The organism is Streptomyces sp. H39-C1 (assembly GCF_027158125.1).
Taxonomy (GTDB): domain Bacteria; phylum Actinomycetota; class Actinomycetes; order Streptomycetales; family Streptomycetaceae; genus Actinacidiphila; species Actinacidiphila fildesensis.
This window is the reverse complement of the sequence record NZ_JAPVLS010000009.1, coordinates 1-57,148: the sequence shown is the minus strand read 5'-3', so window position 1 is coordinate 57,148 and position 57,148 is coordinate 1. Positions and strand designations below refer to the sequence as shown.

Here is a 57,148-nt window from a genome sequence, read left to right as displayed (position 1 = left end):
GGGGCTGGAGGAGAGCACGTCGCCGCGGATCATCGACGCGACGGCGGGGTCGGGGTCGGTGGATGTCGACTATGTGGGTGGGGTACCGGAGGTTCCGGGAGCGTCCTGAGGGCGGAGTCCGGTCAGCAGGAGGTCGCAGACCGCGTCGAAGGCGGTATCGATGCCGGGCTGCGACCACTCGGCCGCGTACACCGGGTCGTGGAAGCGGCCGGTGGCGTCCCAGATGGCGCGGGCGATGGTGGAGGGGTCGGTGGACTCGGGGAGGAAGAATTCGCCGCGTGCGAGGCCGCCGCTGACGATGGTTGAGAGTTGGCCCACGAGGTCCTCGACGTGCTGGGCGACCACGGCGCTGGCCTCGCTCGCGAGTGCCAGGTACGTCGCGAACAGCTCCGGGTCGCCGCCGGCCTTGCGGCGCTTCGCCGCGAACAGCTCCGTCAGCCACTGGCGCAGCCGTTCGGGCGCGGGGTGCGGGGCGGTGGTGATGGCGGCGAGCGTGGCGTGCGACTGGTCCAGCCAGCGCTGGGTGACGGCCTCGCGGAGGGCGGCCTTGCTGGCGAAGTGCCGGTAGACGGTCCCGTGACTGACGCCCAGGGCCCGCGCGACGTCCACGACGGTGGCCTTGGCGGGGCCGTAGCGGCGGAGCACGTCCTCGGTGGCTTCGAGGATGCGGTCGGTGGTGAGCGTCCGGGGCGGGGGCGGCATGGGGGGCCTTTCGGTACGGGGTGCTACGTCCCCAGTGTGGGGGGTGCGGGGACCGGGCCCTCCGGGGGAGGGGTCCGAAATCGTATATTTACGAGCCTGGCGGCTCACAAATACACGGCAGCATTTCGGACCCCTCCCCCTGCGGCCCCGTCCCCCTCACGTCACAACAGGTCCGTCCGGCCCGGCGCCCGAAGTCCGCCGCAGGCGCAATGGTGTGGCAGGGGCCGACGTACTTGCGGGGGTGCGGGTGGTGTCTGTGGCGTGGATTCGTGACGGCGGTGGTGGGGGCACCCCCGGCCGAAGGTTGGGGGAGGGTGGGGATGCCCGCCGCAGGCGCAACGGCGCTGCTGGCGCCGAGGTCACCGCACCACCGCCGGAGGCGGGAGGGCTACTTCTCGCTGTCGAGGTGGGCCATCTGTGCCTGCGGGTAGCGCGCGCCCGCTGCCGCTCCCGCAGGGACCGCGGCCTCGATGGCCGCGAGGTCGGCCGCGTCGAAGGTGACGTCGAGGGCGCCGAGCGCCTCGGTGAGGCGGTCGCGGCGGCGCGCGCCGACGAGGGGGACGATGTCGGGGCCCTGCGCCAGCACCCAGCCGATCGCGGCCTGCGCGACGGTGACGCCCTTGGCCCCGGCGATCTTGCGGAGCGCCTCGACGAGGTCGAGGTTGCGGTCCAGGTTGTCGCCGGAGAAGCGCGGGCTCATGCCGCGGAAGTCGCCGGTGGCGCTGCTCCGGGCGGAGCGCTCGCGGGTCCAGTGGCCGCTGAGCAGTCCTCGGGAGAGGACGCCGTAGGCCGTGACGCCGATGCCCAGTTCGCGGGCGGTCGGCAGGATGTCGGCCTCGATGCCGCGGGAGAAGAGCGAGTACTCGATCTGCAGGTCCGAGATCGGAGCGGTGGCCGCGGCCCGGCGCAGGGCGTCCGCGCCGACCTCGGAGAGGCCGATGTGGCGGACGTGGCCTGCCTGGACCTGGTCGGCGATGGCGCCGACGGTCTCCTCGATCGGTACGTCGGGGTCGACGCGGGCGATCCGGTAGATGTCGATGTGGTCGGTGCCGAGGCGGTTGAGCGAGTAGGCGAGGAAGTTCTTCACGGCGGCGGGCCGGCCGTCGTAGCCGGACCAGCCGCCGTCGATGTCGCGCAGCGCGCCGAACTTGACGCTGATGACGGCCTGGTCGCGGCCCTGGGAGCTGCTGCGCAGGGCGTCACGGATGAGGAGTTCGTTGTGGCCCATGCCGTAGAAGTCACCGGTGTCGATGAGGGTGACGCCGGCGTCGAGTGCGGCGTGGATGGTGGCGGTCGACTCGGCGTCGTCACTGACGCCGTAGAGGGCCGACATGCCCATGGCGCCGAGGCCGAGGGCGGAGACGGAGGGGCCGGTGGTTCCGAGGGTGCGCTTCAGCACGGGGTGCTCCTTGGACGAGGGGGTGACTGAAGCATGGCATATGGAGTGACAGATTTCAATATTTGTCATTCAGTTTAGGAGACATGGCGCGGGAGTCGCAGGCTGAGCAGGATCGTCAGGGCGATCGCGCCGAGCTGCACGAGCAGGGTGATGACCAGGGCGTTCCGCATGCCGGCCGACGGGATCAGGGCGAGGAAGAGGGTGCCGAGCGTCGCCACGCCGAGGGCGAGGGCGGACTGCTGGGTGGTGACCATGACGCCGCTGCCGACGCCCGCGCGCTCGGCGGGCACCTCCGCGAGGACGATGCGGAAGAGCACCGGGAGCTGCAGGCCCTGGCCGAAGCCGGCCACCGCCATGCCCGGGGCGAGGGAGAGGCCGTTCAGGTGCCGCCAGTCGTGCAGGGCCGCGGCGACCAGGAGGAGGAGGCCGAGTGCCTGGATCAGGCCGCCGACCGTGACCACCCGGCTGCCGTACCGCGCGACCAGGCGCGGGCCCATCAGGGAGGCGGCGAAGAACGTGACGGCGAGCGGCGCCATCGCCATGCCGGCCGCGACCGGGCCGAAGGCCAGGCCCTGCTGCAGGGCCACCGCCATCACCAGCATGAAGCCGCCGAAGCCGATGGAGAACGGGACGACGAGCGGCAGTCCGCGCCGGATGCCGGGCAGTTGGAAGAGGCTCGGCGGCACCAGCGGGGTGCGGCCCTGCCGGTCCGCGCGGCGCTCGACCGCGTAGAAGGCGTAGGCCGCGAACGGGAAGGCGGCGAGCGAGATCCAGGTCCACAGCGGCCAGCCGGAGGCGCGGCCCTCGGTCAGCGGCGCCAGCAGCGTCACCAGGGAGACGGCCAGCAGGACGGTGCCCGGGACGTCGATCGGGGTGGGGCGCTCGGAGCGGGTCTCGGGGATGGTGCGGGCCGCCAGGACCAGGCCGATCAGGGCGACCGGCACGTTCACCAGGAACACCGCGCGCCATCCGGTGCCCGCGATGTCGGCGGCCACCAGGACGCCGCCGAGGATCTGCCCGGCGACCATCGACAGGCCGGCCGTGGCGCCGTACAGGCTGAGCGCGCGGGCGCGCCGCGGTCCTGCGGTGGAGGACTGGATGGTGGCGAGCACCTGGGGGAGCATCAGCGCGGCCGCGGCGCCCTGCGCCACCCGGGCGCCGACCAGCGTCCAGGCGTCCGGCGCGAGGCCGCAGGCCAGCGAGGTCAGGCCGAAGGCGGCCATCCCGGCGAGGAAGAGCCGGCGGCGGCCGAACATGTCGCCGAGCCGCCCGCCGAGCACCAGGAGCACGGCGTACGCGGTGCCGTAGCCGGCCACCACCAGCTCCAGCAGGGCCGGTCCGGCGGCGAGGTCGCGGTCGATGGTCGGCAGCGCGACGTTGACGATGAAGAAGTCGATCAGTGGCAGGGCCGCGCCGAGCAGCACGGTGAACAGGCCGAGTGCGGTCAGTACAGGACCGGCCGGAGCGGCGGGGCCCGTGGTGGCCGGGGGAGTGCCGATGCGCGTCACCCGGGGCAGGACCAGGGCGCGGGAGGGGAGGACGGGAGTACGTTCCATTGGGGTCACGTGAGCAACCATGCGCCGGTTTTCAGGGTGGTACCAGAGAGCGTTTATCCAGGTATAAGAACCACCACGCAACTGGCTCCGCGATCCGGCATGCTGGAAGCATGCCTACGACGACGCCCCCCGCGCAGCACGAGTCGGACGCCGACATCAAGCGGCGCGAGCTCGCCTCGTTCCTGCGCAGCCGCCGCGAGCGCATCGCTCCCGAGCAGGTCGGACTGCCGGCGGGGCGGCGGCGCCGCACGCCCGGGCTGCGCCGCGAGGAGGTCGCGGGGCTCGCCGCGGTCGGCGTCACCTGGTACACGTGGCTGGAGCAGGCCCGGGACATCCAGGTGTCCGCGCAGGTCGCGGACGCGATCGCCCGCGCCCTGATGCTCGATCCGAACGAGCGCGTGCACCTGTTCACCCTCGCCGGGGTCGCCGACCCCAGCCCCTTCGCGGACTGCCCCGGCATGTCGGACCAGATCCGTCTGATGCTGGAGCAGCTGGAACCGCTGCCCGCCTTCGTCGCCAACAGCCGGCACGACGTGATCGCGTACAACCGCACCTACGGGCGGCTGGTCGACGATCTGGACGCGCGGCCCTTCGAGGACCGCAACATCATGTGGCTCGCCTTCACCGACCCGGCCTGGCGCGAGGCGCTGATCGACCGGGAAGAGGTGATCCGGCTGATGGCCGCCAAATTCCGGTCGGCGATGGCCGAGCACCTGGCGGAGCCGGCCTGGAAGTCGCTCCTCAAGCGCCTCCAGCAGGCGTCACCGGAGTTCTGCGAGGCGTGGGACCGCCATGAGGTGCTCCAGCCGGACAACCGCTCCAAGCGCTATCTGAACCCGCAGGTCGGGCTGCTCACCTTCGACTTCACCCATCTGTGGCTCGGCCCGCGCTCCGGGCCGCGGCTCGTGACGTACACCCCGGCGGACGAGGTGACGCGTACCCGGCTGCAGCGGCTGTACGAGCTGTGCGGCCCTGCCGCGAGTGACGCGCGGCCCGTTCTCGCGTCGGCGGGCCGGTCGTAGTCAGGAGTTCGTGACCGCTTCGGTCCCGACGGTCAGGGGCGCCGGTTCCCGGAACCGCGCCGCGGCCCGTTCCGCGGTCCCGGCGGCCCAGCGGCCGGTGGTCAGCGTGCCGAGGAGCAGGACGACGGCGCCGCAGCCCGCGATGATCCACCAGGCGGTGGTGTGCAGCCCGGCGGCGATGGCGGCGCCGATCACGGCGACCCCGAGCGACTGCCCGACCTGGCGGCTGGTGGAGGCGACGGCGGCGGCCACCCCGGCCTGCGAGCGCGGCATCCCGGACACGGCGGTGTTGGTGATCGGCGCGTTGACCAGACCGAACCCGATGCCGAAGAGGACGTACGAGGTGAACAGCAGTGTGTTGGAGGACTCGGCGTCCAGGGCCGCGAACATCACACCGCTGATCGTCATCGCCGTACCCGCGAGCACCAGCGACAGCCGTGGCCCCCGGTTGCCGACCAGCCGCCCGGACAGCGGGGCGAAGACCAGGCACATGACGGCCATCGGCAGCATGTAGAGCCCGGCGTCGAGGGCGGAGAGACCGCGGGTGTTCTGCAGGTACAGGGTGTTGAGGAAGAGGAAGCCGCCGAGCGCCGCGAACGCGCTCACCGCTATGACCGTCGCGCCGCTGAAGGGCGCGCTACGGAAGAAGCCGAGCTCGATCAGCGGGTCCACGCGGCGCCGCTCGTAGCTGAGCAGCCCGGCGAGCGAGCCGATGGCGACCGCCAGGCAGCCGAGGATCAGCGCCGACGTCCAGCCCGCGTCCGGCGCCTCGATGATCGCGTACGTCAGGGAGCCGAGCAGGGCGATGACGAACAGCTGGCCGACCGGGTCCACCCGGCGCGGCTTGGGGGCGCGCGACTCGGGCACGTAGCGGGCGGTCAGGGCCAGCGCGAGCAGTCCGACCGGGAGGTTGATCCAGAAGATGGAACGCCAGCCGACGGTCTGCACGAGCAGTCCGCCGAGCACCGGGCCCGCCGCCATGCTGACGCCGACGACGCCGCCCCACACCCCGATCGCGCGGGCGCGCTCCCGGGGGTCGGTGAAGGTGTTGGTGATGATCGACATCGCGACGGGGTTGAGCATCGAGCCGCCGACCGCCTGCACCATCCGGAAGACGACCAGCCAGTTGAGGCTGGGCGCCAGGCTGCAGAGCACCGAGCCCGCGGTGAAGAGCACCAGACCGGTCTGGAAGACCCGGCGGCGGCCGATCCGGTCGGCCGTCGAGCCGGCCAGCATCAGCAGCGAGGCCAGCACCAGCGTGTACGCGTCGATCGTCCACTGCAGACCGGAGACCGAGGCGTGCAGTTCCTTCTGCAGGGAGGGCAGCGCCACATTGAGGATGGTGTTGTCGAGGCTGACCATGAGCAGGCTCATGCAGCAGATCGCCAGCACGAGCATGCGGCGCCGGGGGCTCAGTTCCGGCACTTGGGCCTCCTGGGATCGGCCGTTCTCCGCCCTCGTGGCCAAGGGCACACATATACGTGAACGGTACATCGAAATCCCCGTCCGGCGTACGCGACAATGGGGCCATGACCGCTGACGCCACCATGCCACTTCAGATCGGCCCGCACACGGTGTCGCCGCCCGTGGTGCTCGCCCCCATGGCCGGCATCACCAACGCGCCCTTCCGCACGCTGTGCCGTGAGTTCTCCGGCGGCAAGGGGTTGTTCGTCAGCGAGATGATCACCACCCGCGCCCTCGTCGAGCGGGACTCCAAGACGCTGCGGCTGATCCGCTTCGACGCGACCGAGAAGCCGCGCTCCATCCAGCTCTACGGCGTCGACCCGGTGACCGTCGGCAAGGCCGTCCGCATGATCGCGGACGAGGGCCTGGCCGACCACATCGACCTCAACTTCGGCTGCCCGGTCCCCAAGGTGACCCGCAAGGGCGGCGGCTCGGCCCTCCCGTACAAGCGGAACCTGCTGCGCTCCATCCTGCGCGAGGCGGTCGGCAACGCGGGCGACCTGCCGGTCACCATCAAGATGCGCAAGGGCATCGACGACGACCACCTGACGTACCTCGACGCGGGCCGGATCGCGGTCGAGGAGGGCGTCACCGCGGTCGCCCTGCACGGCCGCACCGCCGCACAGCACTACGGCGGCACCGCCGACTGGGACGCCATCGCCCGCCTCAAGGAGCACGTCCCGGAGATCCCGGTGCTCGGCAACGGCGACATCTGGCGCGCCGACGACGCGCTGCGCATGATGCGCGAGACCGGCGCCGACGGCGTCGTGGTCGGCCGCGGCTGCCTCGGCCGCCCCTGGATCTTCGGCGACCTGGTCAGCGCCATGGAGGGCGGGGACGCCCAGGCCCGGCCGACCTTCAAGGAGGTCGCCGTCGTCATGCGGCGGCACGCCGAGCTGCTCGGCGAGTGGATCGGCGACGAGGAGCGCGGAGTGATCGACTTCCGCAAGCACGTCGCCTGGTACACCAAGGGCTTCTCGGTCGGCTCCCAGCTGCGCCGCAGCCTCGCCGTCTCTTCCTCCCTCGCCGAGCTGGACGAGCACCTGGCCGCCGTGGACCTCGACCAGCCCTGGCCCGAGAGCGCCGAGGGCCCGCGCGGCCGCACCGCGGGCAACAACCGCGTCGTCCTCCCGGACGGCTGGCTGAACGACCCGTACGACTGCGCCGCCGTCAGCCCGGAAGCCGAACTGGACACGTCGGGCGGCTGACGTCCTCGCCGGACGTCCTCGCCGTCCTCGGACGTCCGAAAGGTGAGATGGGGCGTCCAGCGGGGCCTCCGGGACCGCGTGATTCACGCCACGTTTGATGGGGGTTGCGCTCAAATGAGCGCGGATGCATGACTGCATCTCTCCAAAGGATGGCACTCAGTGCCATCCCGGCTTCTCCACTTGATCAACGATTTCTCACGCAGGGTGATCTCTGATGGGTGATCGCACCACGCTGCGCGGTCGTCGATTCGACAAGTGAACGGAATCCGGTGTGGATCACCGGGGCGCGTTACTTTCGATCTAGTGGCAGACGGGTGGTTACGGCCGTCTGATGTGGTGATGGACGTGCTGCAAAGCCTTGGGAATGGGTACGCTCCCCGCCGTCAGGGCATCCCTCCCCCAGACCCTGTCCGGGGGGACCTCACGAGGAGTCGAGTCCCGTGTCGGAACAGGTATCGCAGAAGTTCGTCTACGACTTCACTGAGGGCAACAAGGAACTCAAGGACCTGCTCGGCGGAAAAGGTGCGAACCTCGCCGAGATGACCAACCTCGGTCTGCCCGTCCCTCCGGGCTTCGTCATCACGACCGAGGCGTGCAAGGTCTACCTGGACTCCGGCCACGAACCGGCGGAGCTCCGCGACGAGGTGAGTGCGCACCTCGACGCCCTCGAGCAGAAGATGGGCAAGAAGCTCGGGCAGCCGGACAACCCGCTGCTGGTGTCCGTGCGGTCCGGGGCCAAGTTCTCCATGCCCGGCATGATGGACACCGTCCTGAACATCGGCATGTCCGACGCCTCGGTGGCCGGGCTCGCCGCCCAGGCCGGGGACGAGCGCTTCGCGTGGGACTCCTACCGCCGGCTGCTGCAGATGTTCGGCAAGACCGTCATGGGCGTGGACGGCGAGCTCTTCGAGGAGGCCCTCGAGGAGATCAAGCGCGCCAAGGGCGCCGAGAGCGACCTCGGGCTCGACGCGGCCGACCTCCAGCAGCTCGTGGAGGAGTTCAAGGGCATCGTGCTCAAGGAGACGGGCCGCGAGTTCCCGCAGGAGCCGCGTGAGCAGATGGACCTCGCCGTGCGCGCGGTCTTCGACTCGTGGAACACCGACCGCGCCAAGCTCTACCGCCGCCAGGAGCGCATCCCCGGCGACCTCGGCACGGCCGTCAACATCTGCTCCATGGTCTTCGGCAACCTCGGCCCCGACTCGGGCACCGGCGTCGCCTTCACCCGTGACCCGGCCACCGGCCACCAGGGCGTCTACGGTGACTACCTGCAGAACGCGCAGGGCGAGGACGTCGTCGCGGGTATCCGCAACACCGTGCCGCTCGCCGATCTCGAAGGCCTCGACAAGGCGTCGTACGACCAGCTCATGCAGATCATGACGACGCTCGAAACGCACTACAAGGACCTGTGCGACATCGAGTTCACCATCGAGCGCGGCCATCTGTGGATGCTGCAGACCCGCGTCGGCAAGCGCACGGCGGCGGCCGCCTTCCGGATCGCCACCCAGCTCGTCGACCAGGGCCTGATCGACGAGGCCGAGGCGCTGCAGCGGGTCAACGGAGCGCAGCTCGCGCAGCTGATGTTCCCGCGCTTCGAGGAGGACTCGAAGGTCACGCGGCTCGGCTGGGGCATCGCCGCCTCGCCCGGCGCGGCCGTCGGCAAGGCCGTCTTCGACTCGTACACCGCCGTCAAGTGGTCGCGGTCCGGCGAGAAGGTCATCCTGATCCGCCGCGAGACCAACCCGGACGACCTCAACGGCATGATCGCCGCCGAGGGGATCCTGACCTCACGCGGCGGCAAGACCTCGCACGCCGCCGTCGTCGCCCGCGGCATGGGCAAGACCTGTGTGTGCGGCGCCGAGGAGCTGGAGGTCGACACCAAGCGGCGCCGGATGACCGCGCCGGGCGGGATCGTCATCGAGGAGGGCGACGTCGTCTCCATCGACGGCTCCTCCGGCAAGGTCTACCTCGGTGAGGTGCCGGTCGTCCCGTCCCCGGTCGTCGAGTACTTCGAGGGCCGGATGCACGCGGGCGCCGACGACGCCGACGAACTCGTCCAGGCCGTGCACCGGATCATGGCCTACGCCGACCGGGTCCGCCGGCTGCGGGTACGGGCCAACGCCGACAACGCCGAGGACGCCAACCGCGCGCGGCGCTTCGGCGCCCAGGGCATCGGCCTGTGCCGTACCGAGCACATGTTCCTCGGCGAGCGGCGCGAGCTGGTCGAGCGGCTGATCCTCGCCGACACCGACAGCGAGCGCGACGAGGCACTGGGTGCCTTGCTGCCGCTGCAGAAGGCCGACTTCATCGAGCTCTTCGAGGCGATGGACGGCCTGCCGGTGACGGTGCGCCTCCTCGACCCGCCGCTGCACGAGTTCCTGCCCGACATCACCGAGCTGTCGGTGCGGGTGGCGCTCGCGGAGTCCCGCAAGGACGCCAACGAGAACGATCTGCGCCTGCTGCAGGCCGTCCACAAGCTCCACGAGCAGAACCCGATGCTCGGCCTGCGCGGTGTCCGGCTCGGCCTCGTCATCCCCGGTCTGTTCTCGATGCAGGTACGGGCGATCGCCGAAGCGGCCGCGCACCGCAAGAACATGAAGGGCGATCCGCGTCCGGAGATCATGATTCCGCTCGTGGGCACCGTCCAGGAGCTGGAGATCGTCCGCGAGGAGGCCGAGAAGGTCATCGCCGAGGTGGAGGCCGCCACCGGCATAAACCTCAAGCTGACGCTCGGCACGATGATCGAACTGCCGCGCGCCGCGCTGACCGCGGGCCAGATCGCCGAGGCCGCGGAGTTCTTCTCCTTCGGCACGAACGACCTGACCCAGACGGTGTGGGGCTTCTCCCGCGACGACGTGGAGGCCTCGTTCTTCACCGCGTACCTGGAGAAGGGCATCTTCGGCGTCTCCCCGTTCGAGACCATCGACCGGGACGGTGTCGGCGCCCTCATCCGCTCCGCCTGCGAAGCCGGCCGCGCGGCGCGCCCCGGCCTCAAGCTCGGCGTCTGCGGCGAGCACGGCGGCGACCCCGAGTCCGTCCACTTCTTCCACGAGGTCGGACTCGACTACGTCTCCTGCTCCCCGTTCCGCATCCCGGTGGCCCGCCTCGAAGCGGGCCGCGCGGCGGCGGACCCGTCCGGCAACGACAGCCGGTGACCCCGTAGAACCATCTCCACCCTCACCGGGGGCGGCGTCTCGTGCGGAGACGCCGCCCCCACCTTTTTCCCCTGGGGTCAGTGGCTGCGGCGCCGACGGCGAGAGGTCAGCAGGAGGCCGCCGCCGACCGCGGCGGCTGCTCCGGCCGCGGTGAGCGCGGACCCGGTGCCGGCCCCTCCGGTGTCCGCGAGATGGTCGCCGGGCGCCGTGGTGGGTGCCGAGGTGGGCTTGGCGCCGCCGGTGGCCGGGGACGTGGGCTTGCCGGTCGGCTGCGCCGCCTTGTCGGCGACCTTGACCACCAGCGTGGTCGTGTTGTCGTTGATGTCCGGCTCCGTCGCCGGGAATTCGGAGCTGACGCGGGCCTCCCGGCGCTGCTCCTTACCGAGTGCCGCGGGGTAGACCTTGAAGCGGAAGGTGTAGGTGATCGTTCCGCCGGGCGGCACCGGTGTGGTGGGTCGGCACAACAGGCCGTTTCCCTCGGTGGCGATGCCGCAGGTCTTGTCCCACTTCCCGTAGTACTCCATCTGCCTCGGGTAGTCGCCCGGGCCGCTGGTGAGGATGAACGGGAGGTCGGCCTCCTGGCCGTGATTGGTGACGACCAGCCGTGTGGTCACCGGTGTGCTGCCGGGCTGCACCGGGGTGGTGGGGCCGGTCCACTTGACGCTCCAGTCCGCGCCCGGCTTGACCAGCACCTCCTGTCGAGCGGTGTTGTCCTCCGGATGCGTGTCGACCGCGTCGCCGATGTCGGCCGTCGCCGTGATCGTCAGCCTGGTGCCGACCGGTACATCGTCCGCGACCTGGACGGTCAGACTCTGGCTATCAGGGCGACAGGCGATCTCCCGCTTGTTCGCCGACGTGGGCTCGCACGTACGTTCCACCACGGGAACGTACGTCATGCCCTCCGGCAGGTGCACCAAGCCGCGGAACGTGCTCAGTGTGCCCGACTTCAGGTGCGTGAGGAGATAGAAGTGGAACTGCCGGCCGGGAGCCACCTGCGGGTGGAGGAACTGCATCTGGACGTCGGCGTCCACCGGGCCGGCATCCGCCTGCGCCTCGGCCGCCGGACCGGCCGCCAGCAGCAGCCCCGCGAGTCCCAATCCGGCCAGAATCGCCCTTGTGTGCCGTCCCATCGGTGTCCCCTTCGCCCCGTGAGCCACAGAGCCGAAATGGCCATGTGTTCACTGCAAGACACCTGATGGCCATGGGAAGTTGTACGGGGCGCACCCTTCCCGTGGTCCCAGGAGCCCGTTCTCCCTCGTCGCCCCCCGTCGTTTCACCCCACGCCGCCCTGCCTCCACCTTTCGTCTCCACCCTTTTCCGGCGTATCTGCCATGATCCGAACATGACTGCTTCTCCCTCCCGAACCCCTCCCCGGCTGGTGGCCACCGACCTCGACGGCACGCTGCTGCGCAGCGACGGAACGGTCTCGGAGCGGACCCGGCGGGCGCTGCGGTCGGTGGCGGCCGCGGGCGCCGAGGTCGTCTTCGTGACGGCGCGGCCGCCGCGTTACGTGGACGGCATCGCCGAGGGCGCCGGGCACGAGGGGACCGCGATCTGCTGCAACGGCGCGATCGTCTACGACGTCCCCGGCCGGCAGTTCCTCGACGCACGGCTGATGCCGAACCCCGTCGCGCGCAAGGCGGCGGAGGCGCTCGTCGCGGTGCTGCCCGGCTCGACGCTCGCCCTGGAGACCGGCCACCGCCTCATCAGCGAGCGGGACTTCGGGAAGAAGGACTTCCAGGAGGTGATCGTGGAGACCGCCGCCGAGCTGTGGGAGTCGGACGAGGACATCGTCAAGCTCCTCGTGCACTCGTCGCGGCACCACGCGGACCGGATGATGACCGCGGCGCACGACGCGGCGCTCACCGGCGTCGAGGTCACGCACTCCGGCGGCTCCGGCATGCTGGAGATCAGCTCGCCCGGTGTCACCAAGGCCGGCACGCTCGCCCTGTGGTGCGCGGCCCGCGGGATCGGCGCCTCCGAGGTGGTCTCCTTCGGCGACATGCCGAACGACCTGTCCACCCTGACCTGGGCAGGAGCCGGCTACGCGATGAGCAACGCGCACCCGGACGTCCTGGCCGCGGCGCCGCTGCGGGCCGCCACGAACGATGAGGACGGGGTGGCGCGGGTGCTGGAGGAGCTCTACGGCGGGTAGCACCCGCGCGCAGCGGTACGCGTTCCCCCGGCGCGTCCGATCCCGGGCCTCAGAACTTGTACGTCACACCCGTCAGCTGCTCGGACGCCGTCCACAGCATCTCGCCCGCGCGGTCGTCCTTCGTCCAGGAGGCGCGCCAGGAGCGGCTGGGCGCGCCGCGCCAGCCCTGCAGGCGGGGGCCGGTGAACGAATCGGGGGCCACGTCCGGTGCGGTGGCCGCGTAGAGCGTCGGCAGCGCGCCCGCCGCGGCCGACTGGCCGATGATCCGGTTGCCGATCCCGATGACGCGCTCGGCGCGCCTGCGGCCCTCCAGTTTGGCGCCCGCCGTCTGGAGATTCGTTTCGGCGTAGCCGGGGTGCGCGGCGGCGGCCACGATGTCCGCGCCCGTCGTCCCCAACTGCCGCGCCAACTCGTGGATGAACAGCAGATTGGCGCTCTTGGAGCGGCCGTACGCGATCCAGCGGCGGTAGCGGCGCTCGCTGTTCAGGTCGCCGAGATCCACGTTGGCGATCGCGTGCATCCCGCTGGAGACGCTGACGACCCGGGCCCCGGGTGTCGCGAGCAGCTTCGGCAGCAGCAGGCCGGTCAGGGCGAAGTGACCGAGGTGGTTGACGCCGAACTGCGTCTCGAACCCGTCGGCGGTCTGCGTGTACGGCAGGGCCATCACCCCCGCGTTGTTCACCAGCAGATCCAGCCGGTCGCCCGCGAACTCCTCCGCGAAGGCCCGCACCGACCCCAGGTCCCCCAGGTCCAGCCGTTGGAACACGGCCCGCGCCTCCGGGACCTCGGCCACCAACCGGTCCGCCGCCGCCTGCCCGCGCTCCTCGCTGCGGCACGCCAGGACGACCAGCGCCCCGCGCCGCGCCAGTTCCTTCGCGGCGCAGTACCCGATGCCGCTGTTGGCCCCGGTCACCACGGCGGTGCGTCCGGTCTGGTCGGGGATGTCGTTCGCAGTCCAGCCCATGTGACCGGTTCTCCTCGTGTCGCTGGCCGAAATCCGGATCCCCCGGCGGTCAGCTTAGAGAGCGGGCCGCCGATGCACGAGGCATGTGCGTGACAGGACAAGAACGGCACGTACGCGTGCGGCCTCGCGGCCGGTCAGCGCCCCGCAGCGGGTACCGTTCCGCGCAGGAAGCCGACGAGAAGTTCGGTGACGGCGGCAGGCCGTTCCAGGCTGGGCAGATGGCCCGCCCAGGGCAGTTCGACGTGGCGGGCGTCGGCGAGCAGGCCGGGCAGGGCGGCGGCGATCTCCCGGAAGTCCGTCACGTCATGGGCGCCCGACACGGCGAGGCACGGCGCCGTGACCGCCGCCAGGTCGAACTCGGCCCTGATCGGCTCGAACTCCTCGAGGGCGGCCAGCTGTACGTCGAAGGCGCGCCGCTGCATCCCGCGCACCGCCTCCCGGACGTCCGGCCCGCCCGCAGGACCCACCCAGGTGTCGACCATCAGCTCCACCGCCCCGGCGACGTCCCCCGCCTCCAGCAGTTCGTCCTCCCGCGCGCCGATCGCGCGCAGCCCGGCGCTGACCTCATGTCCGGGAAGCGCGGAACAGAGCAGCGCCAGGGCGCTCACCCGCTCCGGCCGGCGCGCCGCGATCTCCAGAGCGACCCGGCCGCCGGAGGAGGACGCCACCAGCGCGGCCCGCTCGATGCCGAGGGTGTCGAGGAGGTCCAGCACGTCGTCGGCGTTGCTGTACGGCCGGTCCGGCACGGGACTGCGGCCGAACCCCCGGAAGTCGCACCGCACCGGCCGGTACCCGGCGTCGACCAGGTCCGTCCACTGCGCGTCCCACATCCGCCGGTCGCACACCCCGGAATGCAACAGCACCACGGCCGGGCCGTCTCCGGCCACGTCATGAGAAAGAGTCATCCGGCAGACCCTACTCAGCCGCGGTCCGGCCCACCCCTGGATCACCGGCCCCTCGCGCGCCTTCAGCGCACGGCTGCCACCCGGCCGCCCACGTCGATCGTGCCGTCCGGGCCCGGGCGGGTCAGGATCTGGGAGGCGGTGCCCTGGCGGATGTCGAGGGGGCGGGCGAGTTGGGCGGCGAGGACGATCGCGGAGGCGCCGGTCGCCTCGTCCTCGGTGATCGCGTTGCCGCGGCGGGGGAAGCCGCGGGCGCGGACGCGGCCCGCCGCTTCGTCGGCCCAGGCCCAGGCGTAGAGCCAGCCCTCGCCCGGTGGCGGGGAGGGCAGGGCGTCGACCTCGGCGACCGTCGGGTACTGCTCGGTGCGGCGGCCGGGGGCCCAGGCGGCGCGGCCGCGGATCCAGGTGAAGTCGCCCTCCGTCCAGGCGGGGACGTCGCCGGCCGGCGGGCGCAGGAGGGACGACTTCAGGAGCCAGGCGGTGCCGGTGAGGGGGTGGCCGGCGAAGGGGAGTTCCACGCTGGGGGTGAAGATCCGAACGTCGCCGCGCTCCGCGTCGTCGATGAACACCGTCTCGCTGTAGCCGAGTTCGGCGGCGATCGCCTGGCGGGCGGCCGGGTCGGAGGAGCCGGCCGACACCACGCCCAGGAGGTTGCCGCCCCGGCCGTCGGGGCCGATGAACACCCGGAGCACTTCATGATCGGTCATGGGCCGATTCAAGCACTGCCCAGGAAGTGGAAGCCCGGCCGGGGATGCATCAGGAAGTCGTGGTGGGAGATGTTCCACGCGTACGCCCCGGCCAGCGCGAACACTACGCGGTCCCCGGCCCGCAGGCCGGGCGCCGGAACCCGGCGGGCGAGGACGTCCTTCGGGGTGCAGAGCTGGCCGGTGAGGGTGACGTGGTCCTGTCCGGCGGCGGGGCGCGGCCAGGGGTGCGGCCAGTGGCCGACGGGCAGGACCTCGCAGGGCTGGTCGTGGCCCTTCGTCGCCGGGGTGCGCAGATGGTGGGTGCCGCCGCGCAGCACGGCGAACTCCTCACCGTGGCTGGGCTTCACGTCCAGCGCCTCGGTGGCGTACCAGCCGCAGTAGGCGCTGAGGGCGCGGCCCGGCTCGATACGCAGCAGCAGGCCGGGGTGGGCGGCGATGAGGCGCGCGAGGCCTTCGCCGTAGGCGGTCCAGTCGAAGCGGGCGCCGGGATCGGCGTAGTCCACGGTCATGCCACCGCCGACGTTCACCTCGGGCAGCGCGATGCCGTGCCGGGCGGCCAGGCCCACCGCGAACGCCACCACCTCGGCGGCCACGGCGAGCTGCGCCGTCGCGTCGAGGCCGCTGGCGAGGTGGGCGTGGATGCCGCGCAGCTCCAGTTGGGGGTGGCTGCCGTCGGTGAGCAGCCGGACGGCGCTGTCGGCCTGTGCGGGGTCGAGGCCGAACGGGGTCGGGCAGCCGCCCATCGCCAGTGAACTGCCTTCCAGCGCCGCGCCCGGCACCGGCAGGTTGAAGCGCAGCAGGACGGGAACGGTCCGGCCGGGGGCCGGCCGCGCGGCGAGGTGGCCGAGCATGCGCAGCTCGTACTCGCTCTCCACGTGGAAGCGTTCCACGCCCAGCTCCAGCGCCGCCGCGATCTCGGCCGGGGTCTTGCCGGGCCCGCCGAAGGCCAGCGGGCGGTCCGGGACGGCCTTGCGGACATGGGTCAGTTCGCCGCCGGAGGAGACCTCGAAACCGTCGACGTACGGGGCGAGCGCGGTCAGGATCTCCGGCTCGGGGTTGGCCTTGGCGGCGTAGTAGAGCTCGACGCGCTCGGGGAGCGCGGCCCGTACGGCGGCGGCGTGGGCGCGCAGCTCCGCCAGGTCGTCGAGGTAGGCGGGCAGGTCGTCGGCGGCGAGGTACGTGGCCCGTTCGCGGACCGCGTCGGTCAGCAGCGCCGGGCCGGCGGAAGGGTTCGGGGTCATCGGGTGCTCCAGGGCTCGGTCCGGTCGCTGTCGTCGCCGCCGGTTCCGCAGCCCGCCGCGCCCGGCGCCGACGCCCCCGACAGCACGTCCTCGGCCAGCGGAGACGGCAGCCGTACGTAGCCGGCCTCGCGGTCCGCCTTGCGCTCCCAGCGCGTCAGGAGGTTGGCCTTGGCGGGCAGCGGGACCCCGGCGAGCAGGGCGCTGAGCCGGGGCGGGCAGCCGTGCTCGTCCGCGTACTCGCGCAGCACGCCGTGCACCCGCGCCCACAGCGCCGTCTCGGACTGCGGGTGCAGATCGGCGAGGGCCGCGAGCAGTTCGGCGACGTGGTTGACGAGCAGGCAGTAGATGACGCGGTCCCAGCCGCGTTCCGCGTCGTACGTCATGGGGGCCGCGACATCGGCGGGCAGCGCGGCGAGGGTGGCGGCATGGTGCTCGGGGAGGAGCTTGGTGCCCTCCAGATCGCGGAAGAGCACCTGGACCGGGAAGCCGTCGCCGTCCACCCCGATCAGCACGTTCTGCAGATGCGGTTCCAGCACGACGCCGTGGTCGAAATAGGCGGCGAGCACCGGCGGGAGCAGCAGTCGCAGATACGCCGTCCACCAGTCGAGGGCGGCCTGTGGGCCCGCCCCGTCGAGGAGCCGCGAGATGTGCGCGGAGCCGGTGGGGTACTCGTCGGCGACGGCGGCCGCCAGCAGCGGGGTGACACCGGGGCGCAGATGCGCGGCCAGGCCGTCGCGGACGATGACGCCGAAGCCTTCCAGCAGGCCGATGTCCGGGCGCCCGTCGGCGCCGGGCAGCGCGAGGCTGCGGTACGCGGGCTCCCGCAGCATGGCGCTGTCCGGGAAGCGCCCGGCCAGGTCGGCGAGGACCGGCGCCAGCAGGCGGGTGAGCGCGACCGCGCCGGACAGTTCGTAAGCGGCGTTCTTCCGCAGGCAGTTGGTGATCCGGATGTTGAGGCTGAACTTGAGGAACGTGTCGCCGTCGTACAGCGTGCGGACCGACGCGGTCGGTGCCGCGGCCGCGTCGCCGGTGCCCAGGTCGAGGATGTCGCCGCAGGCCAGGGCGGCGCGCAGCGCCGGGTGGTCGTGCAGCAGCCCGTACTGCCACGGGTGCGCGGGCAGCAGCCGGTAGCCGGCGGGCACCGGCCGCAGCCGGTCCAGCGGGTCGGCGGCGCCGGGTTCGCTGCGCTCCTCCGCGATCAGGTGCTCGCGGACGGCGAAGTGCCGCAGCGGGAACGTCGCGCCCGCCTCCGGGGCGTACGCGGCCCACGACGCCGGGTCGCCGGTGCGCGCCTTGGGGGTGGGGTGGAAGCGGTGACCGAACAGCAGGGACCGCTCGGACTCCAGGTAGTCGGGGGCGCCGGGACCGTCGTCGCTGCCGGGCACCGGACGGGGGAGCGACAGCGCGGCGGCGACGCCCCGGTGGCTGGAGACGATCTGGTCGAGGAACTCGTCGTTGCGCACCCCGGTGCGCAGTGACAGCTCGTCGTGCACGTACTCGGCGAGTCGGTACCAGTCCAACTCCTTCCACCCGTCCGCGTGTTGCTCCGCGACGGGGCCGGTGAACCGGTGGGCGCCGATGAGCGAGGTGCGGCGCAGCGCGACACGCAGCAGCGCGTCCGCGCGGGGCAGCCGCAGCAGGAGGTGGCCGTCCGCGACCGCGGTCTGGTGCTCGGGTCCCGATACCTCGCGGAGCAGGCAGTTGAGGAGGGTGTGGGCCACGACGTCATCGGCGTCGGGAAGACCGCTGGCGTGAAGACCGCTGGCGGAAAGGGCGCTGGCGGAAAGGCCGGCGGAAGGCTGCGCGAGGTGCAGGGGAAGCGTCATCAACGGCTCCATCAAGGGTGCGAGAAGAGAGCGTGTACGGCGGCTGCGACGGTGATCAGAGCGACGGCGGTGCCCGCGAGCACGGGCGCGGTCGGTCCGAAGGCGCTGTTGCCGAGTGCGGCGACCACTCCGGCGGCGACGGCCCCGCCCTTGGAGACGAACTCCAGGGAGCCGAACATCCTTCCCGGCGAGCGGCCTTGCACCGCGTCGGCGGCGAGCAGGGACAGACCGACCAGGCCGAGCGTGAGCCCGGCGCCGAGCAGCAGCCGGACGGCCGTGAACGTGATCAGCGAACCGGCCACGGCATGCCCCGCGAGACCCGCGGTCACCGCCGTGAAACCGAGGGCGATACCGAGCCGGGGGCGGTTGCGGAAGGCGGAGTGCACGGGCGCCGCGAAGAGCAGGTAACACAGGTGCGGCAGGGCGAAGAGCGACCCGGAGACGACCGGGGAGATCCCCGATATTCGGTCCCCGAGCAGGGCGATGAGGTAGGGGAACGAGATCACGGTCGAGAAGACGAACGCGAACTCGAAGAGGTACAGCTCCCGCAGGAGCCCGCGCTGCGCGGTGACCGGCGGCGCTACCACCGCGATCTCGACCGGCTCAGCTCCGAGCATCTGCTGCTCCGCCCGCGGCTTCTCCATGACCACGACGGTCTCGCGCGGTTCCGGCAGTGCCAGCAGCATCGCCGCGGCGCCCAGCGGGAGCAGGGCGAGCAGCGCGTACTGGCGGTGCGGGGAGAGCCAGGGGGACAGCGTGCCGACCACGATGGGCGCGGCGACGAGGGCGGCGCGGGCGCTGCCCTGCATCAGGGTCAGGGCCCAGGACAGCCGGGTGCCGTCCAGCCCCGCCGCGAGATAGCCGTTGGTGGCGGCGAAGGTGCCGCCGAGGATGCCCTGCAGCACGAGGGCGGCGGTGAAGGTGGGCAGCGAGTCGGCGGCCCCGGCCAGCAGGAACGACAGCGCCAGCCCGAACTGGGCCCGCAGCAGCAGCCGTTTGCGGCCGTAGCGGTCAGCCAGCCGCCCCCACAGCGGGGCGGCGAGGCCGCCGAAGACCGTCGGGACGATGTAGAGCAGCCCGGCCCAGTGTGCGGTCGGGTCACCCAGCTCCGGCAGGATCGACGTCAGGTACGGGGGCAGGCCGAGCGCGGCGAACGAGGCGACGAAGTAGCAGGCCGCGACGGCGTGCACCTGGCGGCGCCCCAGGGCGGGAGCCGGAGCGGCGGAAATCGTCGCCGCCTCGGCGCTCACCGCGAACCAGTCCCGACCAGCAGGTAGTTGGGGCCGGTCGTGTAGTGCTTGTTGATGTCGGCCGCGCCGGAGCGCTCCTTGCTGAGCAGGGTCCCGGCGCTGACCATCGCCTTGACCGGGAGCCGCTCGGCGTTCAGCACGCGTTCGCGCAGCAGCTCGGCCGGCTCGCCGCCCAGACGGTCGAACGCCTCGGAGAGCCGGTCGCGGACCAGCCGCAGCAGGTCGTCCAGCGGCGCCCGGCCGTGGTCGGCCAGCCCGAAGGCGTACGAGCCCGCGCACAGGTGGACGGTGATGGTGGTGAACAGGTCGATGAGCGGTTCGTCGGAGACGCAGAAGATCCGTTCGTCGTCGAACTCGTCGATCCTGGCCGGAAGTTCGCCCAGTGCCCGGCTCAGTCGCGCGGTGTTGATGCGTGGCCCGTCGTTGTCCTTGAGGACCAGCCGCAGCCGGGTGGTGCCCGTCGTGCGGTCCTGGTCCAGGGCGAGGGAGATGTTCTGCTGGTGCGACTCCAGGGCGATCCCGTAGCCGAAGAGCGTGGTCTGCCAGTCGAACAGCAGTGTCAGGCAGGCGTCCAGGAGAGCGATGGGGTCGCCGTCGTAGAAGCGGTCGGCGAGCTGGTCGATCACCAGCCGGCCGTCCGGGGCGCCGGCGAGCAGCGCGGCTATCGGGACCAGGACGGAGTTCTGCAGGTGCTCCGGATAGCGGCGCAGCAGGACGGCGAGGAGCTCGTGCCCGGCGTGCGCGTAGCGGCGCTCGTCGGCGAGCAGCACGGTGTCCTGGAACCGGGGTTCGCGGGCGATCACCTCGCTCAGCAGCAGCTGGCAGGCGGCCCCGTCGGCGAGCGTGCCCGGCTTGATGGTCCGCCGGTTGCGCAGCCCCAGGGTCGCGGTGGCCAGCGGCAGCTTCAGATGCAGCAGCGGATACGTACGGTCCGCGAGCGTGCGCATGGACAGGGTGGGGACGAGGGACAGCGGCGCCTGTTCGGCGAGGAACGCGCGCCCTTCCAGACCGGTGGCGCGCAGCGCCTCGTCCAGCGGCGTCCCGACGGTCAGCGGGTGCACCGGGAGCACGGTGTGGGTGTCGCGCAGCTCCGGCATGCCGAGGGAGGCGGGTGTCGGCCACAGATAGGCGTACGTCTCGGCGGGGCCGCCGCCGGACTCCGTCACGGCATCACGGGGCAGGACGAGCCAGCGCGGTGCGACGTCCTCGTGGAACTCCGGCGCATAGGCGCGCAGGTCGGACTCGCCGAGGCCGCTGCGGCCGCGCGATGTCGGATACACCGGGTGGTCGTGGAAGGCGGCCAGCGCGTCGAAGCCCAGGCTGCGGGCGTACGTCCAGTACGCGGTGTCGGAGCCGTAGCGCTCGGCGAGCCGGCCGGTCACCTCCGCGCGCACCCGGTCGTGCAGCCGCAGGGTCGCCGCGGTCTGCCGGCACTCCTCGGCGAACGCGTCGAAGCCGGCCTGGTCGACGGGGTCCGCCAGGGCGCGCAGTGCCCGCAGCACGGCGTCGGCGCCGGTGAGTTCGCGGCCGTCCGAGGCGCGCCGCAGCAGCGGCAGCCGGGCGGCGTACTCGCTCTGGAAGCCGTCGTCGGTCACCGGGAGCAGCAGCGCTTTCCCGAACCCGCCGGCCCCGTCACCGCCGTAGGTGTACGGCAGCCGCAGCCAGCGGCCGTCGGACTCCTCGACGAGGGTGGAGCGGGTGCGCAGCCCGACGACGTCCTCGCGCAGCAGCGCGCTGAGCACGCGCAGCATCAGTTCCGCTTCCACACCGGCATCGGTCGTACGGGTGCCCGTCATGGGGTGATCTCCCAGCGCTGCGCCCGGAGGAAGTCCGTCACGACGCGGTCCACCGCCTCCTGGTCGGTTCCGGTGGCGCGCACGATGCCGAGGAGGTCCCGGTTGGTGTGGTGCAGTTCGTGCCGTTCACCGGTCGCGCGCAGCGGGCGGTAGACCAGCCGGACACCGTCCACCGTGTGCTCGGTGGCCTCGGGCGCGGCGGTCAGGGTGCCCGCCCGGTCCGCGCACGGGTACTCCAGCCGGGCGCGGCCGCCGCCGCGGGCGCCGAGGTCGGCGGGGAGCGGTTCGCCCAGGTGGACGCGGAGGATGTGCTCGAAGAGGGGGATGTCGAGCAGCCCGGCGAGCAGCAGATCGCACTGGTCGCCGATGGCCCGGTAGTTCACCTCGATGATGCGCGCCCGGCCGTCCTGGACCACGAACTCGGTGTGACAGGCGCCGAACCCGACGCCGAGGGCGTCCAGTTGCGCGAGGATCTGCTCGACGACCGCGGCGGGGTGCTCGGGAACGAAGGTGAGCCGTTCCTCGATGAAGTAGGGGAGCGGCGAGAGCCCGGTGTGGAATCCGCCCAGCACGTGCCGGGTCCGGCCGTCACCGAGTGTCTCCAGCGTGTACAGCTCGCCGGTGAGGTACTCCTCGGCCACGAGCGCCGCCTGCGGGCGGCGGGCCTGGATCTCCTTGCAGCGCAGCACCAGTTCCTCGGGGCCGCCGACGAGGACCACGTCCTCGCTGGCCACGCCCTCGCGCGGTTTCACCACGCACGGGTAGGGGACCGGCAGGCCGAGCAGCGAGGCGGGGTCCGCGCCGGCCGCGAGTTCGGCGGACCACACGGTGTCGGCGCCGGTGGCGGCCAGGTGGCGGCGCATCTGCGCCTTGTCCTTGGTGCGCAGGGCGGCCTGCCAGGGCTTGGCGGGCAGACCGAAGTACTCGGCGGCGAGCGCGGTCTGGGTCTGCAGGTGGTCGCTGTTGGTGAAGACGGCGTGGGGGGTGCGGCCGGTGGCGATCCGGGTGATGACGGCACGGAAGTCGCGTACGTCGCACTCCTCGACGTCCACCTGGGTGCCGTACAGCTCCTGGTGGGCGGCGGGGGAGTCGGTGAGGACGGTGACGTCCAGGCCGAGCCGGGAGGCGGCCGGCAGGAAACCCTCGGTGACGGAGTCCGTGGGGTTGAGCGCGAGCAGATACAGCCGCATGGCTGAGAGTCCTGTTCTGGGAACGTGTGGTGGGGAGGGGGCGGGCCGGGGGGAGGCCCGCCCCTCTCACACGGGAAGCGTTACTCCGGCAGGTCGACGCCCGCGGCCTTGGCCACGTCGCCGAGCATGCTGAGCGCGGCCTGGACGCCGATGCCGGACATCCACGTCTCGTCGGTCACGTTGACGACCTTGTGGTTCCTGACCGCGCCCAGGTCCTTCCAGACCGGGTTGGACTCGACGACGCTCTGCCGCGTCTTGGCCGGGTCGTCGGAGACGGTGACGAAGACCAGGTCCGCGTCGGCCTTGTCGATCTGCTCGGGGCCGACCTCCAGCATCGCGCTGTGGACGTTCTGCGAGGCCGGGCGGCCCAGGCCGATGTCGCTCAGCACGACGCCGCTGAACGAGTCCAGCTGGTAGAGCCGGGTCGGGCCGGCGACGAAGCGGACGACCGAGGCGGTCGGCTCCTTGCCGCCGTTCCTGGACTTGATGGCCGCACCGAGCTTCTTGGCGCGGTCCTCGTAGGACTTCAGCGCGGTAGCGGCTTCCTTCTCCAGGCCGAGAGCCTTGGCGTGGACGGCCAGGTTCTCCTTCCAGGGGAAGCCGGTGGTCGCGGTGAAGACGGTCGGCGCGATGGCCTTGAGCTTGTCGTAGACCTTCTCGTGGCGGACCTTCGAGGACAGGATCAGGTCCGGCTTGAGGGACGCGATCAGCTCGAGGTCGGGCTCCGCGGACGGGCCGACATCCTTGGTGCCCTCGGTCCTGCCCTGCAGGTACGCCGGGAAGCCGCCCTCGGACTTGAGGTGCGGTGCGACCGCGCCGACCGGGGTGATGCCGAGCATCGTCACGTCGTCCAGCTCGCCGGTGTCGAGCACGACCACGCGCTGCGGCTTCGCGGGAATCGTGGTGCTGCCCATGGCGTGCGTGATGGTGCGCGGGAAACCGTCGGCGGTGGCCGCGGCGTTCGCCTTGTCGTCCTTGGCCGCGGTCCCGCTGCCGCAGGCGGCGAGCGCTCCCACGCCGATGACGAGGGCGACGGGCGCGGCGATCAGCCGGACGAGACGGCGGTGGAGCGGGGCTCTGGTGTTCATGAGGGTGGGGGTTCCTTGCGACTGGACAGGAGAGGGGGACGGGGGAAGGGAAAGGTCGGGGCTCAGCCGGCGACGGCGGTGGCGTGCCGTCTGGCGCGGCCGCGGGGCACGACGAGCGGGGTGCCGGTCTCGGGGTCGGGGATGACCTGGCAGTCCACGTCGAACACGGCCTTCACCAGCGCCGCGTCGAGCACCTCGGAGGGCGGCCCGGCCGCGGCCGGCCGGCCCTCCTGGAGGACGACGAGATGGTCGGCGTACCGGGCGGCCTGGCCGAGGTCGTGCAGCGCCATGACGACGGTGCGCCCGGACTCGGTGTGCAGGTCCGACACCAGGTCGAGGACGTCGAGTTGGTGCCGCAGGTCGAGGAAGGTGGTGGGCTCGTCGAGGAGCAGCAGCTCGGTGTCCTGGGCGAGGGCCAGCGCGATCCAGGCGCGCTGCCGCTGACCGCCGGAGAGCTGGTCCACGTGCTGGTCGCGCAGTTCCGTGGTGCCGGTGCGCTCCAGTGCCTCGTCGACGGCGGCCTGGTCGGTGGCCGACCAGGGGCTGAGCAGCCGCTGGTGCGGGTAGCGGCCGAGCCGGACCAGCGCCTCGACGGTGATCGCCTCGGGGGTGACCGGCTGCTGCGGCAGCAGCCCCATCCGGCGGGCCAGCGAACGGGCGGGCATCCGGTGGATGTCCGCGCCGTCCAGGGCCACAGTGCCGGCGGCGGGGGAGAGCAGCCGGGACAGCCCGCGCAGCAGCGTCGACTTCCCGCAGGCGTTGGGGCCGACGATGGCGGTGACGGCGCCGCCGGGCAGGACGAGGTCCAGGCCGCCGATCACCAGACGGTCGCCGTAGCGCAGGTCCAGGCCGTGGGTGGAGAGCTGGTTGGTGCGGTTCGGCCGGTCGGCGCGGGCGGTCATCCGAAACTCCGGTGTGTGGGCCTGCTCTGACGAATCATCAGGACGAGTAGCCAGGGGGCGCCGAGGGTCGCGGTGACCACGCCGACGGGCAGTCCGTGCACCGGCAGCAGATGCTGGACGACCAGGTCGGAGCCGAGCAGCAGGACGGCGCCGGTGAGGGCCGACAGCGCGAGCGTTCCGGCGGTCGGCGGCCCGGCGAGGAAACGGACCACGTGCGGTACGGCGAGTGCGACGAACGCGACCGGGCCGGTGAGCGCCGCGGCCAGCGAGGCCAGCACGATGGCGGTGAGCAGCAGTTGGAGGCGTGCGGCGGACGGCGCCAGGCCGAGCCCGCCCGCGGAGTCGTCGCCCAGGTCGAGGACGGCGAGGCGCCGGTGGAGGACGAACGCGGCGGCCATCGCGGCGGCCACGGCGCCGCCGGCGGCGGACACCTCGGTCCAGGTCCGCCCGTAGAGCGACCCCGTCGTCCACTGCAGCGCGGAGTTGGCGAGTTCGGCGGGGAAGCGCACCACCATCAGGTTGACGGCGGCGGCCAGGCCCGCCTGAACGGCCAGCCCCACCAGGACGAGACGGGTGACGCCGAGCCCCGAGCGCCAGGCGAACGCGCCGAGCAGGACGGCGGCGAGCAGCCCGCCGCCGAGGGCGGCCAGCGGGATGAGGGTCTGCGAGGCGCCGGTGGCGAGCAGCGAGACGGCGCCGAGGGAGGCGCCGCCGGTCACGCCCATGACGTCGGGGGAGGCGAGCGGGTTGCGGAACAGCCGCTGCAGCAGCCCGCCGGCGACGGCGAGGCCCGCGCCGGCGACGATCGCCGCCGCCATCCGGGGCGCCCGGAACTCCTGGACCACCAGCACGTCGCCGGAGTCGCCGAGGCCGATCAGGGCGCGCAGCGCGGTGAGCGGGGGCATCAGGATCTGCCCGGTGGTGAGCGCGGTGGTGGCCAGTACGAGGATCGCCGCCACGGCGCAGACGCTCAACAGCGCGGTCCGGCGCCCGCGGGAGGGCCGCCGCTTCGGGGCGGCGGAGGCATCCTTGGCATCCTTCCGGGGTGCGGGGACGAGGGACTGCGTCGTCGTGGGGGCGGGCGGGGTCACGGGCGTGGGCGGGGTCGTGGGGGCGGGCGGCGTCATCGGGCCACCTTCCGGGCCAGCACCGCGAGCAGCGGCGCGCCGAGGAAGGCGGTGACGATGCCGACCTCCAGTTCGGAGGGCGCGATCATGACGCGGCCCAGGACGTCGGCGCCGAGCAGCAGCAGCGGGCCGGCGATCAGACAGCCGGGGACCAGCAGCCGGTGGTCGTTGCCGAACACCAGCCGCACCAGGTGCGGGGCGGCCAGCCCGATGAAGGCGACCGGTCCCGCCACCGCGACGGCGGAGCCCGCGAGCAGCACCACGGAGAGGCCGCCGGCGACCCGGATCCTGGCCACCGGCACGCCCAGGGCCTGCGCGGTCTCGTCACCGAGGGCCAGGGCGTTGAGCGCCGGGGTGATGGCCAGCGCGATGACCAACCCGACGGCGATCAGCGGGAGTACGGGGTAGAGGACGTCGAGTGTCCGCCCGGAGAGCGAGCCGGCGAGCCAGAACCGGGCTTCGTCCAGGGTGCGGTTGCTCGCCAGCATCACGGCGGACGTCCAGGACACCAGGACGGCCGTCAGCACCGTGCCGCCCAGCGCGAGGCGTACCGGGTCCAGGTCGCCCGCCCGCCGGGCGAGCGTCTGGGCGAAGAGCGCGGCGGCCGCGGCTCCGGCGAACGCGAACCACAAGTACTGGGAAGGGTGCGTCAGATGCAGTGCGTAGATCGCGGTGACGACGGCGAAGCCGGCGCCCGCGTTGATCCCCAGAGTGGTCGGCGAGGCCAGCGGGTTGCGGGTGACGCCCTGGGCGACGGCGCCCGCCACCCCGAGCGCCGCGCCGACCGCGAGCCCGATCAGGGTGCGCGGTACGCGCAGCCCGGTGACCACCACGGCGTCACGGCTGTGGGCGTGGTGGAACAGGGCGTCGAGCACGGTGCCGAGGGGGACCGGCCGCGAGCCGAGTGCGAGGCTCGCGGCGGCGCACGCCGTCAACGCGACGGCGCCGAGCAGGAACAGCGGTATCCGCCGGACCGGGGAGGGGAGCTGGCCGGCGACGGCCGTCCGCTGGGTCTTGAGCACCGGTCGATCTTAGGTTAGGTAAACCTAACCTTGTCAATTCGCTGTACATTCGCCACATTACGTGACGCGGTCGCGCTGTATGGGGGATTACTGGGACCTGACGGCATACGAGGCGGTACTGACCGATTCGTCGTCCAGGCAGGTGCCGGTCGCCAGGTCGAAGCGCTGCTTGAGCAGCGGTGAGGCGACGTACGCCCGGCCCGCCGCCGAGCCGAGCAGGCCGCGGGACAGCACGTAGGCGCCGGTGAACGGGTCCCGGTTGCCGATCGCGTAGAGGGCGCCGTGGCGGTCCTGGAAGAGGGCGGCCTGCGAGCCGTCGGGCAGCAGGGCGGCGACGCCCCGGCCCGGGGTCAGCAGGGCGTCGTCGCAGACCGGGAACCAGGCGTCGTCGAGGAGGAGTTCGATGGTCATGCGGTGACCGTCCCTTCGAGGGTGCGGATGGCGAGGGTGGGGCCGGCCAGCAGCACCGGGCCGGCCAGCAGATCCAGATCGGGCTTGACCTGGTCGCGCTCCTCGACGAACCGGACGCTGGGGTCGGGCACGTCCGGCGCGTTGACGAAGGAGACGAAGCGGCTCAGCCGCTCGGGGTCGTTGATGGTGTCGGCCCACTCGTCGCGGTACCCCGCGACATGCGCGGACATCAGTGACTCCAGCTCGTCGCAGATGCCCAGCGAGTCGTGCACGACGACGTCGCGGACGTGCTCCAGGCCGCCCTCGATCCGCTCCAGCCAGGCGGAGGTACGCTCCAGCCGGTCGGCGGTGCGGATGTAGAACATCAGGAAGCGGTCGATGAGCCGGACCAGTTCCGCGTCGCTGAGGTCCTGTGCCAGCAGGTCCGCGTGGCGCGGGTCGGCGCCGCCGTTGCCGCCGACGTACAGGTTCCAGCCCGACGCGGTGGCGATGATCCCGAAGTCCTTGCCACGGGCCTCCGCGCACTCGCGGGCGCACCCCGAGACGGCGGACTTGAGCTTGTGCGGCGAGCGCAGCCCCCGGTAGCGCAACTCCAGGCCGATGGCCATCTTCACGCTGTCCTGGACGCCGTACCGGCACCAGGTGCTGCCCACGCACGACTTCACGGTGCGCAGCGCCTTGCCGTACGCGTGCCCCGACTCGAACCCGGCGTCCACCAGCCGTGTCCAGATCAGCGGCAGCTGGTCGACACGGGCGCCGAAGAGGTCGATCCGCTGCCCGCCGGTGATCTTCGTGTAGAGGCCGAAGTCCCGGGCCACCTCGCCGATCACGATGAGCTTCTCCGGGGTGATCTCACCGCCGGGGATACGCGGCACGATCGAGTACGAGCCGTTGCGCTGCAGGTTCGCCAGGAAGTGGTCGTTGGTGTCCTGGAGCGCGGCCTGTCCGCCGTCCAGCACATGCACCGGAGCGCCGATCGACGGCGCCAGCGAGGCGATGACCGAGGCCACCGCCGGCTTGCAGACCTCGCAGCCCTCGCCGCCCCTGGCCGCCTCGCGCCCGTGGCTGTCGAGCAGTGCCGCGAACGAGGTGACCCGCAGCGCGCGCACGATCTCGTACAGCTCCTGGCGGGTGTGCGCGAAGCAGCCGCACAGCCCCTTGTCCTCGGCGGGCGGCAGCAGCTGCCCCAGCACCTTCAGGCAACTGCCGCAGCCCGTGCCGGCCTTGGTGCACTTCTTGAGCTGCGGCACGGTGGTGCAGGAGTGCTCGGTGACGGCGCCGAGGATCGCGCCCTTGGTGACGTTGTGGCAGCTGCAGATCACCGCCGTGTCGGGCAGCGACGACGGCCCGAGTTCGACCGGCCCTCCGGCGCCCGCAGGCAGCACCAGCCGCTCGGGCGGCACCGGCGGCACCGAGCCGGTCATCGGGCGCAGCATGCCGTACGAGTCGGCGTCGCCGACCAGGATGCCGCCCAGCAGCACACCCTCGCGCGAGACCACCAGCTTCTTGTACACGCCGGAACGGGAGTCGGAGTACAGCACGTCCAGGCAGCCGGGGGTGGCGCCGTGGGCGTCGCCGAAGCTCGCCACGTCCACGCCGAGCAGCTTGAGCTTCGTCGACAGATCCGCGCCCTTGAAGGAACCCGCGTCGCCCGCGATCGCCTTCGCCGCCGTCTCCGCCATCTCGTAGCCGGGCGCGACCAGCCCGTACACCCGGCCGTCGGAGGCCAGCGCGCACTCGCCGATCGCGTACACCGCCTCGTCCTCGGTCCTGCACTGCTCGTCCACGACGATCCCGCCGCGCTCGCCGACCGGCAGCCCGCACTCCCGGGCCAGCTGGTCGCGGGGGCGGACGCCGGCCGAGAAGACCACCAGGCCGGTCGTGAGCGTCGAGCCGTCCGACAGCGACATCGCGGCGACCCTGCCGTCCTCGCCCGCCACGATCGCCTGGGTGCCGACACCCGTGTGGACGGTGACGCCCATCTCCTCGATGGTGCGCCGCAGCGCCTCGCCGCCGCCCTCGTCGATCTGCACCGGCATCAGGCGCGGCGCGAACTCCACTACGTGCGTGTCCAGTCCGAGCCCCTTCAGGGCGCCCGCCGCCTCCAGGCCCAGCAGTCCGCCGCCGACGACCGTGCCGGTGCCGCCGGTCGCGGCGTACTCCTCGATCGCCAGCAGGTCCTCGATGGTGCGGTACACGAAGCAGCCCTCGGTGTCCTTGCCCGGGACCGGCGGCACGAACGGGAAGGAGCCGGTGGCCAGCACCAGCGTGTCGTACCCGAAGGTCAGCCCGGAGCGGGCGGTCACGGTGCGGGCCGCGCGGTCGACGGTGAGCGCGGGATCCCCCAGCCGCAGCTCGATGCCGTGCTTCTCCATGAAGCCGTCCTCGGCGAGGGCGAGTCCGTCCGGCGTCGTCCCGGAGAAGTACGAGGTCAGATGGACCCGGTCGTACGCCGCGCGGGGCTCCTCGCACAGCACGACCACCCGCGCCCGCTCGGTGACGCCCCGGTCGGCGAGCGCCTCCAGGAACCGCTGACCGACCATGCCGTGTCCGACCAGCACGATCGTCGGAACCGTGGGAACGTCCGTCGTGCCGCCAGCCATCGTGTCAACAGCCATGGTCAGGAACCTCCGTCGTTGGTGAGCAGGTGGAGCAGCGGAGCGGATGAGGCCGGGAGCGGCTCGTCGGCCTCCCAGGTGCGGGCGAGCGTGCCCACCGCGGCGAGATCGCCGAGCAGGATCCCGCCGACCAGCCGGTCGTCACGGATGACGACCTTCCGGTAGGCGCCGCGGGTCGCGTCCGTGAGGCGCAGTACGTCGTCGCCGGGGACCGGCAGCGGGTCGCCGAACGCGGCGAGGTCGAAGGGGGCGATCCCGGTGGCACCGGTACGGGCGGGCTCTGAGGCGTTGGCTGCGGGCGCGGGGGAGCCGCCGAGGGTCAGCCGGGTCAGGGCGCGGGTGCCGGTGTAGCGCGGTGGGTCCGCGGGGCGGCCGGGGGCGGGCCCCCGCGCCGCCTCGGTGAGCAGCAGCGCCAGCGCGTCCGCCTGTTCACGGGCCGCGTTCGCCAGGCCGTACACGACACCGCCGTGCTGCGAGCAGTCGCCGATCGCGTGGATGAACGGGTCGGACGTCCGCAGCTCGTCGTCCACGACGATGCCCCGGTCGACCTCGAGCCCCGCCGCCTGCGCCAGCCCGGTGCGGGGCCGCACACCGCAGGCGAGAACGACCAGGTCGGTGCCGAGGCAGTAGCCGTCGGCGAGTTCGACGGACCGGACGGCGCGGACGGCCTGCGGCGTACCGTCCGGGGCGGTCCGCAGTCCCCGCACCCGGCACTCCGTGTGGACCTCGATGCCCATCGACTCCAGATGCGTGCGCAGCAGCCTGCCGGACTGCTCGTCCAGCTGCCGCTCCATCAGGTACTCGCCCTGCTGGAGCAGGACGACATGGGCGCCGCGCGCCGCCAGCGCCCGCGCCGCGGACACCCCGAGCAGCCCGCCCCCGACGACGACCGCCCGCACGCCGGGGTGCAGCGCCCCGGACAGCGCCAGGCAGTCGTCCATGGTGCGGAAGGCGTGCACGCCCAGCGGCAGTTCACCGCGCCCGGCCTCGAACAGGCCGCGCAGCGGCGGGAGCACCGGGTTGGAGCCGGTGGCCAGCACCAGCCGGTCGTAGCGAGTGGCGGAGCCGTCGTCGCAGATCACGAGGCGCTCGGCGCGGTCCACCCGCACCACGCGCCGTACGGTGCAGGCGGCGTCCGGCAGCGTGATGACGTCCGGCTCGTACCGTCCGGCGAGTACCTCGGCGAGCAGCACCCGGTTGTACGGGGCGTGCGCCTCCTCCCCGAACAGCGTCACGCGGACGCCGGGGGCGGCGGGCGCGAGCTGCTGCGCCAGGCGCGCACCCGCCATCCCGCCGCCCACCACCACGATCTCCGTGCCCGCTTCGATGTCCATGCCGGTCAGCCTGCGGCGCGGCTGTTACCCGGCCGCATCGCGTCCGTTTCCCTGAGGGAACGATGCCCTCAGCGCGGGACGGCGGCGGGTGTGAGACGGATGGCGGCGCGGCTCTGAGCCGCACGAGAGCCGAACCCGGGCCGCACCCGAACCGGAATAAAGACTGCGCGTAGATGATCTCTGCGAAGATTGATGCCCCCGAATCCGCTGACGGCCGGTGGGGACGGGTACGGTCGGATGATGGCCGCACCCGACGACAGCCCCGGTTTCCTGTTCTGGCGCACCTCCCTCCACTGGCAGCGCGCCATCGCGGCGGCCCTGGCGCCGCTCGATCTCACCCACGCCCAGTTCGTCCTGCTGGCCGGGCTGTGGTGGCTCGACAGCCAGGGCGAGCAGCCCAACCAGCTCCAACTGGCCCGGCACAGCGGCACGGACGTGAAGATGACGTCCCAGGTGCTGCGCCGGCTGGAGGACAAGGGCCTGCTCACCCGCGTGACCGATCCGAGCGACACCCGGGCCAAGCGGCTCGGCATCACGCCCGCGGGCGCCGAGCTGGCCACCGAGGCGGTCGCCACGGTCGAGGCGACCGACGCGGCGTTCTTCGGCGCGGCGCCCGACCAGGAAGCGCTGCTCGCCGCGCTGCGCACCCTCGCCCTGCCGCCCGCCGGACCGCCCGCCGAGGCGTGATCGGTGACCGGATCGTTCCGCATCCAGGCACAATGGTGTCTGTACCGCGGACTCCGCCGAGGGCCAGGATCGAGGCATGAACCGAGCACTGATCGTCATCGACGTCCAGCAGTCCTTCCTCCAGCGCCCGCTGTGGCAGGCCTCGTCCAACCCCGGCATCGTCGGCCAGGTGAACCGCCTCGTGGCGCACGCCCGCGACGAGGGCGACCTCGTCGTCTGGGTGCTGCACAGCGAGCCCGGCACCGGCGGGGTCTTCGACCCGGCCAGCGGTCACGTGCGCCTGATGGAGGGACTGGAGCCGCTCGACGGCGAGCCAGTGCTCACCAAGACCGCGCACAACGCCTTCACCACCACCAACCTCCAGCAGCTCCTCACCTCGCGCGGCGTCACCGAGGTCATCACCAGCGGCATCCGCACCGAGCAGTGCGTCGAGACGACGACCCGGCTCGCCTCCGACCTCGGCTACGAGGTCACCTTCGTCACCGACGCGACCGCCACCACCCCGTGCGAGCACTGGGACGCGCCGGCCGGCCGCTCGGTCGAGGAGATCCTCGCCGACCCCCGCACCCTGCAGACCGACGACATCATCGCGCGCACCGAGTACGCGCTCGCCGGCCGGTTCGCCCGGGTGACCACCGTCAAGGAGCTGACCGGATCGTGACCCGGGTCGTCTTCCTGCTCGTCCCGCACCTGCACCTGCTGGATCTCGCGGGCCCGGCGCAGGTGTTCTCGACCGCGGCCGACTTCGGCTACGACTACGAGACCGCCTACGTCGGCGAGCAGGAAGACATCCCGACCGCCCAGGGCGTACCGCTCAGGGCGGCCACCCGCTGGCCCGACCTCACCCCCGACGACCTGGTGATCGTCCCGGGCTGGCGGTCCCGCACGCTGAGGCAGAACGGGCACGTGGCGGAGTCCACGCTCCAGCGGCTGCGCGACCACCACGCCGCGGGCGGCGTCGTCGCCAGCATCTGCGCGGGCGCCGACGCCCTCGGCCGGGCCGGCCTCCTCGACGGCCGCCGCTGCACCACCCACCACGACGTGCAGGACGAACTCGCCGTCCGCCACCCGCGGGCCACCGTCGTGCGCGATGTGCTCTACGTGGTCGACGACCGGATCGTCACGTCCGCCGGGATCGCCAGCGGCATCGACCTCGCGCTGCACCTCGTCGCCGGCCGGCACGGGCCGGGCGCCGCCGCCCGCATCGCCCGCAACATGGTCGTCTACGCCCGCCGCAACGGCGACGAACAGCAGACCAGCGCGATGCTCCGGCACCGCGCCCACCTCAGCGACGCCGTCCACCGCGTCCAGGACCTCATCGACGCCCGTTTCACCGAACACCTCGGCCTCGCCGACCTCGCCGCCACCTCCGGCGTCAGCGAACGCACCCTCACCCGCCGCTTCGGCGAAGCCACCGGCCTCACCCCGCTCCGCTACCAGCAGGTCCTCCGCGTCGAGCGCGCCGTACACCTCATCTCCCACGGCTCCACCATCGAATCCGCCGCCCGAGCCGTCGGCTTCGAGGACGCCCGCATGCTCCGCCGCCTGCGCGCCCGGGCCTGACGGCGCCGGGTCCCGGTTGAGTGAGGTGGTCCGACGTGGTTCGTGCGGCGCATCGGCCGCTATCGAGGATCGATCATGCGGACCGGTTGCCCCGTGGTGCGAGCGATGAGACGGTGATCACCGGCTCGTGGCGGACCGGGAAGTTGACCGAGGCGGCGATGAAGCAGGTGCGGTGGGCGTCGGCGTGGAGGGTGGCGGCCTTGTCGGCCATCTCCTGGGAGGCGACCTCGACCTGTGGGCGCAGGACCGCTTCCGTGAAGTGGCCGCCCTCGGGGGTGGTTTCCATCGTGCCGTGCGCGTTGTCCGTGTAGGCGGTGACGGTGACGCCGCCGACGGCGCAGACGTGCAGGTAGGCGAGCATGTGGCACTGCGACAGCGCGGCGAGGAGCAGCTGCTCGGGGTTCCAGCGGGAGGCGTCGCCGCGGAAGGTCGGGTCGGAGCTGCCGAGGATGGTGGGTACGCCGGCGGCCGAGACCTCGTGGGAACGGTCGTAGGCGCGGTAAGTGCTCGTCCCGGTACCGAGGTTGCCGGTCCAGGTGACCTGCGTGTCATAGGTGTGGGGCGTGGGCACGGCGGCTCCTTCTGTTGATCTGCCGGACAGGGCCCAGAGTACGTTCAGCCGGTCGCGGGACCCACCGCCTCCACCCGCACCGCGCACACCTTGAACTCCGGCATGCGGGACGTCGGGTCGAGAGCCGGGTTGGTCAGGGTGTTGGCGCGGCCCTCGCCCGGCCAGTGGAACGGCATGAAGACGGTGTCGGGGCGGATGGCGGAGCTGATGAGCGCGGGGGCGACGGCGCGGCCCCGGCGGCTGGTGACCGCGAGGACGTCGCCCTCGGCGACCCCCAGGCGCGCGGCGAGCTGTGGATGGAGCTGCACGAAGGGGCCGGGGGAGGCGGCGTTGAGTTCGGGGACACGGCGGGTCTGGGCACCGGACTGGTACTGCGCCAGGACGCGGCCGGTCGTCAGATGGAGCGGGTAGTCGGCCGACGGCTCCTCCGCGGAGGGCCGGTGCAGGACCGGGACGAAGCGGGCCCTGCCGTCCGGCGTCGCGAAACGGTCCAGGAAGAGGCGGGGCGTTCCGGGGTGCGCGGCGTCCGAAGACGTTTGCGGGCACGGCCAGAAGACGCCGTCCTCCTCCGCGATCCGCCGGTAGGTGATGCCCGAGTAGTCCGCCGGACCGCCCGCCGACGCGCGGCGCAGCTCGTCGAAGACCTCCTCGGGGTCGGTGGGGAAGCCCTTCTCCCACCCGAGCCGGGCGGCGAGCCCGTTCAGCACCTCCAGGTCGGTACGGACCTCCGGCGGCGGGTCGATCGCCTTGCGGCGCAGGATGACCCTGCCTTCCAGGTTGGTGGTCGTGCCGGTCTCCTCCGCCCACTGGGTGACCGGCAGCACGACGTCCGCCAGCTCGGCCGTCTCCGACAGGACGACGTCGCAGACCGCGAGGAAGCCGAGCGAGGCGATCCGTTCGGTGATGTGCGCGGCGTTCGGCGCGGAGACGACCGGGTTGGAGCCCATCAGCAGCAGCGCGTGCACCTCCACGCCGAGCGTGTCCAGCAGTTCGTACGCGCTGCGCCCCGGCGCCGGCAGGTCGTCCGGGTCGACACCCCACACCGCCGCCACGTGCGCCCGTGCGCCCGGGTCGTCCAGCTTGCGGTAGCCGGGGAGCTGGTCGGCCTTCTGGCCGTGCTCGCGCCCGCCCTGCCCGTTGCCCTGCCCGGTGAGGCAGCCGTAGCCGGAGAGCGGCCGGCCCGCGCGGCCGGTCGCGAGGCACAGGTTGATCCAGGCGCTGACGGTGTCGGTGCCCTTGGACTGCTGCTCGGGGCCGCGCGCGGTGAGCACCATGCTCTCCGGTGTCGCGCAGAACATCCGCACGGCCTCCCGGAGTTGCGGCACCGGCACCCCGGTGATGCGTTCCACCAGTTCCGGCCAGTGCGCCATGACGCCCGGCCGCGCCTCGGCCCAGCCGGTCGTGCGCTCCGCGATGAACCGCTCGTCCAGATGTCCCTCGGCGACGGCGAGGTGCAGCAGCCCGAGCGCGAGCGCCAGATCGGTGCCGGGCCGCGGCTGCAGATGCAGATCCGCGTGCTCGGCGGTACGGGTGCGGCGCGGATCGACGACGATCAGCTTGCCACCCCGCTCGCGCAGCTCCGTGAGGTACCGCAGCGCGGGTGGCATCGTCTCGGCGAGGTTGGAGCCGACGAGGATCACGCAGCCGGTGCGGGCGATGTCCTCCAGCGGGAACGGCAGCCCCCGGTCCAGGCCGAAGGCCCGCTGGTGGGCGGCGGCCGCCGAGGACATGCAGAACCGGCCGTTGTAGTCGATCTGCGAGGTGCGCAGCACCACCCGCGCGAACTTGCCGAGCGCGTACGCCTTCTCGTTGGTCAGCCCGCCGCCGCCGAAGACCCCGACGGCGTCGCGGCCGTGCTCGGCCCGCGTCCGCAGCAGTCCCTCGGCGACCCGGTCGAGCGCCTCGTCCCAGCCGGCCGGCTCCAGCGCGCCGCCGGCACCGCGCACCAGCGGCCCGGTCAGCCGCGCGCCGCGCGCCAGCACCTGGGGCGCGGTGCGCCCCTTGCCGCACAGCGCGCCCCGGTTCACCGGGAACGCGGGCCGTTCCACGACCTCGACGCCGCCCGCCGGCAGCGCCGCGAGCCCCATGCCGCATTGCAGGGCGCAGTAGGGACAGTGCGTGTCAATGGTGCTCGGGCTCATCCGCCCAGCCTGCGCCGTACGTGTTTCGCCCCCGTACGCGACGCGGTTACGCGGCCGGTACGCGCACCTCAGCGCGCCGCCGGGCGCCCTGTGAGGGCGGGGCGGACGTCCGTCAGCGTGCCGCCGGGTCCGGGGCCAGGGCCCGTGTCACGCCCGGCTCCCGGGGTCCGAGGAAGACCGGGTCGGGCTCGACCACGATGTCCAGCGCCGCCTTGGTCGCCGCGACGAGCTCGCGCCCGCCGCCGTAGAACCACGTCACGTCGTGCGGTTCGTCGACCCCGACGCCGTACCCCTCGACGCCCGCCGCGTCGCACAGCGCCAGCGCCCGCCGGATGTGGAAGCCCTGGCTGACGAGGATCGCCCGGTCCACACCGAAGATCCGCTTGGCGCGGCTGCACGAGTCCCAGGTGTCGAAGCCCGCGTAGTCCAGCACGACCTTCGACGCGGGCACACCCTGCTTCTGCAGATAGCCGAGCATCGCGCCCGGCTCGTTGTAGTCGGTGCGGCTGTTGTCGCCGGTCACCAGGATCGCCCGGACCTTGTGCGTCCGGTACAGCTCGGCGCCCGCGTCCAGCCGGTGTGCGAGATACGGCGTCGGTTTCCCGTCCGCCAGGCCCGCGCCGAACACCACCGCCACCGGCTCCGACGGTACGTCCGCGACCGCCCGCACCCGTCCGTCCGCCGTGATCTGCAGCCAGGTCGCGGGCAGCAGCGCCAGGACGCAGCAGGCCATCACGGCCTGCAGGAGGAGCCGGCGGCCGCGCCGGGTCCGCGGCGGGCGCAGCCTGCGCAGCACGGCGGGCACGGCGGCACGTATCCGGCCCGGCTTCATTCGGCGTCCCCTCGCTGAGCGACTCTGTCGTGCGGTCAACTCCGTCGTCCGGATCGACGCGTACGGCGCCGGTACGGTTCCGGGCACGATGGACGCAGCCGCGCCGCCAGCGAAGAGAGGACCGCCGCCTTGACCCCGCCGCCCCCGTCCCGCCTGCCCTTCTTCGTCTACGGGACGCTGCGTCCCGGCCAGGCCAACCACCCGCTGGTGGAGGGCCGTACCGCACCGCCGAGACCCGCCGTACTGCCCGGGGCGCTGCTGTACGCCGGGCCCGGCTACCCCTACGCGGTCGCTGCCCCGGCCGCCGAACCCGTCACCGACACCGTGCACGGTGAGCTGCTGGACGTGCTGCCCGACCAGTACGACACCGTCCTCGCCGACCTCGACCGGCTGGAGGACCACGTCCCGGGCGCGCGCGGGAATCTGTACGAGCGGCTGGCGCTGCGCGTGATCTGCGACGGTCTGCGGTGCGACGCCTGGGTGTATCTCGCGGGGGAGGGGCCGGCCAGGACCCTGCGGGCGTCGGGGCGGATCATTCCGGGCGGCGACTGGGTCCGCACCCAGCGGTCTCACAGGCCGTACCGACGCTCGTGAGACCGAGGAAAACACTTGTCATCACTGTGCAATGCGGGCGCAACCTCCGCACTTCAGGCTCGGTCCATGACGGCGTCGACAGCGCATCCGCACCCGCACCCGGAGTTCGGCCTGGCCCCGGCCGACGGCTCCGGCAGCCCCGGCAGCTCTGACAGCCCCGACAACTCCGGCCTGTCCGGCAGCTTCGACAGTACGGCGCAGCTCCTGAACCGGATCACCGCACAGCTCAGCAGCCAGCTCTCCCACGTCACCCTCACCGCGGTCCCGCGCGGCCCGGCCCTGGTCGCCGTGGCGCACGGCAGCCGTGACCCCGCGGCGCGGCGCACCGTGCGCGCGCTCCTCGACCGGGTCCGGGCGCTGCGCCCCGGCCTGCCCGTCCACCTCGGGCACATCGAGCTGAACGAGCCGCTGCTCGACGACACACTCGCCGCGCTGCGCGGTGATGTGGTGCTCGTGCCGCTGCTGCTCGGCCACGGCTACCACGTCAAGCAGGACATACCGCAGGCGCTGGCCCGCGCCCCGCACCTGCGCGGGCTGACCGCCGCGCCGCTCGGCCCGCATCCGCTGCTCGCCGAGACGCTGCACGTGCGCCTCGCGGAGGCCGGCTGGCGCAAGGGCCTGCGGCGCGCGGGTGTGGTGCTGGCGTCCGCCGGCTCCCACGACCCCGACTGGCCCGCCGACACCGCCCGCACCGCCGAACTCCTCAGCCACCGGCTCGGCGGCGCCCCCGTCCTGCCCGCCTACGCCTCCGGCGCGGGACCGTCCGTCGACGAGGCGGTCGGTGCGCTGACCGCGCGCGGCCACCGGGTCGCGGTCGCCTCGTACTTCACCGCCCCCGGTCGGTTCGCCACCCGGACGTCGGCAGGGGCGCCCTGGATCGCGGCGGCGCCGCTGGGCGCGCACAGCGCCATGGCCCGCCTGGTGCTGCACCGTTACGACCAGGCGCTGGCCGCCGCCGGCCGGGCCGCGCCGCGCCATCTCGCCAGCGCGTAACCCGGTACGGGACCGCGGGACCGGTGGCGGCGGCGCGTCTGTCACTCCGGAGCGTTACGGTCACAGGCATGGAAGCGAACTACCGGACCGACGCGGCGGCCGCGCACCTCGGGCCGTACGAGCGGTACGGGCCGTACGGGGACGCCGATACCGACCGCTATGTGACCGAGCCCGACAAGCGGCCGGGCCGCACGGCGTTCCAGCGCGACCGGGCGCGGGTGCTGCACTCGGCCGCGCTGCGCCGGCTGGCGGGCAAGACCCAGGTGGTGGACCCGGGCTCGGCCCTGATGAACACCAGCCCGCGCACCCGCCTCACGCACTCGTTGGAGTGCGCGCAGGTGGGGCGGGAGCTGGGCGCCGCGCTCGGCAGCGACCCGGACCTCATCGAGACGGCGTGCCTGGCGCACGACCTCGGCCACCCGCCCTTCGGGCACAACGGCGAGCAGGTGCTGGCCGAGGTCGCCGAGGCGTGCGGCGGCTTCGAGGGCAACGCGCAGTCGCTGCGGCTGCTGACCCGGATCGAGCCGAAGCGCTTCATGCGGGACGCCGACGGCACGATGGTCAGCGTCGGCCTGAACCTCACCCGTGCCGCCCTGGACGCCGCCACGAAGTACCCGTGGCCGCGCGGCGGCCACCCCACGAACCCCGGCAGCCCCAAGTTCGGGGCCTACGAGGACGATCTGCCGGTCTTCGACTGGCTGCGGGCCGGTGCGCCGGCGGACCGGCAGTGCTTCGAGGCCCAGGTCATGGACTGGGCCGACGACGTCGCGTACTCGGTGCACGACGTGGAGGACGGCCTGCACGCCGGCCACCTCGACCCGAACCTGCTGCTCGCCGACGCCGAGCGCGCCGACATCTTCGACTGCGCGGGGGAGCGGTACGCGGCCGACGCCACCCCCGACGAGCTGGCCGAGGCCCTCGACCGGCTCCTGGAGCAGGCGTGGTGGCCGCACGGCTATGACGGCTCGGCCATCTCCCAGGCCCGGCTGAAGGACGCCACCTCGCAGCTCATCGGCCGGTTCTGCCTGGCCGCCGAGCGCGCCACCCGCGAGGCGTACGGCACCGGGCGGCTCACCCGGTACCGCGCCGAGCTGGTCGTGCCGCGCGAACAGCGCCTGGAGTGCGCAGTCCTCAAGGCGGTCGCCGACCGGTACGTCATGCAGCGCGCCTCGCAGGAGCGCCGCCGCGCCGAGCAGCGGATCCTCATCTCGGAGCTGTCAGAAGCGCTGCTGGCGCGCGCCCCCGAGGGCCTGGACCCGCAGTTCCGCGGCATCTTCGACGAGGCGGCGGACGACAGTGCGCGGCTGCGCGCCGTCGTCGACCAGATCGCGTCGCTCACCGACGCGACGGCCACGGCCCTGCACGCACGGCTCACGACGGGCCGGTCCGCCAGGCTGCTGTGAGGCGGTGACGCGGCGGTGGGGGCCGGGCGGTGCGACGTGCCGCCGGGCCGGGCCGACCGGCCGCGGACGTACTCTTTCCGGTCCCGTCGCGGCCACCCGCGACCGGGCCCGCGCGCATCTGTCCGAAGTAGTGCGGGCGCGCGAGGCATACGAGGGGCGCTTTGTCGACTCGGCGCGGCGCTCTTCCCGCCAGGCGTGACGTAAGGGACGCTCGCAGGTACGGCATCTGTTGGGGAGGCGCACAGTGGTGGACGCAGACCAGACCATCGTCATCGTCGGAGCGGGACTCGCCGGCGCCAAGGCGGCGGAAACCCTCCGGTCGGAGGGCTTCACCGGGCGGGTGATCCTGATCGGCGACGAGCGCGAGCACCCGTACGAGCGGCCACCCCTGTCCAAGGGGTTTCTGATCGGCAGCGCGGAACGCGACTCGGTCTTCGTCCAGCAGACGGCCTGGTACGCGGAGCACGACATCGAGCTGCACCTCGGCCAGCCGGTCGTGCACCTCGACCCCGCGGCCAAAACCGTACGGCTCGGGGACGGCACCGTCCTCCCGTACGACAAGCTGCTGCTCGCCACCGGCGCCGAGCCGCGCCGGCTGGACATCCCCGGTACCGAACTGGCCGGCGTCCACCACCTGCGGCGGCTCTCGCACGCGGAGCGCCTCAAGCACGTACTGACCTCGCTCGGCCGCGAGAACGGCCATATCGTCATCGCCGGCGCGGGCTGGATCGGCCTGGAGGTCGCCGCCGCCGCGCGTGGCTACGGCGCCGAGGTCACCATCGTGGAGCCCGAGCCCACGCCGCTGTACTCGGTGCTCGGCCCCGAGCTCGGCGGGGTCTTCGCCGATCTGCACCGCGAGCACGGCGTCCGTTTCCACTTCGGCGCGAAGCTCGCCGAGATCTCCGGCCAGGACGGCATGGTGCTGGCCGCCGTCACCGACGACGGCGAGGAGCACCCCGCCCACGACGTGCTGGCCGCGATCGGTGCCGCCCCCCGCACCGCGCTCGCCGAGGCCGCCGGGCTGACCCTCGCCGAACGCTCGGCGGGCGGCGGTATCGCCGTGGACGCGTCCCTGCGCACCTCGGACCCGGACATCTACGCGGCCGGCGACGTCGCCAACATCGAGCACCCGCTCTCCGGCGGCCGGCTGCGTGTCGAGCACTGGGCCAACGCCCTCAACAGCGGCCCGGCCGCCGCCCGCGCCATGCTCGGCCGGGACGTCAGCTACGACCGGGTGCCGTACTTCTTCTCCGACCAGTACGACCTGGGCATGGAGTTCTCCGGCCATGCCGCGCCGGGCAGCTACGACCAGGTGGTGTGCCGGGGAGACGTCGGCAAGCGGGAGTTCATCGCCTTCTGGCTCAGCGGGGGACGCGTGCTGGCCGGGATGAACGTCAACGTCTGGGACGTCACCGACCCGATCCAGCAGCTGATCCGCTCGGGCCGCACCGTCGACCCCGACCGGCTGTCCGACCCCACCGTGCCGCTAGCCTCCTTCCTGGAATGACCGAAGGACCGGACTGACCAGCGGAGGACCACGTCATGCGCACGGCCGTCGTACCCGTCGAGGAGATCTTCGAGCTGCGCTGGGCGGTGCTCCGCACCGGCCTGCCCCGGGAGACCGCGATCTACCCGGAGGACTCCCGCGAGTCCACCTTCCACGTCGCGGCCTACGACGACGAGGGCGCGGTCCAGGCGTGCGTCACGTTCTTCCCCGACACGCTGCCCGGCGAGGGCGCCGCCGCCTACCGCTTCCGGGGTATGGGCAGCGCCCCCGAGGTGCGCGGCCAGGGCTACGGCGCGGCCGTGCTGCAGGCCGGCCTCGCCGAGGCCACGGTGCGCGGCGCCGAGCTGGTGTGGTGCAACGGCCGTACGTCCGCCCAGGGCTTCTACGAGCACCTCGGGTTCACCGCGACCGGCGAGGAGTTCATCGTCGAACCGAGCGGACCGCACTTCATATTCATGATCAAGACGGCCGGCTGATCACGAGGGCCGGCCGGATCAGCTCGACAGGTAGAACGCCAGCAGTCCGGAGGCGTCCATGTCGAGCGCGGGCTCGGAGCTCTGCCAGGACCGGACGTCGTCGACATAGCGACTTCCGCGCCCGGTGAAGGTCCCGAACGGGTCCGCGCCGCCGGGCTGGCACTTGCGCATGTCGTCCAGGTAGTCGCCCAGCCCGTCGGCGAACTGCGCGGTCCCGTTGGGCCCGTTGACGATCGCACCGGTGTCCACCGGCGCCTTGCCGTCCAGGCTCCCGGCGAGATTGCCGAGCTGCCCAGCGGTGCACTTGGGGTAGGTGGTGCCCGAGCCGACCATGAAGGACGTGCCCCAGGCGTTGGCGCCGAGCAGCCAGTCGAGCTGCTGGACGGCGAACCGGTTGACGGAGGTGTCGCCGGTCAGCCCCCGGTAGAGCCGGGTGGTGGCCGCGAGGCCCAGGGTGTGCGAGTCGGCGTCGAAGTCGTTGTAGACCGCGCCGGCGTGGAACGGGTCCTTGGCGGCGCGGGCCTGCCCCGAGGCGATCTGCGCCTTGAGGTTCGCGACCAGGGTGTCGTACGAGACCGGCAGCCCGGCCGGGTTCCCGGCGGCCTTGATGGCGCGCGCCAGGTCCGTGTAGGCGAGCGCGCTGGTGTCGTACATGTTGAGCGTGTCGCCGGTCGTGCCGTACGCCTTCGCCCAGGTGGCCGACTGCTGGAGCCAGCCGGCGGCGCGGGAGTCGCCCAGCTGCTGCGCGGCCAGCGCCAGCTCGGCGCCGCCGAAGGCCAGGTCGTCCTGCCAGCTGGTCTCCGGGTAGTACGCGTACGGGACGGTCGTGACGAGCTTGCCGGGCTTGGTGTCCGCCAGCGCGTAGACCTGCGCGGCGGCCGCCAGATAGCTCTTGGCCTTCGCGGGGTCCGAGGCGGCGTAGCGCTGCGCGCCGAGCGCGAAGTCGGCGGCGAGCCGGCCGGCCTGGTTGGGGCTGAGCTTCGAGCCGGGGGCGCCGGCCCGGAACACCGGGCGGTTGCGCAGGAACGCGTTGGCGGTGTCGGAGTCGTCCTTCTGCGGCAGCCGCCAGACGTCGTGGTCGCCGACGACGCTGCCGCTGTCGGTTCCGGAGCCGAGGCCGACCTGGATGTAGAGGGTCTTGGTGTCGCCGTCCCACATCTTGTCGAGCCAGTCCAGGCCGTGCTGCGCCTCGGCGCCGAGCGCGGAGGTGGGGGAGGCGCCGGTCTCGCGGGCGGCGATCTGCAGCGTGGCGGCGGCGTACGTCGTGGTCTCGGTGAACTTCAGGTAGTCGCCCGCGTCGAACCAGCCGCCCTCGGCGTCGACGGTGCCGCCGAGCTTGGCCGGCGCCTTGGAGATCGTGTCGCCGTCGCCGCTGGTGAACTTGGGCCAGTCGTAGACGGCGGCGTGCGCGTCGTTGAGATGGGACGGCTGGCGCTTCAGCGACCCGGGTATGACGTCGCGGCCGTCGCGCTGGGCCTGGAAGAAGGTGGTGGCATCGGCGGCGGGCTTGCCGTAGACGGCCTTCGCGCTGCCGATGGTGAAGGTGGGCGAGGCGCCGGTGGCCGCGCCGCTGACCTCCAGGTGGTAGGTGCCGGCAGCCTGCACCGAGCTGAAGTCGATCAGGTAGACGGCCGGGTAGGCGGTGTTCCAGCTGCCCTGGCTCGTGCCGGTCTTGCCGGTGGCGGCGGTCGCGCCGGTGCTGTCGAGCAGCTTCCAGGTGGCGCCCGAGACGGCGCCCTTCGCCAGCAGGAACGCCTCCTTGGCGCCGCTGCCGTCGTATCCGACCTGGTTGACCCGGACCTGTCCGGTGGTGGCGGCCTCGGCGGAACCCGCGCCGCCGCTCAGCAGGGCCGCGACGACAGCGGCAGTGGCCGTGGCCGCACCTGCCGCCAGGCCGAGTCCGCGTCGTCGACTGTGCTTGTGGGGCATGCGCCCGCCTCTCCGTCGGTACCGCGCGCCATTAGTAAACATTCTTAACAATTGGGGAAGCTAGTGGGTGGCCGCGGCGGAGGTCAAGGGTCTGTCACACCTGGGCCTTAGACTTCACGGGTGGCAGGCAGGATCAAGGATGAGGACGTCAAGGCGGTCCGGGACGCGGTCCCGATCGACGCCGTCATCTCGGAGTACCTGCAGCTCAAGAACGCGGGTGGTGGGAACCTGAAAGGGCTCTGCCCCTTTCATGATGAAAAGTCCCCGTCGTTCCAGGTAAGTCCCTCGAAGGGGCTCTTCTACTGCTTCGGCTGCCAAGAAGGCGGCGACACGCTCGACTTCGTCATGAAGCTCGACCACCTCTCCTTCTCCGAGGCCGTCGAGCGGCTGGCCGCCAAGACCGGCATCGTGCTGCGGTACGACGAGGGCGGGTACAACCCCGGCCGCCAGCAGGGCGAGAAGATCCGGCTCATCGAGGCGCACAAGATCGCCGCGCAGTTCTTCGTCGAGCAGCTCGGCAGCGCCGAGGCCGAGATCGGCCGCAAGTTCCTCACCGAGCGCGGCTTCGACCAGGCCGCCGCGGAGCACTTCGGCGTCGGATACGCGCCCGCCGGCTGGGACCATCTCATCCGCTTCCTGCGCGGCAAGGGCTTCACCGACAAGGAACTGCTCACGTCCGGGCTGGCCAGCGAGGGCCGCCGCGGGGCGATCGACCGCTTCCGCGGCCGGCTGATCTGGCCGATCCGCGACATCACCGGTGACGTGATCGGCTTCGGCGCCCGCAAGCTCCGCGAGGACGACAACGGGCCCAAGTACCTGAACACCCCCGAGACGCCGCTCTACAAGAAGTCGCATGTGCTGTACGGCATCGACCTCGCCAAGAAGGAGATCGCCAAGACCGGCAAGGCCGTCGTCGTCGAGGGGTACACCGACGTCATGGCCTGCCATCTCGCGGGCGTCACCACCGCCATCGCCACGTGTGGCACCGCCTTCGCCGAGGACCACATCAAGATCCTCCGCCGGCTGCTGATGGACAACTCCAGCTCGCACGTCGTCTTCACCTTCGACGGGGACGCGGCCGGCCAGCGGGCCGCGCTGCGCGCCTTCGAGGACGACCAGAAGTTCGCCGCCCGCACCTCCATCGCGATCAGCCCCGGCGGTATGGACCCCTGCGAGCTGCGGCTCGCCGACGGTGACGCGGCCGTGCGCAACCTTGTCGAGCACTCCTCCCCGCTCTTCGAGTTCGCCATCCACAGCGCCGTCGCCCGGCACAACACCGACACCGCCGAGGGCCGCGCCGCCGCCCTGGAGGAAGCCGCACCGATCGTCGCCGGGATCAAGGACAGCTCCATCCAGCACGAGTACGCGGTGTCGCTCGCCTCCAAGCTCGGCATCCTGGACGAGCAGTTCGTCGTCCGCCGGGTCTCCCAGCTCGCCCGCTGGGCCCGCGACCGCGGCCAGCGCGGCCCGGAGCCGCGCCGCGACCGTCAGCAGGGCCAGGGCCAGAGCTCCAGTGGTTCGGGCCAGGGCGTCACCCGCCCCCAGCCGCCGCGCGGCCCGCGGCTGGATCTGCGCAGCCCCTCCCACCGGGTGGAGCGCGAGCTGCTCAAGCTCGCCCTCCAGCATCCGCATCTGGTCTCCCCGGCCTTCGACGCCTACGGCGAGGACGAGTTCACCGCCCCGCCGTACGCCGCCGTCCGGCACGCCATCTCCGAAGCCGGCGGTACCGAGCACGCGGACGACGGCTACCTCGCCCGGGTCCGGGACGTCGCCCCGGACGACACCGTCCGGATCCTCGTCACCGAGCTGGCTGTCGAGGCCACCCACACCCGTCGGGCCCCCGACGAGGTCTACGCGGGCATGCAGCTCGTCGCCGTCCGGCTGCAGGCCGTCGAGCGCCGCATCAGCGAGGTCCGCGCCAATCTGACCCGGCTCGGCCCGCGCGCCGGTGCGGATGATCTCAGCGCCGTCCAGAGCGAGTTGTGGGCGCTGCAGCAGTACGGCCAGCGGCTGCGCGAACAGGGCACCGCGGCTCTGTAGGGCCGTCCTCCAGCTATTGCTGGGAGGTGCCCCAGGCCGCTGTCCGGTGCGGTGACCGATCGAACGCACCCCGTGACATTGGCCCGAAAAACCCGGCGCACGCCCCTCGTGGCGGGGGTGTGCCGTACGCCACACTGGGGGGCGGTGCCTGAGTCCTCGGAGCGCGGAATACCGGATTCTGCAAACAGAGATGCGACCGGTGATCCGCATACGGCGAACTCCCGGACGGACAGCGGCCAGGCCGCGACCGTCCCAATGCCGCGCGTCTCCGAGCCCGTGACTGTGCTCACCATGGAGGTCGCTCCCGTGCAGACCCACCCCCTGACGACCGTGGCCGAGGTGGTCTTGTCGGAACCCGAGGCCGAGCCGAGGGAACGGGAGCGGGTACCGGAGCAGAACCACGCCGCCACCCACCCGGAAGCGGAGGACGTCCTGGAAACGGAGGACGTCCTGGAAACCGAGGACGGCCGGGAAGTGCAGGACGGCCCGGACTCGGAACCGGACCCGGAGCCACCCGAGCCGCCGGAGCTCCTGAAGGTCCTCGCGTCCGAGCCCGCCGCGCCCCGCGAGCCCCCGGAGCCCCGCGAGCCCCGGGAATCCCGCGGCTCCATAGCCAGGGAACCCGAGGCCCGGGACCCCGACGACGAGGCCGACGACCGGGAGCGCCGGTCCCGCGAGGAGGCGGCGGGCCCGTCCGCGGACCTCTTCCGGCAGTACCTGCGCGAGATAGGCCGCATACCGCTGCTCACCGCCGTCGAGGAGGTCGAACTGGCCCGCCGGGTCGAGGCCGGCCTGTTCGCCGAGGAGAAGCTGAACAACTTCCCTGACCTGGACTCCCAGCTCGCCGTCGACCTCGACCGGCTGGTGGTCAACGGCCGGATGGCGAAACGGCGGCTGATCGAGGCCAACCTGCGGCTTGTCGTCTCCGTCGCCAAGCGCTACGTCGGACGCGGTCTGACCATGCTCGACCTCGTCCAGGAGGGCAATCTCGGCCTGATCCGCGCCGTCGAGAAGTTCGACTACGCCCGGGGCTACAAGTTCTCGACGTACGCGACCTGGTGGATCCGGCAGGCCATGAGCCGGGCGCTTGCCGACCAGGCCCGCACCATCCGGGTCCCGGTGCACGTCGTCGAGCTCATCAACCGCGTCGTGCGCGTCCAGCGCCGCCTGCTGCAGGAACACGGCTACGAGCCGAGCACCGAGGAGGTCGCCGCCCACCTCGAACTCTCCGAGGAGCGCGTCACCGAAGTCCTGCGGCTGGCCCAGGAACCGGTCTCCCTGCACGCCCCGGTCGGCGAGGAGGACGACGTCGCCCTCGGCGACCTCATCGAGGACGGCGACGCCACGTCCCCCGTCGAATCCGCCGCCTTCCTGCTGCTGCGCGAACACCTCGAAGCGGTGCTCTCCACCCTCGGCGAACGCGAACGCAAGGTCGTCCAGCTCCGCTACGGCCTCGCCGACGGCCGCCCCCGCACGCTGGAGGAGATCGGCCGCATCTTCGGCGTCACCCGCGAACGCATCCGCCAGATCGAGTCCAAGACCCTCAACAAACTCCGCGACCACGCCTTCGCGGACCAGCTCCGCGGCTACCTGGACTGAACCTGCTCCGTAGCCTCGCGGGCGGCCGCGCGGTTGCACCCTGGAGGGTTTGTCCCTTCCGGGTCGCAGTTGATTGCCTGCTTGCCGGGATCGGCCTCCCGGCTCTCACCGACGGCCTCGTCGCAATGACCTGAGCGCCACCGGTGCCGGCCCACCTCAAGGGAAGTACGAGCCACGGCGATTGCCGTCCGGTGGCCCGCAGAGAAAGCTGTATAAAGTGATGGGGAAACGGGCTCAGTCAGCGCAGAATTAGCGCCGGAGCCGCAATGCACGATGTTTTGGATACCGCTTGGGGGCTGGAATAGCGGATTCCGTGCATTTTCGCGTTCTCAATCCTTCTTACAGGGGGGCAACATGAAAGTGACTCGATTACGTGCGTGCCTGCTCGCGTCGGTGAGCACATTCGCACTGATCACCGCCGGTGCCGGACAGGCCCTCGCGGCCGGCCCCGCGCCGGCGGACCCAGGAACGCCGGCTGTCCAGTACACCGTCGCTGACCTCGGCACACTGGGCGGCACCAACAGCTCCGCGGCCGCGGCCGACGACGACACGGTCGTCGGGACGTCCCAGACCACCGGCAACGCCGCTACCCACGCGTTCGCCTACAACCGGCACGCCCGCACCATGACCGACCTCGGTACCCTCGGCGGCACCTTCAGCACAGCCAGTGCGGTCAGCGGGCACACCGTCGTGGGCCAATCCCGAACAGCCGGCAACGCCGCCCTCCACGGGTACGCCTACAACCTGCTCACCCACGCCCGCACCGACCTCGGGCGCAGCCTGATGATCTCCCAACTGGTCAGCGGGAACACCGCTGTGGGCGGAGACAGCCTCCTGTCGTCCACTTTCAACCTGGCCACCCACGCAGTCATCAGCATCGGCCCCGGAAACGGCGTCACCGAGGTCAGCGCGATCAAAGGCGACCTCATTGTCGGCAACGTATTCGCCTCCAACTCCTTCGCTTTCTCCTTCGACATGAAGACCGGCGCATTCACGAATCTGCCCGCCCTGGGCGGACTCAACTCCACGGCGTCGCAGTCCAGCTGTTCGGGGATCGTTGTCGGAAAAGCGGCCCTGCCGCCCCCCGGCCCATTCACCGCCAACGGCCCGTTCCACGCCGCAATCTGGGTGACGCACACCGCCTGATCCGCGGATGCGGACACCGCCAGGCCCGAGCCCGCTCATCCCTGGCAGCGTCACCGTCCGGCGCGGAACCCACGCCGGACGGCAGCCGGGCGCCCGACCGGGCCCGCGCCGCCCCGGAACGACCACGTGGTGCGTCAGAGCCTCACGGCAGACGGCCGGCTCCCGCGGCTCATCGTCCCGGTCGGCGTCGGCGAGCAGCTGACGACGACCCGGAACGGGCCCCTCATGCCCCCTGAGCGTCCCCTGGGCCTTGGTTTCCATCGTGAGTACGGCTGGCCAGTTCTCCGGCAAGACCTCAGGGGGGGGGGGGTGGGACTCGAACCCACGACCGACGGATTATGAGTCCTTTAGGGATCTTGGCGGCCCTTGCTCTTCTGCGCAGATTCTGGATGTTTTCCCAGCTCAGATTGTGTGTCGTGTGCTCGTGCTCTGGTCCCTTTGTCAGTCTGTTCCTGTCCTTGCGTCCCCAATGTGTCCCCAACGAGTCCCCACGGGGACGAAGCGGGGCAGCCCGGGGAGGGTCGCGACAGCTCGGAGCGGGTGGTTGAACCTCCCCGCAGCGGATATCCCTTCCAACGCGTAGAGGCTCCGCCCCGAAACCGGGGCGGAGCCTCATGGCAGTCATCTCAAGTCGTCGCTGATGCCACTGGAGGCGTGAGGGCGGGTCAGTGGACGATCGTGTAACTGGCCCAGCCGGTGCCGATCTTGATGGGCGACAGGAAGGGGTTGCGTTTGGAGTTCTCCCTGTGAGCTGGACAGCTTGATACTGGGACGGATGGTCCCGGAGGATGCAGTCACAGGTAGTGACAACGAAGAGCAATATGAGTAAGCGGTATACGGCCGAGTTCAAGCGGGACGCGGTGGCTCTGGCGTTGTCGTCGGACAAGACGGTCACCGAGGTCGCCAGGGATCTGGGCGTGAGTCCGGAGGGGTTGCGCGGGTGGGTGAAGCAGGCGAAGGCCGACCGCGGTGCAGGACCGACGGGGGCTCTGACCAGTGCAGGGCGTGAGGAGCTGGTCCGGCTTTGGCGGAAGGTCCGCGAGCAGGGGGCCACGATCGAGGTCCTGGGAAAAGCGACCCCCTTCTTCGCGCGGGACAAGATGAGGTAGACATCGCCGCGCGGTGTCGTTTCATTGACGCGGAGAAGGCGTGTGAGGGCAATTTTGCAGGTCGCAGTGGTGCGTTTCTGTGCCGAGTGCTGGGGGGTGCTCCGCTCCACCTGCTACGCGCACCTGGCGTCGCGGTCAGCTCGGGCAGTGCCGGAGGGGGTCGAGGAGCTGCTGGTGGGTGAGATCCGGGTGCTGCATGCGGGTTCGCGCGGCGCATACGGGGCTCCGCGGATTCACGCGGCCCTGCGGCGGGCCGGCCGGATCGTCAACGGGAAGCGGGTCGAGCGGCTGATGCGTGTCCTTCGGATCACCGCGATCACCGCGATCACCCGACGGCGGCGATGCGGCCTGACCCGTCAGGCCAGGCGGGCGCTGTCCGCCGCTGATCTGATCGGCCGGGACTCCACCGCACCGCGCCCCGGTTTGCCACCTACCGGCAGCAACGGCTCCAGCCTTGCCCATCGTGCATCCGTCAGATCTCCACGTGCCACACCATGATCATCACCGATCAAGATCCACTTTCGCAACGGACCCTAGCTCGCGGTAGCGGCTGGCCCACCGCTGGGCGGTCGGATGTCGGCCAGCGCCGAAGAGCTCGATCGAGGTCAGTGACCAAGAAGGGATTTCGCAGCGACGATGATCAAACCGAACACCAAGTTCACAGCGGCCTCCGTTGCCCCTCGGCGACGAGACCCACTGGCGTGCAGGGCGCCGAAATAGCTCCACGTCACCTGCTGCGCCACAGCGACGAGGAGTGCGGTCCACCCTGTGGCCGTCAGGCTCAGTCCAAGCACAGGGCTCAGAGCTACGACGGCGCTCGGCAGGACGGCTGCCTCCACCATGGACCACTCACTGCGTCCGATCCGCCAGGTCTCGGACCAGGTGATGCTCCGGCCGACCGTCCGCTCACCGGTGAGGCGCGCGTAGACGTGGACAGCCCAGAACACCAGCCCGGTGACGAGCAGAAGCACAACAGTCTCGAGGCGGGGAAACTCGCCGACGCTACTTGCTGCGGCGATCACGGAGGCGGCCAGGAGCGATCCGTAGACGGCCCCGGCGTAATCCGTACGCAGGGCACGACGATCCTCATGCGATGCACGCTGCCATGGAAAGAGTCTGTGCATATCAGTTCACCTCGTGAGCCTGCCGCGCGCCGGGGGTGCCCAGTGCCGTCAACGTAATCCGCCGTTCTGCCCACCGCGCGGCGGGCCGGGCCCAAGTGGACAAGGACGCCGCCTACGACCAGCGCCGCACGGCCCTGCCACTACCTCTTGTCCGCAGGCTTTCGAACGGCTTGTCTTCACCTACATACCGTCATTGTTCCGCACGAATGATTACGAACCGGAGGTAGGCTGCCGGATACTGGCCCACGCTCCCAGTGCGATGTGCGTCGCAAATTCTTTGCTGGTTGAGTGGGACCATTGCGGTCACGACTCGTAATTGGCGAGCTGAAACGACGGCCGCGGTGTCGAAGGCCTCGTTGGGGTGGCGGGTAACGGTGCCGGTGTGCAAGAGGACATCGGTGCTGGAGTCGGCGGCGGCCGAGTAGAGGCCGAAGCCCCACCTCCTGATCGTCGCCGAGGGCCTCGATGCGGCACAGCGGGATGTGCTCGTCCTGTCCGTCGTGCTCGACCATCGCGCGGTGTGGCGCACGCAGGGTTCGCACGGTCGGGAGGCCAAGTCCCGCCGCCCCCGACCGTGCGCGCCCGCCCTGGACGCCAGGAGCGCCGCGAGGTCGAGTGCCGCCGCCACGGCACGGTCTCCATGGTCGCGGCCATGGACGTGGCCACCGGACAGGGCTCACCCAGCGCATCGAGCGCAACAACTCGCCAACGTTCACCGCGTTCCTCCGGCAACTGGACCAGTGCACCGACCCGGCCCTGCGGATCCACCGGGTCATGGAAAACGGCTCCTCCCACACCTCCAGCACCGTCAACCTGCCCCCGACACCTTCGCCCAGGCCGCATGACTCCCGCACAACGTCGCCGCCCCGGCCGACCACCCGCAAAGGACCCGCGACGCGCTGCACCCGTCACACACCAACGATGAAACCGGGGTCACGGGGCGTGTCTCACACGACCTGGACGAACTGAACCTCGACGCCGTTGTTGCCGTAGCCCAGGCGGTTCCATGGCGGGACTTCGGGTTGGACGTTGCCGGCGGCGTCGGTCGCGCGGGCGCGCAGCGTGTGCCGCCCGACTGTGGTGGGGACCCAGTCGAAGTGCCAGTCCTGCCACTGGTAGGGGGAGTCTGCGGGTTCGACGTGGGCGGGATACCACTCTCCCTCGCCGGTCAGGCTGACCTCGACGCGGGTGATCGGCCCGGTGCCGCTCCATGCCTTGCCTTTGACGCGGCACGGGCCAAGAGGGAGGTTCTGCCCTGGTTCCGGGTCGGTGATGCGGGCCCGTACGCGCATCAAGGTGACTGGTTCGTGCGGTTGGTCCGCCCACTCGTACATGTAGTGGCCGGTCTGGAACTCGCCTTCGTAAGGCCGGGTCACGACCTCGATCCGGTCGAGCCACTTCACCGACGCGACTCCGTACCAGTTGGGGACGATCAGCCGGAACGGTGCGCCGTGGTCGGCGTTGAGCGGTTCGTCGTTCATGTCGTAGGCGATGAGGATCTCGGCGTCCGGGTCCATGGTGTGCGCGAAGGGAAGCGAACGGGCGTACTTGAGGTCCTCGAACTGGTAGTACGGACCGTGGTCCGCGCCGTGGAAGATGACCTCGACCGCGTCGTCGGCCGGACCTGCCTGGCGCAGTACCTCGTGGAGCAGGGTGCCGGTCCATCGGGCGGTCGACACCGCCCAGCCGCCCCAGGGCTCGCCCACCGGTAGCGGACTTTGCGCCAGGCGTCCGTTTCCGGCGCATTCCAGGGTGACGGTTCGTTGGATGCTGGGCATCGCGCGCAGGTCGTCGAGCGTGAGTTCGCTCGTGTGTCGGACCGCGCCATCGATCCTCAGCACGCCGTCGTGGGCGGGCAGTGCGAAGTTGCTGCGCACGTAGTGCTGGCCGACCGGGGTGATGTCCGAGGACAGCCCCTGCCGTGGGGCCTCGGCGTTGAACGGCTCGGGCTGGATCATGACGAGGTCCGAGCGTGCTTGCTCACGGCTTCGCGGTGCGGCCATGTTGGTCACTTCCTTCGGGGTACCTGTCGGAACACACCCGCGCGGGAGGGGGCATGTCAGTAGTCCGGGTCCTGGAAATGGGGCTCGCGGTCTTCGATGAACGCTGCGATCCCTTCGACGCGGTCGGGGTGGACCGCGGATCGCCAGTGCGCCTCCATCATGATCGAGATCGCCTGCTCGAGCGGTTCGCCGTCACTCATACGGACGGCCCGTTTGACCGCCTGCACCGCGGTGGGTGAGTTGTTGGCGATCCTCTCGGCGATCTTGAGGGCGGCCTCCATGAGATCGGCTTGCGGGTGCACCTCGTTGGCCATCCCCAGCCGGTAGGCCTCCTGCGCGGAGACCGATTCGCCCGTCATGAGCATTTGCAGGGCCTTGCCGCGGGGCAGGACGCGGGGCAGCAGCACCGGCGACCCGCCGCCGGCGGACAATCCGATCATCGCTTCCGGCTGGCCGAACACGGCGTTGTCGGCGGCGATGATGAAGTCCGTGCTCTGCGCGAGTTCGGAACCGCCGCCGAAGGCCAGCCCGTTGACCGCGGCGAAGATCGGTTTGCGCAGTTGCCTCAGCGTGTAGAGGACCCGGTCGAAGTCCTGACGTTGGCGCAGCCAGTCCTCCTTGGTCATCTGCTTGCGCTGACTGAGGTCGCTGCCGATGGAGAACGCGCGGTCGCCGGCGCCCGTGACGACGGCGACGCGGACCTGAGCGCGGACGGCGACGGTCTCCAGGATCTCGGTCAGCCGGGTACCCATCGCGGTCGTGATCGCGTTGTCGGCCTCAGGCCGGTTCAGGGTGATCAGGGCGATCTTTCCGTCCGAGAGGTACTCGACCAGGACGGGCTGGTCCGGTTCGTCGACGTCTGCTCCTGCCGGGGTGAAACCCATGGCGGCCCACCGGTCGGAACGGTTCGGTTGCGTGGTCACTGTCGCTCCTTCGTGCGGTTCGACCGCAGGTCAACTGTCGAGTTCCGAGAGCCAGCGAAGGGCCCGCAGGCCGGGGACGAAGAAGTACTCTCCACCGCGCGTGACGACGAACGGCGGCAGGTTCCGCAGCCTCCTTCGCACCGGCCGCCGCGGGATGGTGAACACGCCCGGGGTGTCGGAGCGTCCGACCAGCGGATCCGCCTCCTGCGGCGCGCCGATGAAGATTCCGTCGTTCAACCACTGCGTCTTCACGAACTCGAACTGCCTTTTGAGATGGGCGCCGACGCAGACGAAGACGATGCCCCGGTCGGCGCCGTCGTCCTCGCGCACTCCTTCCGGGAGCGAGGGTCCGTAGCTGGTGCTGCGACGGATCATGCGGTGCAGCCGGACGTTGACGCTGTTCTCATGGTCCAGCGCGCCCCTCGGGTTGGCGCGCCGCGCGTGGGCACCTGCCGGGCATTTGAAACCGTCCAGGTCGTCGTGGTAACTGAAGCGGTTGTTGCGGTCCGGATCCGCGCCGAGCTCGGGATCGTCCTGGTCCGAGCTCAAGCTCAGCGGCGCGCCGCTGGGCCAGCGGCCGACCGTCTTCGCGGCCAGGAGGCGCTCTTCCGCACGGCTGGACGCCTGGTCGTACAGGTACTGACGGTAGGCGGCGACCCGCGTGTGCAACTTCCGGAAGACCAGGTAGGTGCCGTTCCGGCCAAGGACATCAGGGGAGGGCATCGGCGGCAGCGCACCCGTCTCGTCGGGATAGCCGAGGAGGAACTCGCCGGCCTTGATGGGCGCCTCGTGCGGGTTGGTGTTCCTCCCGGTCCCCTCCACGGCGGGTTGGCCGATCCCGTCACGGAAACCGAACGAGGTCCGCCCCGTCTCCAGCTGGTAGCAGTCCTGCCGCCAGATCACCTCGACCCCCGGCAGCTGCCCGTAGGCCTGCTGCGCCCGTTCCATGACCTTGGCCAGTCTCACGCTGTCGGGCGACAGCGCGGCCAGCGCGATGTGCACGGCCGGGGTGCCGAGCGGCTGCTCCCAGTTGCCGGGATCGCTGTCGCCGACGTCCCCCAGCTCGGCTGCTCGCGCGGCCATACCCGCCCGGAACTCGGGCGCGAAGCTGTCGAGCGAGTCGGACGGGACACCCAGGGCGCGCAAGCCCTGGTAGGTGAAGGCGACCGTGATCCAGGCGTCGCGGGCGGGATCGGCGGTCGGATGGCCTGCCTCGATCGCGGGAAGGAGCCGCCGGACCAGTTCACGACCGGCTTCGCGGTCGTCGATGCGGATGAGCACGTAGCGGCCGACATACGGGGACGGGCGCTCGTGCAACGCCCCGCTCTGGATGTCGTCCCACTCCAGTTCGACGCTCTCATCGGCTGAAGGCGTGCTCATTGGTCCTTCAGGGGTAGGTGGTGGTGGCCCGGCGGTTCGGGGGGTCGTGGGTTGGGAGCGGCGAGATAGGGAAAAGTCGTCGTTGCGGGATGGCTGGCGTGGTCGACGCCGTCCCGGATCCGTTCCCCCTTGCCGCCGTTGACCAGGAGGGTGAACAAGGTGTCCATCGCGTCATCGTTCAGTGCCCGCCCGCCGCACGTCTGATGGATGCGCCCGGCCAGCACGGCGGACTCGATCTCCAGGAATGACCCGTGCTCCGCGTAGGGCTGTCCGATGTCCACCACGAGGTAGTCGGCCAGGACGAACTCGGTCAGCGGATGCGCCCCGGTCTCGAGCGCGGCCCAGCTGACGTCGTCATCGAAGGTGTCCCAGTAGGCCAGGTTCGCGTCGAGCCGGGCGCGATAGGCCTCCTCGTAGTTCTCCGACAGGTTGAAGGCGTCCTCCATGTTGTAGAGGTCGCGGATCTCCAGGCTGCGGTTGACCTGATCGAACTGTTGGGGGGCCAGGATCAGGTTCTTGACCTCCGGCCGACCGACCCGTTCCACACGGATGCCGACCGGTCCGCGGGTCAGGGTCTCAGCGACCACGGCGAGCACCTCGACGCCGCCGAGCAGCAGGGCACAGTCGATCTCCAGGACCAGGCTGAGCACGTTCTTGCCGTCGAGAAAGATCGATCCCGGTTCGGTGAAAGCCAATTTCCCGGTGGCGAGCGTCTTCAGGGCCGCCGGCGCGTCCAGAAAGAAGGGATCCCATCGGGGCCCGGCGAAAATCCGCACGCCGTGAACGGCGACCGGGTTCTCCTCGTCCACGCGAAATGGCACGATCTCCCCGTTCGGGGTGGTGCACGTGCCGTCCTGCCGGGCCGGTGCCTCGCCGTCCTGCTCGGCGACGGAGAAGACACAGTCGAAAGTGAACTCCGGAACTCCGGCGGTCAGAGACACCGGCTTGGCGGGTCCGCCCAGATCGGCCGACCGCAGGCGGAACCGGTAGACCAATCCCTCGGAGAACCGGCCGTCGGGAGGGGCGAAGGGCAGGGTGTTCATCACCAGAACGAGATGGCCGGCGCGCTCCGGACTGGGAAAGGCGTAGAAATCGGTGATGTCCGCGATGGGGTGCTCCAGCGCGCGCGGACCGGATACGTGATCCGACATCTAGACCTCCAGAGCGTCCCAGCACGTCACCCGAGACGAGCCGGTCGAGTTGCTGATACCTGCACAGCCACGGACAGCGGGGCCTACTGGGCGGCCTCGCCGAGCAGGGGATTGAGCGCGGGGTCCTGCAACGCCTGCTCCGCCGCGGGGTCGTCGAGCACCCGCTGGAACGCGGCGTTGACACGTCCAGCCCTTCGGATCTCCTTCACCGTCCCGCCGTAATTGCGTGCGTACGCGACGGCCGTGACCTGATGCCCTTCGATGAACTCCTTCAGTGCCGCGGCATCCGAGGCCCCCCTATAGCCCTCCAGATGCTTGAAGATACTGTCGAAAAGAGCCAGCGGTTTGGACGCGAAGTCCTCGATGTACGCATCCCAGGGGCCGTCGAAACTCGTCGCGAACAGCAGACGCGTGCCGTCGTCGAAAATGACGAATCTGGCCTCGTGGATCGTCGCGATGGGCAGATTATGGTCGCCAGGCCTATATCCGGGAGCTTCAGCAAGGCGCGTGAGTGCCTCCCGCAGCTCATCGACATGCCCAGGCCTGATCGCGAAGAACAGACTGAACTCACTCGTTGAACCCAGCATGATTCCCGGTCGCACTGATCCTGATGCAGGCGTGGCCATGAGGTCTCCTTACGAGGCATGAATCATTCCCACCAGTCCGCTGACTCAACATAACCTCCCACCGCGACACGCGCTTGATCAGCCGGCGCGCGAAGGCCCGGACGGCGTAACTCCGGAGGAATTCCGACGCCAAGGCGGCGCCGTGGGAGCCTGCAGCAAGCGATGCTCTCGGGTCGTTGACTCACTACTGCTGAATTCCTCAAAGGCAGTAGACGTAGCGTCGGCGTAGGTGTCGGGTGGGTGGGGCGGGTCTGCCCCAGATCCAGGGTTTGGCGCGGGCGTTGAGTTGGGTTGTCGCGAGTTCGGTGGCGTGGG

General features: G+C 71.6%; 48 protein-coding genes (1 of these 48 cut by a window edge). 18 read left to right on the top strand and 30 right to left on the bottom strand.

Annotation, left to right across the window (positions count from 1 at the left end; translation table 11 throughout):
* Positions 1–109, top strand: partial view of a DUF4097 family beta strand repeat-containing protein gene (locus O3W51_RS08450; RefSeq protein WP_138353210.1) — the 3' end only. The gene continues 674 nt to the left of window position 1, outside the view; only the last 109 of its 783 coding nucleotides appear in the window; its start codon lies off the left edge, out of view; it ends in the stop codon at positions 107–109.
* Here the strand turns inward: O3W51_RS08450 and O3W51_RS08445 are convergent.
* The 3 genes from O3W51_RS08445 to O3W51_RS08435 all read right to left on the bottom strand — a co-directional run bounded on the left by O3W51_RS08445 (position 70) and on the right by O3W51_RS08435 (position 3,657).
* A complete protein-coding gene (locus O3W51_RS08445) occupies positions 70–702 on the bottom strand; it encodes a TetR family transcriptional regulator (RefSeq protein WP_138353211.1) in 633 nt (210 codons plus the stop codon). The genes O3W51_RS08450 and O3W51_RS08445 overlap by 40 nt on opposite strands.
* Positions 703–1,090: 388 nt before the next feature.
* A complete protein-coding gene (locus O3W51_RS08440) occupies positions 1,091–2,101 on the bottom strand; it encodes an aldo/keto reductase (protein ID WP_138353212.1) in 1,011 nt (336 codons plus the stop codon).
* A 74-nt stretch (positions 2,102–2,175) separates the two neighbouring features.
* On the bottom strand, positions 2,176–3,657 hold the full coding sequence (locus tag O3W51_RS08435) for an MFS transporter (RefSeq protein WP_244809821.1): 1,482 nt from the start codon (positions 3,655–3,657) through the stop codon (positions 2,176–2,178).
* A 110-nt stretch (positions 3,658–3,767) separates the two neighbouring features.
* Here O3W51_RS08435 and O3W51_RS08430 point away from each other — a divergent pair, with 110 nt between their 5' ends.
* Positions 3,768–4,679, top strand: a complete 912-nt coding sequence (locus O3W51_RS08430; protein ID WP_138353214.1) for a helix-turn-helix transcriptional regulator — start codon at positions 3,768–3,770, stop codon at positions 4,677–4,679.
* Here the strand turns inward: O3W51_RS08430 and O3W51_RS08425 are convergent, their stop codons facing one another.
* Positions 4,680–6,104: an MFS transporter gene (locus O3W51_RS08425; RefSeq protein ID WP_138353215.1), complete on the bottom strand. Its 1,425-nt coding sequence runs from the start codon at positions 6,102–6,104 to the stop codon at positions 4,680–4,682. It lies immediately after the preceding gene.
* Positions 6,105–6,208: 104 nt separating this feature from the next.
* On the opposite strand from O3W51_RS08425, the gene dusB reads away from it, so the two are divergent.
* The gene (gene dusB, locus O3W51_RS08420) at positions 6,209–7,351 is read left to right on the top strand and encodes a tRNA dihydrouridine synthase DusB (RefSeq protein WP_198357396.1); all 1,143 of its coding nucleotides are present in this window, start codon (positions 6,209–6,211) and stop codon (positions 7,349–7,351) included.
* A 440-nt stretch (positions 7,352–7,791) separates the two neighbouring features.
* Positions 7,792–10,503, top strand: a complete 2,712-nt coding sequence (gene ppdK / locus O3W51_RS08415; protein WP_138353217.1) for a pyruvate, phosphate dikinase — start codon at positions 7,792–7,794, stop codon at positions 10,501–10,503.
* Positions 10,504–10,580: 77 nt separating this feature from the next.
* Here ppdK and O3W51_RS08410 read toward each other — a convergent pair whose 3' ends face one another.
* Positions 10,581–11,633 (bottom strand): LPXTG cell wall anchor domain-containing protein, encoded by a 1,053-nt coding sequence (locus O3W51_RS08410; protein ID WP_138353218.1) that lies wholly within the window; start codon positions 11,631–11,633, stop codon positions 10,581–10,583.
* Between the two features lie 212 nt (positions 11,634–11,845).
* On the opposite strand from O3W51_RS08410, the gene O3W51_RS08405 reads away from it, so the two are divergent.
* Positions 11,846–12,658, top strand: a complete 813-nt coding sequence (locus tag O3W51_RS08405) for an HAD family hydrolase (RefSeq protein ID WP_187144872.1) — start codon at positions 11,846–11,848, stop codon at positions 12,656–12,658.
* A gap of 49 nt (positions 12,659–12,707) precedes the next feature.
* Here O3W51_RS08405 and O3W51_RS08400 read toward each other — a convergent pair whose 3' ends face one another.
* From O3W51_RS08400 to O3W51_RS08330, 15 genes are all read right to left on the bottom strand, one after another.
* The gene (locus O3W51_RS08400; RefSeq protein WP_138353219.1) at positions 12,708–13,622 is read right to left on the bottom strand and encodes an oxidoreductase; all 915 of its coding nucleotides are present in this window, start codon (positions 13,620–13,622) and stop codon (positions 12,708–12,710) included.
* Between the two features lie 134 nt (positions 13,623–13,756).
* A complete protein-coding gene (locus tag O3W51_RS08395; protein ID WP_138353220.1) occupies positions 13,757–14,527 on the bottom strand; it encodes an alpha/beta fold hydrolase in 771 nt (256 codons plus the stop codon).
* A 62-nt stretch (positions 14,528–14,589) separates the two neighbouring features.
* A complete protein-coding gene (locus O3W51_RS08390; protein WP_269284983.1) occupies positions 14,590–15,231 on the bottom strand; it encodes a PhzF family phenazine biosynthesis protein in 642 nt (213 codons plus the stop codon).
* Positions 15,232–15,239: 8 nt separating this feature from the next.
* Positions 15,240–16,472, bottom strand: coding sequence for a type III PLP-dependent enzyme (locus tag O3W51_RS08385; protein WP_269284981.1), 1,233 nt, complete (start codon positions 16,470–16,472; stop codon positions 15,240–15,242).
* Entirely contained in the window at positions 16,469–18,298 is a 1,830-nt protein-coding gene (locus O3W51_RS08380; protein WP_269284979.1) for an IucA/IucC family protein, read from the bottom strand. Before O3W51_RS08380 ends, O3W51_RS08385 begins: the two co-directional genes overlap by 4 nt.
* Before the next feature lie 11 nt (positions 18,299–18,309).
* Entirely contained in the window at positions 18,310–19,548 is a 1,239-nt protein-coding gene (locus O3W51_RS08375) for an MFS transporter (protein ID WP_138353224.1), read from the bottom strand.
* Positions 19,545–21,344, bottom strand: coding sequence for an IucA/IucC family protein (locus tag O3W51_RS08370; protein WP_269284976.1), 1,800 nt, complete (start codon positions 21,342–21,344; stop codon positions 19,545–19,547). Before O3W51_RS08370 ends, O3W51_RS08375 begins: the two co-directional genes overlap by 4 nt.
* Positions 21,341–22,534 (bottom strand): ATP-grasp domain-containing protein, encoded by a 1,194-nt coding sequence (locus tag O3W51_RS08365; protein WP_269284974.1) that lies wholly within the window; start codon positions 22,532–22,534, stop codon positions 21,341–21,343. Before O3W51_RS08365 ends, O3W51_RS08370 begins: the two co-directional genes overlap by 4 nt.
* Positions 22,535–22,614: 80 nt before the next feature.
* Complete coding sequence (locus O3W51_RS08360) at positions 22,615–23,622, bottom strand: ABC transporter substrate-binding protein (RefSeq protein WP_138353227.1); 1,008 nt, start codon at positions 23,620–23,622, stop codon at positions 22,615–22,617.
* A 62-nt stretch (positions 23,623–23,684) separates the two neighbouring features.
* Entirely contained in the window at positions 23,685–24,524 is an 840-nt protein-coding gene (locus O3W51_RS08355; protein ID WP_269284971.1) for an ABC transporter ATP-binding protein, read from the bottom strand.
* Positions 24,521–25,651: a FecCD family ABC transporter permease gene (locus tag O3W51_RS08350; protein ID WP_138353229.1), complete on the bottom strand. Its 1,131-nt coding sequence runs from the start codon at positions 25,649–25,651 to the stop codon at positions 24,521–24,523. The genes O3W51_RS08355 and O3W51_RS08350 overlap by 4 nt, the downstream gene beginning before the upstream one ends.
* Entirely contained in the window at positions 25,648–26,616 is a 969-nt protein-coding gene (locus O3W51_RS08345; RefSeq protein WP_187145288.1) for a FecCD family ABC transporter permease, read from the bottom strand. Before O3W51_RS08345 ends, O3W51_RS08350 begins: the two co-directional genes overlap by 4 nt.
* 144 nt (positions 26,617–26,760) lie before the next feature.
* Positions 26,761–27,084: a nitrite reductase small subunit NirD gene (gene nirD / locus O3W51_RS08340; RefSeq protein WP_138353231.1), complete on the bottom strand. Its 324-nt coding sequence runs from the start codon at positions 27,082–27,084 to the stop codon at positions 26,761–26,763.
* The gene (nirB, locus tag O3W51_RS08335) at positions 27,081–29,702 is read right to left on the bottom strand and encodes a nitrite reductase large subunit NirB (RefSeq protein WP_232484975.1); all 2,622 of its coding nucleotides are present in this window, start codon (positions 29,700–29,702) and stop codon (positions 27,081–27,083) included. Before nirB ends, nirD begins: the two co-directional genes overlap by 4 nt.
* A 2-nt stretch (positions 29,703–29,704) precedes the next feature.
* Positions 29,705–31,036, bottom strand: coding sequence for an NAD(P)/FAD-dependent oxidoreductase (locus O3W51_RS08330; protein ID WP_187144871.1), 1,332 nt, complete (start codon positions 31,034–31,036; stop codon positions 29,705–29,707).
* 240 nt (positions 31,037–31,276) lie between these two features.
* Between O3W51_RS08330 and O3W51_RS08325 the strand changes: the two genes are divergently transcribed.
* The 3 genes from O3W51_RS08325 (at position 31,277) to O3W51_RS08315 (ending at position 33,286) form a co-directional block, all read left to right on the top strand.
* The gene (locus tag O3W51_RS08325) at positions 31,277–31,723 is read left to right on the top strand and encodes a MarR family winged helix-turn-helix transcriptional regulator (RefSeq protein WP_269284967.1); all 447 of its coding nucleotides are present in this window, start codon (positions 31,277–31,279) and stop codon (positions 31,721–31,723) included.
* Between the two features lie 76 nt (positions 31,724–31,799).
* Positions 31,800–32,384, top strand: a complete 585-nt coding sequence (locus O3W51_RS08320) for a cysteine hydrolase family protein (protein WP_138353233.1) — start codon at positions 31,800–31,802, stop codon at positions 32,382–32,384.
* Entirely contained in the window at positions 32,381–33,286 is a 906-nt protein-coding gene (locus O3W51_RS08315; protein ID WP_269284964.1) for a GlxA family transcriptional regulator, read from the top strand. The genes O3W51_RS08320 and O3W51_RS08315 overlap by 4 nt, the downstream gene beginning before the upstream one ends.
* A 73-nt stretch (positions 33,287–33,359) precedes the next feature.
* Here the strand turns inward: O3W51_RS08315 and O3W51_RS08310 are convergent, their stop codons facing one another.
* The 3 genes from O3W51_RS08310 to O3W51_RS08300 all read right to left on the bottom strand — a co-directional run bounded on the left by O3W51_RS08310 (position 33,360) and on the right by O3W51_RS08300 (position 36,830).
* Complete coding sequence (locus tag O3W51_RS08310) at positions 33,360–33,857, bottom strand: OsmC family protein (RefSeq protein ID WP_138353235.1); 498 nt, start codon at positions 33,855–33,857, stop codon at positions 33,360–33,362.
* Positions 33,858–33,901: 44 nt separating this feature from the next.
* Complete coding sequence (locus O3W51_RS08305) at positions 33,902–35,998, bottom strand: molybdopterin oxidoreductase family protein (protein ID WP_138353236.1); 2,097 nt, start codon at positions 35,996–35,998, stop codon at positions 33,902–33,904.
* 112 nt (positions 35,999–36,110) lie between these two features.
* Positions 36,111–36,830: a SanA/YdcF family protein gene (locus O3W51_RS08300; protein ID WP_269284961.1), complete on the bottom strand. Its 720-nt coding sequence runs from the start codon at positions 36,828–36,830 to the stop codon at positions 36,111–36,113.
* A gap of 129 nt (positions 36,831–36,959) precedes the next feature.
* Here O3W51_RS08300 and O3W51_RS08295 point away from each other — a divergent pair, with 129 nt between their 5' ends.
* From O3W51_RS08295 to O3W51_RS08275, 5 genes are all read left to right on the top strand, one after another.
* A complete protein-coding gene (locus tag O3W51_RS08295) occupies positions 36,960–37,424 on the top strand; it encodes a gamma-glutamylcyclotransferase family protein (RefSeq protein WP_138353238.1) in 465 nt (154 codons plus the stop codon).
* A 66-nt stretch (positions 37,425–37,490) separates the two neighbouring features.
* Positions 37,491–38,417: a sirohydrochlorin chelatase gene (locus O3W51_RS08290; protein WP_269284958.1), complete on the top strand. Its 927-nt coding sequence runs from the start codon at positions 37,491–37,493 to the stop codon at positions 38,415–38,417.
* A gap of 68 nt (positions 38,418–38,485) precedes the next feature.
* Positions 38,486–39,820 (top strand): deoxyguanosinetriphosphate triphosphohydrolase, encoded by a 1,335-nt coding sequence (locus tag O3W51_RS08285; protein WP_138353240.1) that lies wholly within the window; start codon positions 38,486–38,488, stop codon positions 39,818–39,820.
* Between the two features lie 244 nt (positions 39,821–40,064).
* Positions 40,065–41,327 carry an NAD(P)/FAD-dependent oxidoreductase gene (locus O3W51_RS08280; protein ID WP_138353241.1) on the top strand — a complete coding sequence of 421 codons (1,263 nt, stop codon included), beginning with the start codon at positions 40,065–40,067 and terminating at the stop codon, positions 41,325–41,327.
* 35 nt (positions 41,328–41,362) lie between these two features.
* The gene (locus O3W51_RS08275; protein ID WP_138353242.1) at positions 41,363–41,803 is read left to right on the top strand and encodes a GNAT family N-acetyltransferase; all 441 of its coding nucleotides are present in this window, start codon (positions 41,363–41,365) and stop codon (positions 41,801–41,803) included.
* An 18-nt stretch (positions 41,804–41,821) separates the two neighbouring features.
* Here the strand turns inward: O3W51_RS08275 and O3W51_RS08270 are convergent, their stop codons facing one another.
* Complete coding sequence (locus O3W51_RS08270) at positions 41,822–43,732, bottom strand: glycoside hydrolase family 9 protein (RefSeq protein WP_269284953.1); 1,911 nt, start codon at positions 43,730–43,732, stop codon at positions 41,822–41,824.
* Positions 43,733–43,852: 120 nt separating this feature from the next.
* Here O3W51_RS08270 and dnaG point away from each other — a divergent pair, with 120 nt between their 5' ends.
* From dnaG to O3W51_RS48765, 5 genes are all read left to right on the top strand, one after another.
* Positions 43,853–45,772 (top strand): DNA primase, encoded by a 1,920-nt coding sequence (gene dnaG, locus O3W51_RS08265; RefSeq protein WP_138353244.1) that lies wholly within the window; start codon positions 43,853–43,855, stop codon positions 45,770–45,772.
* Positions 45,773–46,027: 255 nt separating this feature from the next.
* Positions 46,028–47,371 carry an RNA polymerase sigma factor gene (locus tag O3W51_RS08260; protein WP_443048254.1) on the top strand — a complete coding sequence of 448 codons (1,344 nt, stop codon included), beginning with the start codon at positions 46,028–46,030 and terminating at the stop codon, positions 47,369–47,371.
* 393 nt (positions 47,372–47,764) lie between these two features.
* On the top strand, positions 47,765–48,517 hold the full coding sequence (locus tag O3W51_RS08255; protein ID WP_187144870.1) for a hypothetical protein: 753 nt from the start codon (positions 47,765–47,767) through the stop codon (positions 48,515–48,517).
* Positions 48,518–49,338: 821 nt separating this feature from the next.
* Positions 49,339–49,626: a transposase gene (locus O3W51_RS08250; protein ID WP_187144869.1), complete on the top strand. Its 288-nt coding sequence runs from the start codon at positions 49,339–49,341 to the stop codon at positions 49,624–49,626.
* 42 nt (positions 49,627–49,668) lie between these two features.
* A complete protein-coding gene (locus O3W51_RS48765) occupies positions 49,669–50,124 on the top strand; it encodes an IS3 family transposase (protein ID WP_443048253.1) in 456 nt (151 codons plus the stop codon).
* A gap of 107 nt (positions 50,125–50,231) precedes the next feature.
* On the opposite strand, the gene O3W51_RS08245 is transcribed toward O3W51_RS48765, so the two are convergent.
* The 6 genes from O3W51_RS08245 to O3W51_RS08220 form a co-directional block, all read right to left on the bottom strand.
* Positions 50,232–50,750, bottom strand: a complete 519-nt coding sequence (locus tag O3W51_RS08245; RefSeq protein WP_187144867.1) for a hypothetical protein — start codon at positions 50,748–50,750, stop codon at positions 50,232–50,234.
* A gap of 947 nt (positions 50,751–51,697) precedes the next feature.
* Complete coding sequence (locus O3W51_RS08240; protein ID WP_138353247.1) at positions 51,698–52,753, bottom strand: sulfite oxidase; 1,056 nt, start codon at positions 52,751–52,753, stop codon at positions 51,698–51,700.
* A 56-nt stretch (positions 52,754–52,809) separates the two neighbouring features.
* On the bottom strand, positions 52,810–53,676 hold the full coding sequence (locus O3W51_RS08235) for an enoyl-CoA hydratase/isomerase family protein (RefSeq protein WP_138353248.1): 867 nt from the start codon (positions 53,674–53,676) through the stop codon (positions 52,810–52,812).
* A gap of 30 nt (positions 53,677–53,706) precedes the next feature.
* Positions 53,707–55,056: a Dyp-type peroxidase gene (locus tag O3W51_RS08230; RefSeq protein ID WP_269284947.1), complete on the bottom strand. Its 1,350-nt coding sequence runs from the start codon at positions 55,054–55,056 to the stop codon at positions 53,707–53,709.
* Complete coding sequence (locus O3W51_RS08225; protein ID WP_138353250.1) at positions 55,053–56,207, bottom strand: DUF4331 family protein; 1,155 nt, start codon at positions 56,205–56,207, stop codon at positions 55,053–55,055. The genes O3W51_RS08230 and O3W51_RS08225 overlap by 4 nt, the downstream gene beginning before the upstream one ends.
* 83 nt (positions 56,208–56,290) lie before the next feature.
* A complete protein-coding gene (locus O3W51_RS08220; RefSeq protein WP_138353251.1) occupies positions 56,291–56,833 on the bottom strand; it encodes a hypothetical protein in 543 nt (180 codons plus the stop codon).
* Positions 56,834–57,148 lie beyond the last annotated feature (315 nt).

Excerpts from the sequence above, each read along its gene's own strand:
- O3W51_RS08445 (WP_138353211.1), bottom strand. The coding sequence starts at position 702 with ATGCCGCCCCCGCCCCGGACGCTCACCACCGACCGCATCCTCGAAGCC.
- O3W51_RS08435 (WP_244809821.1), bottom strand. The coding sequence starts at position 3,657 with ATGGAACGTACTCCCGTCCTCCCCTCCCGCGCCCTGGTCCTGCCCCGG.
- O3W51_RS08430 (WP_138353214.1), top strand. The coding sequence starts at position 3,768 with ATGCCTACGACGACGCCCCCCGCGCAGCACGAGTCGGACGCCGACATC.
- dusB (WP_198357396.1), top strand. The coding sequence starts at position 6,209 with ATGACCGCTGACGCCACCATGCCACTTCAGATCGGCCCGCACACGGTG.
- O3W51_RS08410 (WP_138353218.1), bottom strand. The coding sequence starts at position 11,633 with ATGGGACGGCACACAAGGGCGATTCTGGCCGGATTGGGACTCGCGGGG.
- O3W51_RS08405 (WP_187144872.1), top strand. The coding sequence starts at position 11,846 with ATGACTGCTTCTCCCTCCCGAACCCCTCCCCGGCTGGTGGCCACCGAC.
- O3W51_RS08400 (WP_138353219.1), bottom strand. The coding sequence starts at position 13,622 with ATGGGCTGGACTGCGAACGACATCCCCGACCAGACCGGACGCACCGCC.
- O3W51_RS08395 (WP_138353220.1), bottom strand. The coding sequence starts at position 14,527 with ATGACTCTTTCTCATGACGTGGCCGGAGACGGCCCGGCCGTGGTGCTG.
- O3W51_RS08390 (WP_269284983.1), bottom strand. The coding sequence starts at position 15,231 with ATGACCGATCATGAAGTGCTCCGGGTGTTCATCGGCCCCGACGGCCGG.
- O3W51_RS08385 (WP_269284981.1), bottom strand. The coding sequence starts at position 16,472 with ATGACCCCGAACCCTTCCGCCGGCCCGGCGCTGCTGACCGACGCGGTC.
- O3W51_RS08380 (WP_269284979.1), bottom strand. The coding sequence starts at position 18,298 with ATGACGCTTCCCCTGCACCTCGCGCAGCCTTCCGCCGGCCTTTCCGCC.
- O3W51_RS08370 (WP_269284976.1), bottom strand. The coding sequence starts at position 21,344 with ATGACGGGCACCCGTACGACCGATGCCGGTGTGGAAGCGGAACTGATG.
- O3W51_RS08365 (WP_269284974.1), bottom strand. The coding sequence starts at position 22,534 with ATGCGGCTGTATCTGCTCGCGCTCAACCCCACGGACTCCGTCACCGAG.
- O3W51_RS08360 (WP_138353227.1), bottom strand. The coding sequence starts at position 23,622 with ATGAACACCAGAGCCCCGCTCCACCGCCGTCTCGTCCGGCTGATCGCC.
- O3W51_RS08355 (WP_269284971.1), bottom strand. The coding sequence starts at position 24,524 with ATGACCGCCCGCGCCGACCGGCCGAACCGCACCAACCAGCTCTCCACC.
- O3W51_RS08350 (WP_138353229.1), bottom strand. The coding sequence starts at position 25,651 with ATGACGCCGCCCGCCCCCACGACCCCGCCCACGCCCGTGACCCCGCCC.
- nirD (WP_138353231.1), bottom strand. The coding sequence starts at position 27,084 with ATGACCATCGAACTCCTCCTCGACGACGCCTGGTTCCCGGTCTGCGAC.
- nirB (WP_232484975.1), bottom strand. The coding sequence starts at position 29,702 with ATGGCTGTTGACACGATGGCTGGCGGCACGACGGACGTTCCCACGGTT.
- O3W51_RS08330 (WP_187144871.1), bottom strand. The coding sequence starts at position 31,036 with ATGGACATCGAAGCGGGCACGGAGATCGTGGTGGTGGGCGGCGGGATG.
- O3W51_RS08325 (WP_269284967.1), top strand. The coding sequence starts at position 31,277 with ATGGCCGCACCCGACGACAGCCCCGGTTTCCTGTTCTGGCGCACCTCC.
- O3W51_RS08320 (WP_138353233.1), top strand. The coding sequence starts at position 31,800 with ATGAACCGAGCACTGATCGTCATCGACGTCCAGCAGTCCTTCCTCCAG.
- O3W51_RS08305 (WP_138353236.1), bottom strand. The coding sequence starts at position 35,998 with ATGAGCCCGAGCACCATTGACACGCACTGTCCCTACTGCGCCCTGCAA.
- O3W51_RS08300 (WP_269284961.1), bottom strand. The coding sequence starts at position 36,830 with ATGAAGCCGGGCCGGATACGTGCCGCCGTGCCCGCCGTGCTGCGCAGG.
- O3W51_RS08290 (WP_269284958.1), top strand. The coding sequence starts at position 37,491 with ATGACGGCGTCGACAGCGCATCCGCACCCGCACCCGGAGTTCGGCCTG.
- O3W51_RS08285 (WP_138353240.1), top strand. The coding sequence starts at position 38,486 with ATGGAAGCGAACTACCGGACCGACGCGGCGGCCGCGCACCTCGGGCCG.
- O3W51_RS08275 (WP_138353242.1), top strand. The coding sequence starts at position 41,363 with ATGCGCACGGCCGTCGTACCCGTCGAGGAGATCTTCGAGCTGCGCTGG.
- O3W51_RS08270 (WP_269284953.1), bottom strand. The coding sequence starts at position 43,732 with ATGCCCCACAAGCACAGTCGACGACGCGGACTCGGCCTGGCGGCAGGT.
- O3W51_RS08260 (WP_443048254.1), top strand. The coding sequence starts at position 46,028 with ATGCCGCGCGTCTCCGAGCCCGTGACTGTGCTCACCATGGAGGTCGCT.
- O3W51_RS08250 (WP_187144869.1), top strand. The coding sequence starts at position 49,339 with ATGAGTAAGCGGTATACGGCCGAGTTCAAGCGGGACGCGGTGGCTCTG.
- O3W51_RS08245 (WP_187144867.1), bottom strand. The coding sequence starts at position 50,750 with ATGCACAGACTCTTTCCATGGCAGCGTGCATCGCATGAGGATCGTCGT.
- O3W51_RS08240 (WP_138353247.1), bottom strand. The coding sequence starts at position 52,753 with ATGGCCGCACCGCGAAGCCGTGAGCAAGCACGCTCGGACCTCGTCATG.
- O3W51_RS08230 (WP_269284947.1), bottom strand. The coding sequence starts at position 55,056 with ATGAGCACGCCTTCAGCCGATGAGAGCGTCGAACTGGAGTGGGACGAC.
- O3W51_RS08225 (WP_138353250.1), bottom strand. The coding sequence starts at position 56,207 with ATGTCGGATCACGTATCCGGTCCGCGCGCGCTGGAGCACCCCATCGCG.
- O3W51_RS08220 (WP_138353251.1), bottom strand. The coding sequence starts at position 56,833 with ATGGCCACGCCTGCATCAGGATCAGTGCGACCGGGAATCATGCTGGGT.